This window comes from Bordetella genomosp. 13 (genome assembly GCF_007679965.1).
GTDB lineage: Bacteria > Pseudomonadota > Gammaproteobacteria > Burkholderiales > Burkholderiaceae_B > Bordetella.
The window spans coordinates 111,521-166,708 of record NZ_VEHL01000012.1 but is presented as its reverse complement, the minus strand read 5'-3'; the positions used below and the strand labels follow the sequence as shown (position 1 = coordinate 166,708).

Here is a 55,188-nt window from a genome sequence, read left to right as displayed (position 1 = left end):
GCCCATGACGCCACCCTCTTCCCAACGCAACGGCCCGCAGGATCCCGCCGCCTCCAAGGACAACGCGAAAGGCCTTGGCCTGGCGGTCCTGGCGCACCTGCTGCTGGTGCTCGCCCTCGTCCTCGGCCTGAACTGGCATACCGAGAACCCCGGGCCGGTACAGGTCGAGCTATGGGCCAAGGGCGACAGCCCTGATTCGCCGCCGCCCACGCCGAACAAGCCGCCGCCGGATCCGCAACCCACGCCGCCCAAACCGCAGCCCGAACCCGAACCCACGCCGACGCCGCCGCCCGCACCGCCCCAGCCCACGCCCACGCCGCCCAAGCCGACGGTGCAGCCGCCCGAGCAGCCCGATCCCGAGATCGCGCTGGAAGAGGCGCGCAAGAAGCGCGAGCAGGAAGAAAAGCAGCGCCAGGCTGCCGAGGCCGCCAAGGAAAAGGCGCGCCTGGAAGAGGAACGCAAGCAGGCCGAACTGAAGGAAAAGCAGCGCCTGGCCGACGAGAAGGCGGCCGCGGAAAAAGCCGCCGCGCAGAAGGCGGCTGCCGAGAAGGCCGCGGCCGACAAGGCTGCCGCCGAAAAGGCTGCCGCGGAGAAGGCCGCCGCCGAAAAGGTGGCTGCCGAGAAGGCCGCCGCGGAAAAGGCCGCCGCCGAGAAGAAGGCCGCGGCCGAGAAAGCCGCCGCCGAGAAGGCGGCTGCCGAGAAACTGGCCGCCGAGAAGAAGGCCAAGGAAGACGCCGCCAAGAAGGCCGCCGCCGAAAAAGCCGCGGCCGAGAAACTGGCCGCCGAAAAGAAAGCCGCCGCCGAGAAGAAGGCCGCGGCCGACCAGGCGCTGCGCGACGCTTTCCGCAACGACGCCATGGGCGCCGCTGGCCTGCCGGGCGGCACCGCCGACCGCAACCAGGCGGGCGGCGGCCGCGACGACGGCTACGGCGCCAAGGTTCGCGCCTGCGTGCAGCCCGGCGTGTCCTATCCGACTCCCCCGCGCGGATCGTCCAATCCGACGGCGGAATACCGGGTACAGTTAGGTTCTGACGGGAGAGTGACAGGCGTCACGCTGACCCGCTCGTCCGGCATCACGGGCTTCGACCGCGCGGTCGAGACCGGTATCCGGCGCTGCAACCCCTTCCCCAAGCCGTCGACGGGCCGCTACGAACCCGTCATCGACGTTGTGTACCAAATGTACTGACAGGAGATTGCCGACCATGACATCCGCCTTCCGCATCCCCCCAGCGGAGATTCTGCGTAAGCATGGCCTTGCGCTCGTGATGCTGCTGGCCGCCCTGCTGGCCTGGCATCCCGCGCGCGCGCAGCTGCGCGTGGACATCTCGGGCACGGGCGCCACGCAATATCCGGTGGCCATCGCCGACCTCGCCGGCGACGACGCGCGCGGCCGCGCGCTGGCCGACGTGATCCGCGCCGACCTGACCCGCACCGGCCAGTTCCGCCTGGTCAACGCCGCGGGCTCCGGCCTGACGGTGGACAGCCCCATCGCGCACGACGACTGGCGCGGCAAGGGCGCCGACTTCCTGGCCTACGGCAGCATTTCCCGTGGCGCCGACGGCCGCTACGACATCCGCTACCGCCTGGCCGACACCATCCAGAAGAACCAGCTGGACGGCGTGGCGTTCTCGGGCACCGAGCAGGAACTGCGCCGCGTGGCGCACCAGATCGCCGATCGCATCTACGAAAAGATCACGGGCGTGCGTGGCGTTTTCTCCACACGCATCGCCTATGTGCTGAAACAAGGTAATACCTACGAGCTGCAGGTCGCCGACGCCGACGGCCAGAATCCGCAGGTGGCCCTGCGTTCGCGTGAACCGATCATCTCGCCGAAGTGGTCGCCGGACGGCCAGCGGCTGGCCTACGTGAGCTTCCACACCGGCAAGCCGGTGGTGTACGTGCAGAACCTGTCCACCAGCGCCCAGGTGCCCGTGGCCAACTTCAAGGGCAACAACAGCGCGCCCGCCTGGTCGCCGGACGGCACGCAGTTGGCCGTGGCCCTGACGCGCGACGGCCTGTCGCAGATCTACGTGGTCAATGCCGCCGGCGGCTCGAACATGCGCCGCGTCACGCGTTCGCCCGGCATCGATACCGAACCGAGCTTCACGCCCGACGGCCGCTCCATCATCTTCACCAGCGACCGCAGCGGCGGTCCGCAGATCTACCAGACCGGCCTGGACGGCGGCGACGCGCGCCGCCTGACGCTAAATGGTGGTTACAACATCTCACCCCGAATTTCCCCCGATGGATCGACGCTGCTGTACGTTGCAAGACGAGATGGCGCGTTTCGTATCGCTTCGCTGAACCTGTCCTCAGGTGCCGAAAACTTGCTGACTGACGGTCAAGATGATCAGTCGCCAAGCTTCGCTCCGAATGGCATGCAGGTCCTCTACGCTGCTGTACAAGGAGGACGTAGCGTGCTGGCAGGAGTCTCGAGCGATGGCCGCGTGCGGCAGACCTTGTCTGTCCTGAACGGGGAAATACGTGAACCTACGTGGGGCCCATTTACCCGATAAACACGTGTGACTCTCTTTTCAAAGGAACTACCATGAAGTCGCGCATTGCCAAGAGCCTTACCATTGCCGCAATGGCCGCCGCACTGGCCGCTTGCAGCTCCGTCCCTCTCGACGAAACGGCCGGTCAAGGAACTGGCACCGGCCAGGGCACGACCGGCGGTACCGCTGGTACCGGCCAGATCCTGGATCCCTTCAACCCGCAAAGCATCCTGGCGCAACAGCGCTCGGTTTACTTTGACTTCGACAGCTATACCGTGTCGGACCAGTACCGCGGCCTGGTGGAAACCCACGCCCGTTACCTGTCCTCGCACCCGCAGCAACGCATCCGCATCGAAGGCAACACCGACGAACGCGGCGGCTCCGAGTACAACCTGGCCCTGGGCCAGCGTCGCGCCGACGCTGTCCGCCGCATGATGACCCTGGTGGGCGTCAGCGACGGCCAGATCGAAACCATCAGCTTCGGCAAGGAAAAGCCGAAGTCGACCGGTTCCTCGGAAGCTGACTTTGCTGAAAACCGCCGCGCCGATATCAACTATCAGCGCTAAGCAGCACCTTCACGTTTAGAGTGCCCCACCACTTCTGCGTCGGGACGGTCAACCGGCCGTTCCGACGTTTGCTTTGACACTCTGGAAATTCCATGCGAGACCGAGTTCCTACCTTGCGCATGCTGGCCGTGAGCGCCAGCCTTGCCCTTGCCGCAATGGCGGCCCCTGCCAGCGCATTCGCCGACGATGAAGCCCGCCGGGCCATTCTCGATCTGCGCCAGCAGGTTCAGCAGCAGAACGAACAGAACGTCCGGGCGCGCCTGCAGTTGGCCGACCAGCTCCAATCGCTGCAGCAGGAGATCGCCCAGTTGCGCAATCAGCTGGAACTGGTGTCGCGCCAGCAAACCTCCACGGCCCAGCAGGGCCAGCAGGCTCAGCAGCAGAACAACCACCCCGGCAACCCGCCGGGCGTGTCCGCCGCCGACCCGCAGGAGCAGACCGCCTACGACGGCGCCATCGACCTGTTCCGCAAGGCGCAGTACAAGGAGGCGTCGGAATCCTTCGCCGCCTTCACCGCGCTGTATCCCAACAGTGCGCTGGCGCCGTCCGCACAGTTCTACCTGGGCAGCAGCCGCTATGCCCTGAAGGACTTCAAGGGCGCCATCGAGCAATTGAACACGCTGGTGCAGAATGCGCCCAACGACGCACGCGCGCCCGACGCGCTGCTGGTGATTGCCGGCAGCCAGATCGAGCTGAACAATCGCGCTGGCGCCAAGGCCACGCTGCAGCGCATCGTGTCGGAATATCCGCAGACACCGTCCGCCAAGACGGCGCAGAGCCGCCTGCAGCTGTTGCAGTGAAGTGGATTTGCCCGCGCCCGCGTCCGGCTGGACGCGGGCGGCAAGAGAGCCGACCGCGAGGTCGGCTTTTTTTTGCCCGCGGGCCGCGCGGGCCTGCCTACATGTGGCCGGCGACCAGCAGCAGCAACAGCACGCCCACCACGATCAGCGTGATGCCCGCCATCTCGCGGCGGCTGGGCGCATGGGCGAAGAGCTTGTGCGACAGCGCCTGGGCGAACAGCACCTCGACCAGGCCCAGCGTGCGCACGTTGGCCGCGGACGTCAGCGCAAAGCCGATGAACCAGGCCTGCGAGGCCGTGGCGCCCAGCAGGCCGCCCCAGATGGACGCGCGCCAGGCCGCGGCGCAGGCGCGCAGCAGCGGGCGGTTGAACAGCAGCATCCACGCCATCAGGATCAGCACCTGCACTGCCAGCGACCAACACAGCGTCCAGGTGGCCTGCACGGCGAACATGCCGCCATCGAGCCGCAGGATGGCGCCGCGAAAGCACACCGACGACAGCGCGAAGGCGCCGCCCGACAGCAGCCCCAGCAGCGCGGGCCGCCAGTTGGAGGCCTGCACGGCGCCCGCGGGCCGGCTCGACATCAGCACCACGCCCAGCGTGGCCAGCACCACGGCCAGCATGCCGGCGGGCGATAGGGGATCGCCCAGCACCGCGAAGCCGAACAGCGCCACCTGTACCGGCTCGGTCTTGGTCCAGGCGGTGACCACCACGAACGAGCGCTCGCGCATGGCGGCCAGCATCAGCGCGGTGGCGGCGATCTGCAGCAGCGCGCCGGCCAGCACGAACAGCAGGAAAGGCGTGTTGACGGCGGGCGGGGTCTCACCTGCCAGCAGGCAGACGATCAGCAGGTACAGCAGCGCGAACGGAAAGCCGAACAGGAAGCGCACCTGAGTGGCCCCCAGCGTGCCCAGGGTGGCGGTCAGGCCGCGCTGCACGGCGTTGCGGCCGGCCTGGGCGGCGGCGGCCACCAGCGTGGCGGGAATCCACAACCAGACGAGATCCATGGCTCAGGCGCGCTGCGCGACGTCGGCCACGGGCGCACCCGTCATGGCCGCCAGTTGCCCGGGGGTCATGCGAAAGACGGCGTTGGGATGGCCGGCGGCGGCCCAGATGCTGTCGTACTGGAACAAGTCCTGGTCCAGCAGCATCACCGGCTTGACCAGGTGCCCGATGGGGCTGACGCCGCCGATGGCATAACCGGTGGACTCGCGCACGAAGCGCGCATCTGCCTTGGCCAGCGGGCCGACGCGCGCGGCCACCTTGGCTTCGTCCACGCGGTTCACGCCGCTGGCCACCACCAGCACCGGCGCGTCGTCGGTGGCACGGCGGAAGATGATGGACTTGGCGATCTGCGCCACCTGGCAGCCCAGGCCGGCGGCGGCCTCGGCCGAGGTCTTGCCGGTCTGCGGCAGCACCACTACGGGCTGGTCATGGCCCATCTGCTGCAGCAGCAACGCGACGCGCTGCGCGGATTCGGGCAGGGAAACAGCGGATTCAGTCGACATGGGAAACGTGAGGCGGGCGTTGGAAGGGCCGGCGTCCAGCGCCGGCGGCAACGGATGTCGAGTGTACCCCCACCGCGGGCCGGACCCGGCGCGCGGCCGGCGGTAGAATTCCGGCTCGGCCCGACTTCCCGCCCCGCATGCGCACCCCTCCCAATCTGCCCTTGCAAAGCGCCGCCCTGGCTGGCGGCGACATCGCCTATCTCGACCATGGCGCCGGCACCCCGGTGATCCTGATCCACGGCTCGCTGTGCGACTGCCGCTACTGGACGCCGCAGATGGCGCCGCTGGGGCGTGGCCACCGTGTCCTGGCGCCTTCGCTGAAGCGCTACTGGCCCGAGCAATGGGACGGCGCGGGCGCGGGATTCTCGCTGGACGAGCACACCGGCCAGGTGCTGGACTTCATCGAACAGGTGGCGGGCGAGCCCGCCCACCTGCTGGGGCATTCGCGCGGCGGCCGCGTGGCGCTGGAGGCCGCGCTGCGCCGGCCCGACCTGGTGCGCACGCTGACGCTGGCCGACCCCGGCGTGCCCGTGCCCGACCAGGCGGACCAGCGCGGCGACTTCCGCCAGCAGGCCCTGCAACGCATCCAGGCGGGCGACACCGACGAAGGACTGGCGCTGTTCATCGATGCCGTCACCGGCCCGGACACCTGGCGCCGCATGGTGCCGTGGTTCAAGGACATGGTGCGCGACAACGCGACGACCCTGCTGGGCCAATCGCGCGAAACGCCGCGTCCCGTGGACGAGGATGCGCTGCGCGCGCTGGGCATGCCCGTGCTGCTGATCGGCGGCGCGCTCAGCCCGCAGCCCTATCCCGCGGCGATCGCCTGGCTGGAAGACACCCTGCCCTACGCGACCAGCGAGATGATCGCGGGGTCGTCGCATGGCATGAACCTGGGCAATCCGCGCGCGTTCAACCAGGCCGTCGCCGACTTCCTGGGTTGAGCGCGGCAGGGCCTCTGCCTGCGGGACAAGCGGCCGGACAAGCGGCATGGGCCTACCGCGTCGGCAAGGCGATCTCCCGCCGGAGGCCCGTTGCGACGAACTGTCCGCACGGCCCCGCCAAGCGCCCGCTGATCGTGCCGACCGCTGCTATGCTAGGCCGACGATAGCCACGAGAGATGGACATGCACGATATCTGGTTCGAGATCTGGACGACCCTGCGCGCCGAGTTTTCCGATGTGCCCGATGCCAGCGAAGCGACCCGCATGGTCGTGCGCCTGATGATGGCGGCCCTGCTGGGCGGCCTGCTGGGCTACGAGCGTGAACGCAGCGGCAAGTCCGCCGGCCTGCGCACCCACATCCTGGTGGCCTTGGGCGCGGCGCTCTTTGTGCTGGCGCCGCAGCAGGCGGGCATGCACATCAACGACCTGAGCCGCGTCATGCAGGGCGTCATCGCCGGCATCGGCTTCCTGGGCGCGGGCGCCATCATCAAGTTCAGCGACGAGCGACGCATCCGCGGCCTGACCACCTCCGCCGGCATCTGGCTGACCGCCGCCATCGGCATCACCGCCGGCATGGGCCGCGAAACCACCGCCGTCTTCACCACCCTGCTGGCGCTGTTCGTGCTGCACGTGCTGCACATCTTCGAAAAACACATGGAAGCGCGCCGCCAGCAAGGCTCGCTGCTACGCACGGACAGCACCCGCACGGACCTTCCGGCACGCCGCAGCGTGGTGGACGAGGAAGCGTAGGAAGGGCCCCGGCACCACGCATCGGGTGCCGAATACCATGGCAACGGCACGCCCTCATGGAACGCCACATGCCATTGCCGAGAGTCCTTCATTGCCCGCCGCATGCCATTGACGCGAGTCCTTCATGACCCGCCGCGTGCCATTGCAGCGAGTCCTCGTGCGGGGCGGCAAGCGCCCGCGACGGCCAATTGGAGGTCGGGAAGCCGCGTTAGCGGCCGAGGGCGCCTGATGGCGCGCCCGAGCCGACCGACTTGGCCGGCGCGGGCGCTTGACGCCCTGCGCGAGGACGCCTACGAAGACAGATCGACGCCCATCAAAGACGGATCGACGTATACCGAATACGAATCGACGCGCATCGACGCAGCCAGCTCGACCCGCATCGACAGGAAAACGCCTACTTCGCAGCGTGCGCCGCCATCACCTGCTCCGCCACCTGCCGCGGTGCCTCGGCGTAATGCTTGAACTCCATCGTGTACGTGGCCCGCCCCTGCGTCAGCGACCGCAACGACGTCGAATACCCGAACATCTCCGCCAGAGGCACTTCCGCGCGCACCAGCTTGCCGCCGCCGCCCGCGATGTCATCCATGCCCTGCACCATGCCGCGCCGCGACGACAGGTCGCCCATGACGTGCCCCGTGTAGTCCTCCGGCGTTTCCACCTCGACCTTCATCATGGGCTCCAGCAGCACCGGCTTGGCGCGCCGCATGCCTTCCTTGAACGCCATCGAGCCCGCCATGCGGAACGCGTTCTCGTTCGAATCCACGTCGTGGTACGAACCGAACACCAGCGTGGCCTTCACGTCCACCACCGGGTAGCCCGCCAGCACGCCCGCGTTCAGGCTTTCGCGCACGCCGCGCTCGACCGCGGGAATGAACTCGCGCGGCACCACCCCGCCCTTGATGGCGTCGACGAACTCGAAGCCCGCGCCCGGCTCCTGCGGCTCGAGCTTGAGCACCGCGTGGCCGTACTGGCCGCGGCCGCCCGACTGCTTGACGAACTTGCCCTCGACGTCGTCCGCCACCGCGCGGATGGTTTCGCGGTAGGCCACCTGCGGCTTGCCCACCGTGGCCTCGACGCCGAACTCGCGCTTCATGCGGTCGACCAGGATCTCCAGGTGCAGCTCGCCCATGCCCGAGATGATGGTCTGGCCCGACTCTTCGTCGGTGCGCACACGGAACGACGGATCTTCCTGCGCCAGGCGGTTCAGCGCCAGGCCCATCTTCTCCTGGTCGGCCTTGGTCTTGGGCTCGACGGCCTGCGAGATGACGGGCTCGGGGAACACCATGCGTTCCAGGATGATGACCTTGGACGGATCGCTGAGCGTATCGCCGGTGGTGACGTCCTTCAGGCCCACGGCCGCGGCGATGTCGCCTGCGTAGACCTCTTCGATCTCGCGGCGCTCGTTCGCGTGCATCTGCAGGATGCGGCCGATGCGTTCCTTCTTGCCCTTGATGGGGTTGTAGACCGAGTCGCCGGACTTCACCACGCCGGAATACACGCGGAAGAACACCAGCTGGCCCACGAAGGGATCGGTCATGATCTTGAAGGCCAGCGCCGAGAAGGGCTCGTCGTCGCCAGGATGGCGTTCGATCTCGGCATCCTTCTCGTCGTGGCCGGCGATGGCGGGCACGTCCACCGGCGAAGGCAGGTAGTCGATGACCGCGTCCAGCATGGCCTGCACGCCCTTGTTCTTGAACGCGCTGCCACAGAGCATGGGCACGATCTCGTTGGCGACGGTGCGCTTGCGCAGCGCGGCCTTGATCTCGGCCTCGGTCAGCTCCTGGCCCGACAGGTACTTGTCCAGCAGGGCCTCGTCGGCTTCCGCGGCCTTCTCGACCAGATGCTCGCGCCATTGGCGCGCGGTCTCCTGCAGGTGCGCGGGCACGTCCTGGTACTCGAAGCGCACGCCCTGGCTGGCCTCGTCCCAGATGATGGCCTTCATCTTGATCAGGTCGATGACGCCCTCGAAGCCGTCCTCGGCGCCCACGGGAATCTGCACCGGCACGGCATCGCCGCGCAGGCGCTCGACGATCTGGCGCTGCACGCGGAAGAAGTCGGCGCCGACGCGGTCCATCTTGTTGACGAAGGCCAGGCGCGGCACGCGGTATTTATTGGCCTGGCGCCAGACGGTCTCGGACTGCGGCTGCACGCCGCCCACGGCGTCGTAGACCATGACGGCACCGTCGAGCACGCGCATGGAGCGTTCGACCTCGATGGTGAAGTCGACGTGGCCCGGGGTGTCGATGATGTTGATGCGGTGCTCGGGATAGTCGCCCGCCATGCCGCGCCAGAACGCCGTGGTGGCGGCCGACGTGATGGTGATGCCGCGCTCCTGTTCCTGCTCCATCCAGTCCATGACCGCGGCACCATTGTGCACTTCGCCGATCTTGTGCGTGATGCCGGTGTAGAAGAGAATGCGCTCGGTCGTGGTGGTCTTGCCCGCGTCGATGTGGGCACTGATACCGATGTTCCGATATTGGTCGATACGCGTTCTGCGAGTCATGGTGCGGCCTCTTGGCTACGATGGATTGACTCGACGATATTACGCCTGCGCGCGCGGCGTGGGCACCCCGGGGGATAGCACGATAGGGGAATTGACGGCGCGCCCGCGATCGGGGCGCACGTCGTGGCCGGGCGCCAGGGCACTGGCGGCGGCCCGGGCCGCCGGCCTGCGATGGCGCGGCGGCGGCCCGTCAGGCGACTACTTCTCTTCCTTCACGCGATAGACCAGCACGCCAGTGGAGGCCAGCGACAGCACCTTGGCCGTGACGCTGCCCAGCAGCAGGCGCGACAGGCCGCTGCGGCCGTGGCTGCCGATGAAGATGAGGTCGCAGCCGTTGTCGGCGGCGGCCTGTACGATGCCGTCGGCCACGTTGAAGTTGGACACGGCGCACTTGGAGGCCGTGACGCCCGCGGTGTGCGCGCGGTCCAGCACCTGCTTCAGGTATTTATCAGACTGCTCGGAGGCGGCTTTCTCGTAGTCCTCGTCGGTGATGGCATAGGCTGCCGCCATGCCGTCGAAGCCGATGGTGGCCGCGAAAGGCTGGCTGACGTGCAGCGCAACGACCTCGGCGCCGACGGAGCGGGCGAAGTGGATACCGGCATTGGCCGCCTGCGACGACAGCGGGGAGCCGTCGGTAGGGATCAGGATTTTCTTGAACATGATTCGCTCCTGTCTGTGTAGAGGCAGGCCCATGCTACCGGAAAAGCCTTTTCCCGGGCATCACAGCTGTGACAAAGCTTGATCGGGATCAACCCTTGAGCTGTTGCGCGTTGGCGTACAGGTTGGTGCAGCGCGTGCCCGAACGGCAATAGGCCAGCACGGGACCCGGCAGTTCGCGCAGCAATTCGGCGAAGCGCGTGACGTCGTCCATGGTCATGGCGCCGCTGACCACGGGCTGGTATTCGATGCGCAGGCCCAGCGCCTGGGCCGCGCGCGACACGTCGGCCGCGGTGGGCTGGTCGGCGCCGCCTTCGTAGTCGGGACGGTTGATGATGACGCTCTTGTAGCCGGCGGCGGCCACGTCGGCCATGTCCTCGGGCGTGAGCTGAGGCGCCACGGCGAAATCGGGGCTGAGGGGGCGGATGGGAGCGGCCATGATTCTTTCCTGATGACGTTTCTGAGGGGAATACTGGAGTATAGGCGTCAGGCCGCGCCGTTCGCCGGCCGGACCGGCAGCAGCGTGGCCAGCTCGCGCCACATGGGCGCGTTGTCCACCATGGTGACCGAGAAGCGCAGCATGGTGGATGGCGCCTGCGCGGGCGAGAACAGCGTACCGGGCGCCAGCAGCATGCCGCGGTCGGCGGCGTCGCGCGCCACGGCCTCGGAATCGCGGCCGCAATCGGCCCACAGGAACATGCCGGACGGCGGCTCGTGCGGCACCGTCAGGCCCAGCTTCAACAGGCCCTTCAGGCAGCGCTGCCGCGCCTCGTCGACGCGGGCGCGCACGCGCTCGATGTGGCGGCGGTACTGGCCGTCGGCCAGTACGCGATGCACCACGCGTTCGCCCAGCTCGCAGGACGTCAGCCCGGCCAGCATCTTCAGATCGGCCAGCTTCTGCACCAGTTGCTCGTCGGCGGCCAGGTAGCCCACGCGCAGGCTGGCCGCCAGCATCTTCGAGAAGCCGCCCACCAGGATGACGCGCCGGAAGCGATCCAGCTCGGCCAGCTTGGTCGCGCCGCCCGCATGCAATTCGCCGTAGGTGTCGTCCTCGACCACCATGAAATCGTGCCGCTCGGCCACGCGCAGGATGTCATAGGCGGCGCCCGCCGACAGCGTATGCCCCGTGGGGTTGTGCACGGTGCCGTTGACGATGAACAGCTTGGGCTTGTGTTCGGCCGCGTACTGCTCCAGCAGCGCGATGTCGGGCCCGTTGGGGCCGCGCGGCACGCCGATCAGGCGCGCGCCGAAGGCGGCCAGGCGGCCGAAGATGACGAACCAGGCGGGGTCTTCGACCAGCACGGTGTCGCCCGGCTGCACCAGGTGCCGCGCGACCAGGTCCAGGCCGTGGGTGACGCCGTTGGTGGTCAGCAGGTTGCGTTCGGGATGCGCGGGCAGGCCCTGCTCCTGCAGCATGGACGCGATCTGCTGGCGCAGCGGCCCGTAGCCCTGCGGATGGCCATAGGACACGAGCTGGCTGCGCACGGTCCGGCCCACCGCGCGCACCGCGCCGGCCACCATCTCGGGATCGAGCCAGTCGGGCGGCAGCAGGCCCGCGCCGCCCGGCATGCCCGAGGTGGCGTTGTCGCGGAACATGCTGCGCAGCAGCCACGCGATGTCGATGCGGGCGGGGGTCTCGATGGCGCCGGACGCGGCGGCCGGCGCCAGCGGCGCGCTGCGCGCCCGTACGAAGAAACCGGCGCCGCGGCGCGATTGCACCAGGCCGCGCGCGACCAGGCGGTCGTAGGCCTCGACCACCGTGAAGCGGCTGACGCCGGACTGCTCGGCCATCTTGCGGATGGATGGCAGGCGGGTGCCGGGACGCAGGCCCTGGTCGTCGATGCGGCGCGCCAGGTCGTCCGCCAGCTGCGCCACCAGCGTGGCGTCGGCTTCCCGCACCGGCTGCCAGCCCGCGTGGGCGGGAAGTGAGCTTGTAACTGTCATGGGAGTTCGACCGGGCCAGTCCGCAAGAGGAATCGGAAAAGTGTACCGGTACTGTACCGTTAACTGTGCGTAGAGTGACAGCAATCGCCCCGAGTGGCAAGCCCCGTCTCACTGGACTCCTCGCATGACGCGCTCATCCGCCTTGCCCGTTTCATCTCCACCCGCCGCGCCTGCCTGGGAGGGCTATGGCTACGGCCTGCTGGGCGTCATCGTGTTCAGCCTGACGCTGCCGATGACGCGGGTGGCCGTGGCGGAGCTGTCGCCGCTGCTGATCGGCCTGGGCCGCGCGCTGGTGGCCGCCGTGCCCGCCATCGCCATGCTGGCGCTGACGCGCAGCCGCCTGCCCGATCGCCGCGAATGGTCTGGCGTGATCCTGGCCGCGCTGGGCATCGTGGTCGGCTGGCCCATGGCCTCGACGCTGGCCATGCAGACCGTGCCGTCCTCGCACGGTGCCATCTTCAACGGCCTGCTGCCGCTGTCGACGGCGGCGTTCGCGGCCTGGCGCAGCGGCGAGCGGCCCTCGCCGCGCTTCTGGCTGTGGGCGCTGGCCGGCGCGGCGCTGGTAACCGCGTATGCGCTGCGCCAGGGGCACGGCGCGCTGCAAACGGGCGACCTGTGGCTGCTGCTGGCCGTGCTGCTGGGCGGCTTGGGCTATGCCGAAGGCGCGCGCGCCTCGCGCACGCTGGGGGGCTGGCGCACCATCTGCTGGGCGCTGGCGATCAGCGCACCGGTGTTGGTGCTGCCGGTGGGCTGGATGGCGGCGGATGCGTCCCTGCCGTCCGCGCAGGTCCTGTACGCCTGCGCCTACCTGGCATTCGGCTCGATGTTCCTGGGCTTCTTCGCCTGGTATCGCGGGCTGGCGGTGGGCGGCATCGCCCGCGTGGGGCAAATACAGTTGCTGCAGCCCTTCCTGACCGTGATGGCGGCCGCCGCGGTATTTGGCGAAAGCGTGGAAACCAGTACATTCTTCTTTGCCGCCGCCGTCATCGCGATCATCGCGGGCGGGCGCCGCGCCCTGGTGGGAGGACCCCGATGAATGGCATCGATACAGTGGCCCAGCTGCCGCTGGCCTCGCTGTCCCTGCTGGGACCGCTGGCGCTGTTCGCGCTGGTCTCCTCCATCACGCCCGGCCCGAACAACGTGATGCTGGCCTCGTCGGGCCTCACCTTCGGGTTCCGCCGCAGCGTGCCCCACATGATGGGCGTCAACATCGGCTTCTCGCTGATGATCGTGCTGGTGGGCCTGGGCCTGGGCGCGGCCTTCCACCAGGCGCCGGTGCTGTACGAGGTCCTGAAATACGCGGGCGCGGCCTACCTGCTGTACCTGGCCTGGAAGATCGCGACGTCCGGTCCGCTGGAGAGCGGCGAGGCGCGCGGCAAGCCCTTCACCTTCATGCAGGCCGCGCTGTTCCAGTGGGTCAATCCCAAGGCCTGGGTGATGGCCGTGGGCGTCATCGCCACCTACACGCCGCAGGCCGGTTTCTTCGGCAACCTGATCATCGCCGCGACGGTCTGCTGCATCGTCAACCTGCCCGCCATCGGCATCTGGGTGCTGTTCGGCAGCGGCCTGCGCCGCTGGCTGCACCGGCCGGGCGCCATCCGCGCGTTCAACGTGGGGATGGCGGTGCTGCTGGTGGCGTCGCTGTATCCGGTGGCGTTCGAGCTGGCGGGACGGGTGTCGGGGCAGCCCTGATGCGGGGATAGCGGTACGGGAGTCGGGACAGCCTGCGACGCAGCGATGGCGGAATATTTTTTTCAGGACGTCGCATCGCCGCGGACACCGGCCGCGCGTGCCGGCCGCGGACCCTGCGCTTTCACGCCATCAGCCAATACACCGCGGCCGGGGTCACGAACACGTTGAACAACCCGGCCAGCACCATCACCAGCCCGGCCACCGCGCCCTCTTCCGCCGCGAACTCGCGCGCCTTCGCCGTGCCGGCGCCGTGCGCGCCCATGCCGAACAGCGCGCCGCGCGCCAACGGGGAACGCAGCGGCAGCCAGGTCCGCAGCCATCCTCCCATCACCGTGCCCAGCACGCCGGTGACGATCACGAATACCGCCGTCAGGTCCGGCTGGCCGCCCACGTGCAGCGACACCGACATCGCGAAAGGCGTCGCGATCGAGCGCGGCAGCAGGCTCAGCCGCATCTCGTCGGGCAATTCCAGCAGCGTGCCCAGCAGCCAGGCGCTTACGCCGGCGATCAGGCTGCCCACCATCACGCCCGCCACCAGCAGCGGCCAGTAGCGGCGGATCAGCGCGCGCTGCTCGTACAGCGGCAGCGCGAACGAGACCAGCACCGGTCCCAGCATCGCCATCAGCCAGTGCGAACCCGACATGTAGCCGGTGTAGCCCGCGCGCAACGCCACGGCCAGCGCCAGCAGGATCGCGGGCGCCATCACCAGCGTCGACGTCCACCATGCCGGCCTGTGGCGATACGACCAGCGCGCGGCGAGGTAGGCCGCCACGGTGGCCAGCGGCCAGAAGACCAGCTCGAATTCAGGCCGCATGGCGATGCATCCAGCGGTAGCAGAGATCGATGGTGATGGCCGTGCCCGCCATCACCAGCAGCGTGCCCAGCGCGATGACGGCCAGCAGCTTCAGGCCCAGCAGGCCGAGGAATTCGCGATGGTCGAGCACCGACATCACGGCGGGGACGAAGAACAACAGCATCTCGGCCAGCAGCCAGCGGGCGCCCCGCCTCACCGAACGCAGCCGCAACCTCCCGCTGGCCAGCAGCGCCAGCACCAGCAGCAGGCCGACCACGCCGCCCGGCACCGGCAGGCCGGACCAGGCCGCCAATTGCTGGCCGGCAACGGAAAACAGCACGATGAGGGCGATCTGCAGCAGGCGGCTGCGGCGCAGGGCGAGATGGAACTGCAGCGAAAGCGAACGGCGGGAAGGCATGAGGACACCAGGAAGCAGGTATCCTTTGTACGCCCGCGGGGGCTATAGATGAAATGAATTCTATGAATCCGTTGTATTCGATTCTGGAATGGAATGGGAGATATGCCATGGAACTGCGTCCTTTGCGCGCCCTGGTGGAAGTGATGCGGCAAGGCGGCTTCTCGCAGGCCGCGCGTGCCGTTCACGCCACGCAGCCGACCATCAGCAAGGCCATCCGGCAACTGGAGGACGAGCTGGGCATGGTGCTGCTGGACCGCCAGGCCCAGCCGCCCCAATTGACGCAGGCCGGGGAGATCGTCTACCGGCGCGCCGTATCGATGCTGGCCGAGCGCGACGACCTGCGCGCCGAACTGGACGACCTGCGCGGACTCAAGCGCGGCACGTTGCGCCTGGGCCTGCCGCCGCTGGGCAGCGCCTCGCTGTTCGCGCCGATGTTCGCGCGCTTTCGCGGTCGCTACCCCGCCATCGAGATCAGCCTGGTCGAGCGCGGCAGCCGCCGCCTGGAGGAAATGGTGATGGCGGGCGAACTGGAGCTGGCCGCCTCGCTGACGCCCGTGCCCGCCGACTGCGAATGGCAGCCGGTGGCGCGCGAACCGCTGCTGGCCCTGCTGCCGCCGGACCACGCCTATGCGCGGGCCAAGCGCGTCAGCCTGAACGAGCTACAGGGCTCGCCGTTCATTCTGTTCGAAAGCGGCTTCGCCTTGAACCAGATCCTGGAACAGGCTTGCCTGCGCGCAGGCTTCACCCCCAACACGGTGGCCCGCAGCGGGCAGATCGACTTCATCATCGCGCTGGTGGCCGCCGGCCTGGGCGTGGCCTTCCTGCCCCGCATGGAGGTACGCGCGCGGCGCCGGGCCGGCGTGCGCTGCGTGCCGCTGGACGACGCGGGCACGGATTGGGAGATCGGCCTGATCTGGCGGCGCGGCAGCCATCTGTCCCCGGCCGCGCAGGCCTGGCTGCAGCTGACCCGGCAGGCGCGGCACCTGCACGAGTGAGCGCCATCCTGTAACAGGGAACCCTGCCCGCGCGCCGCGGTCCGATATCCCCATGCCCATCCCGCTACGCCTGCCCTCGCGCCGCCTGATCGCCGCCGCCCTCGTGGTGGCGGCGGGCGCGTTCGGCTGCACCGAACTGGACGCCTGGCAGCGTTCGGCGATCTTTTCCCCGCAAACCGAGCAGCGCCCCTGGTGGCGCGAGCCGCAGACCGGTACCGAGGTCTACGACCTGGCCCTGGCCAACGGCGACAAGGTGCACGCCTGGTACTGGCAGGCCGCCCGGGCCGATGCGCCCACGGTGCTGTACCTGCACGGCGCGCGCTGGAACCTGAACGGCGGCGCCTTCCGGATCGACGCGTGGACGCGGCTGGGCTATTCCGTGCTGGCCATCGACTACCGCGGCTTCGGCGCGTCCACCGCGCTGCTGCCGTCGGAGCGCACGGCCGGCGAGGATGCCGCCGCGGCGCTGCGCGAGCTGGCCCGGCGCCAGCCCGACCCCGCCCGGCGCTTCGTGTATGGACACAGCCTGGGCGGCGCCATCGCCATCGACCTGGCGGCGCGGCAGGATCGACCGGCGTTCGCGGGCCTGATCGTCGAATCCAGCTTCACCAGCGTGGCCGCCATGCTGGGCACGCTGCGCTGGGGATGGCTGCCTGGCGCCAGCCTGCTGGTCACCCAGCCTTTCGCGTCGGTCGACAAGCTGGCCACGCTGACCACGCCCATGCTGTTCCTGCACGGCACGGCGGATTCGGTCGTGCCGCACACCATGAGCGACGAACTGTACGCCGCGGCGCTGAAGGTGCCGCCCGAGCTGAAGCGGCTGGTGAAGATCGAGGGCGCCGCGCATTCCAACGCGATCCGCAGCGGCGAGGTCTACGACGACGCGGTGCGCGGCTTCATCCGCGATGCGGGCCGGGCGTACCGGCCGGCGCAGCTGCGCGCGGGGTCGGAAGCGTCGAACTCATAGCGTCATGGCGCGTGGCCGGCGCCGCGGGCAGCGTGCCCCGTGCGTGCAGCCTCACGCCTCTGCGGCCTGCGCCGTCGCGCGTCCCCACCAGCGGGCACGCAGCCTGTCGTAGGCCAGGTTGTAGAAGAAGGCGTAGGGCAGGTAGAACGCCAGCAGGCCGATGTCCAGCAGCAGCGCCTGCCACAGGCCGATGCCCAGCCACAGTGCCGCCAGCGGCACCACGATCAGCACCAGTCCGCCCTCGAAGCCGATGGCGTGCAGCACGCGCACCGGCAGGTTGCGGCGCAGGCCCCAGCGCCGTTCCAGGCGCTCGAAGCCGGCGTTGTAGGCCATGTTCCAGAACAGCGCGACCAGGGCGATGGCGGCGGTCAGCAGGCCCATGTCCAGCACGGACTCGTGCATGGCCCAGGCGGCCGCCGGCGCGCTCAGGCCGATGGCGATGATCTCGAAGAAGAAGGCGTGCAGGAAACGCTCTTTGAGGGACTTGGGCTTGGCGGATGACTTCATGAAAGGGGTGGCGGCGGCATGGCGGCGATGTCAGGACGCAGCGTGGACCATACCCGATTCGCGCGCGGCCTGCCCGCGCAGGGCGGTGTAGCGCGCGATGCGCACCCCATTGTCACGCAGCCAGGTGGCGAGCGCAGGCCGCGACAGCACGTCGTACTCGGCGGCACGCTGCGCCGACAGCGCATCCGCGTGGAGCGCCGCGGGCGCGGCCGGATGGCACATCAGCAGGTCGCCGTCGCGCGCGGCGCGCAGCCAGGCGTGCAGGCGCCGCGAATAGGCCTGCGCCCCGCCGCGCAGGCCGTAGACGCCCAGCAGGCCCGCATTGCAGCGCCAGCCGTCCGCCCGCGCGGCGCGGCGCAGCGCGTGGCCGCCCAGCGCGCCGATGAGGTGCGCCTTGGCCGCGTCGGCCAGGCGCTGGCCCCGCTGGCCTCCGGGCACGGTGCAGCGCAGCCAGGGCCGGGACTGGCCATAGCGTTCGCGCAGGGCCGCCAGCAGGCGCCCGCGCACCCCGGGCAACTGGTGCACGTGCTGGTGGCCGTCGACGTAGTCGGGCGCCCGACCCATGACCGCCTCGAACACGTCCAGCTGGCAGCGGATGGCGGCATCGACCCACGCGGCATCGAGCAGGCCGCCGAAGGCGCTGGCGATGAGGTGCGGCAGGCGCATGCCCAGGCTGCCTTCCATCGCTTCGGTCAGGTTCAGGTGCAGGCCCAGGTCGACGTCGGCGTGGCGCAGCGAAGCGGCGCTGGACGCGAAGGTGGGCCCGGTGGACAGGCAGCTGACGGCGCTCAGGCGGCCCAGGTCCGCCAACCGCAGTACGCCCGCATCCACGGCGGAATTCATGCCAAAATCGTCCGCGCATACGACGATGCGCCGCGTCTCGCGCAGTTCAAGCCACACGTCGTCCATCAGCCCGTTCCAATGTCCCCGCTTGCCAAACAGATTGCCTGGTTCATCGCGGTGGGTTGCGCCGCCGCGGCCACCCACTGGGGGGTGGCCGTCGCCAGCGTCGAGGGCATCGGCCTGGCGCCGCTGGCCGCCAATGCCGTGGGCTGGCTGGTTGCCTTCATGGTGTCTTTCTACGGTCATTACCGCCTCACGTTCCGCCATGCCGCGACGTCCTGGATTGTGGCCGTCCGGCGTTTCTTTCTTGTTTCCGCCGCCGGCTTCGCCTTGAATGAAGCCGCCTACGCCTGGTTGCTGCACGCCACGCCGTTGCCGTACGACGTGCTGCTGGCCCTCATCCTGCTGGGGCTGGCGGTGTTGACGTTCCTGGCGAGCCGGCTGTGGGCGTTCCGTCGCAGGCCGCCTGCCTGAGCTCCGCCCCGCCCTCCAGCAGCCACACGCGTCGCTTGCCTTCGCTGAACTGAGGGTGCGCGCCGGACAGCACCGGATACAGGCCTTCGTCGCCCAGGCTGCCCCACAGCCAGAAGCGGCTGCCGGGCGCGGCGGCGCACAGGCGCTGGCGCAGCGCCTGCGCCGTCACCAGCACCTCCTGCGCCACCGCCGGGGCGAACTCGCCCGCGTCGTACAGTTCCTTGCGCCAGTTGTCGCGCTGCGCGATGGCGGGGCTGTCCCATTCATCCACGACCCAGAACGGCGTCCGCGATCGCGTGTAGAAGCCCAGGTCGAACGGATAGGCGTGCAGGGACGCCGTCACGTCGCCCGGCTGCATGCGCGCCGCGACCTGCGGCGCCAGCGTCGACGCGCTGCCGCGCGGCCGGCCGGCCGCGATGTTGACGGCCACCACGCATACCAGCGCGGCCGCCGCGAGGCTGGCCGCCACCAAGCGGCCCGGCGGCAGTTCGGGCGTGGCGCGCTGGCGGATGTCGCGCAACACCTCCCCCACCAGGAACGCCAGCGGCGGCAGCGCGGGCAGGATGTAGCCCACCAGCTTGGACGCGGGCAGCGAGAAGAACGCCAGCACCACGCCCAGCCAGATCGCCATCAGGCGGCGCAGGCCATCGGGATCGTCCGCGCACCAGAAGCGCCTGCGGAACATGCCGCCCGACCACAGCGACCACGGCAGCGCCAGGCCGGCCAGCACGGGCAGGTAGAACCAGAACGGCTGGGCGTTGTTGAAGCCCGCCTGCGCGAACCGCTGGAAATGCTGGTAGACGAAGAAGTAGTGGAAGAAGCCGGGAAAGCGCGCCTGCATCATCCAGAACCAGGGCACGGCCACCGCAGCGAAGACCACGATGGCGGGCGGCCACAGCAAGGCCCGCAGGCCCCGGCCGTCGCGGCGCCACAGCAGCCACAGCGCCAGCGCGCCGCCGGGCAGCACGATGCCGATCAGCCCCTTGGCCAGCACGGCCAGGGCCGCGCACGCCGCCGTCGCCAGCGCCATCGCGCGCCACGGACGGCCATGCGCGCGCCGCAACACCGTGTCGGCGCCCGCCAGCACGCACAGGCAGATCATGCCGGCCACCGACATGTCCAGGTTGGCGAACTGCGCCCCGCCGTAGAACAGCGGCGTCGTCGCCAGCACCGCCGCCGCCGTGCGCGCGGCCACCGCGTCGCGATAGCGCCGCGCGAAGAAGTACAGGCCTGCCACCGCGGCCCAGGCCAGCAGCAGCGACGGCAGCCGCGCCGCCCATTCGTGCAGCCCGAAGGCGCGCATCGACAGCGCCGCCAGCCAGTAGAACAGCGGCGGCTTGTGGAAATACGGCATGCCGTCCAGCAGCGGCACGGCGAGGTCGCCGCTGCGCAGCATCTCCCACGCCACGCCGACGTAGCGGCCCTCGTCGGGCAGCGTCAGCGGACGCATCCAGGCCAGGAAGGCCAGCCACACGGCGGCCGCCAGCAGTACGGACACGGACGCGCCGCGCCCTTGGCCGCGCGGGCGCGCGGCCGCGACGGACGTCGTGTTCATTGTGCCTGCGCCGTCCGGGACTGGCGGGCGCGGCCGCGCCGCTGCCTGGCGACGAACAGCGGCCGTTCCTTCACTTCGTCGAAGATGCGCGCCACGTACTCGCCCATCACACCCAGCGAGATGAGATTGATGCCGGCGAAGAACAGCAGCGCCGTCACGATGGTGGTCCAGCCGGACACGGGATTGCCTTCCAGCAGGAAGCTGCCGACCAGGAAGCAGCCGTAGCAGAACGAGAGCAGCGCGAACACCGAGCCGACCAGGCTGGCCACGCGCAGCGGCCAGGTGGTGAAGGCGGTCAGGCCGTCGGCCGCCAGGCGCATCAGGCGCCACAGGCTGAAGCGGCTCTTGCCGTGGTGGCGCGCCATCGGCGTGTACGGCAGCGGCTCGGCGCGAAAGCCCACCCATGCGTACAGGCCCTTCATGAAGCGGGTGCGCTCGGGCAAGGCGATCAGCGCCTCGACCACCTTGCGGTCCATCAGGCGGAAGTCGCCGGCATGCGCGGGCACGTGCACGCCGCGCGTGCCGTTCAGCAGGCGATAGAACAGCTTCGCGCCCGCACGCTTGATCCAGCCTTCGTCGATGCGGTCGCGGCGCACGGCATAGACCATGTCCGCGCCGTCGCGCCAGCGTTCCAGCATCTGGGGAATCAATTCGGGCGGATGCTGCATGTCCGCGTCGAGGCAGATCACCACGTCGCCGTCGGCGGCCTCCAGCCCGGCGGCCAGCGCGGCCTCCTTGCCGAAGTTGCGCGACAGCTGCACGTAGCGCATGCCGTCCACGGCGCTCCAGTGTGTCATCAGGCCCGGCGTGGCATCGGTGCTGCCGTCATCGACGACGATGATCTCCCACCCGGCGCACCTGCGCTCCAGCAGTGCGCGCAGCGTGGGCAGCATGATGGTCAGGTTCTCGTACTCGTTCAGGCACGGGATGATGCAGCTGACGGTGCCCTCGGCGAGAAAGCCGGCGTCGGACGTCGTCACGCCTGCACCGGAAGCCGGGAAGTCGGCGGGCTCGGCTGCCGGGCGGACCGGCAGGTTTCTTTCGAGCGGGTTCATGTCATGCACCACACGCTGGGATCAGGAGTGGCGCAGTATGCGCAGCGATTCGTCGAATTTTCGTCGAATCGTTATCAACGTTTTATATCCGCGCCGGACACGGCGGCGCCCGTCGCCGGAGGCCGGCTCCACGGAGCGTTCCGGCGCGCCTGGACGCCCCGGGGTCGGAAGCGGCCCGCCGCGTGCACGGCGGTCCGTACGCGGCGGGCTATCCCTCCGGCTGGATCTTCGCCTGGCGGATCACGTCGGCGTACTTCTGCCGTTCGGCGCGCGTGAAATCGGCGTAGCGCTGACGGCTGCCGCCGCCGTCTTCCGCGCCGACCTGCGCCAGGCGCTCGACCACGTCGGGCATGGCCAGTATCTTCACGATGTCGGCATTGATGCGGTCGGCCATCGGCGCCGGCACGCCGGCCGGGCCGTCCACGCCGAACCAGATGCTGGCCTCGAAGCCTTCGTAGCCCTGCTCGGCCACGGTCGGCACGTCGGGATGCGAGGGCGAACGCTTGAGCAGCGTCTGCGCCACGGCATTGACCTTGCCGGACTTGATCAGCGGCGTGGCGGTGGTCATGCCCTCGAACGCATAGTGCACGTGGCCGCCCATCAGGTCCGTCATCAGCGGCGCCGAGCCCTTGTACGGCACGTGCAGCACGTCGATGCCGGCGCGCGCCTTGAAGACTTCCAGTGCCAGGTGTTGCGCGGATCCGGTGCCCGCCGAGCCGAAGATGATCTTGCCCGGCTGGCCGCGGCACAGCGCCACCAGGTCGGGCAGGGTCTTGGCGGGCTGGTTCACGTTGCCCACCAGGATGGTCGGCGTCTTGCCCACCAGCACGATGGGCGTGAAATCCTTCTCCACCGAGTAGCCCAGCTTGGGCTGCAGGCCTGGCGCGATGCCGTGGCTGTTGATGTGCGTCAGCAGCAGCGTGTTGCCGTCGCCCGCCTGCTTGGCCACGTGGTCGGCGGCAATGACGCCGGCCGCGCCCGCGCGGTTCTCGACGATGACCGGGATGTTCCATTCGGCACCCAGCTTCTGCGCCAGCAGGCGCGCCAGCACGTCGGTGCCGCCGCCGGCGGGAAAGCCCACCACGATGCGCACGGGCCCGGAAGGCAGTGTCTGCTGCGCGAAGGCGCGGGCGGCGGGCAAGCCGGCGGCTGCCGCGGCCGCCGCGGCCGCCGCGGCCGTGGCAAGGAACTGTCTGCGTTGCATGTGTAGTCTCCTGTGCGCCCTGTGCCGGGCGCGTCGTTATGCGTCATGCGTCCTGCGGTCGTCATTCGCGGCCGGCCGGCCGTATCGCGCAAGGCCGGCCATCCCGGCTCAGCGCACGGCCACCCACTTGCCGTAGCGCGCCACCTGCTGCTCGTCGAACGAGAAGCCCAGGCCGGGCTCCTGGTGCAGGATCACGCGGCCGTTCTTGTGGTCCAGCTGGCGATCGATCAGGCGGCGGAAGTTCAGCACCTGGTCGTCCCAGAAGAACTCGACGTAGCGGGCATTGGGCGTGGCCGCCACCAGCGGCGCATGCAGGTCGTGGAACCAGTGCGGGCACACCACAACGCCATAGCTGGCGGCGGTGGCCGCGATGCGCTTCCACTCGGTGATGCCGCCGCACACGGCCGCGTCGGTCTGCAGGATGCCCGCCGCGCCCTTGTCCAGCAGTTCCTTGTGATACCAGCGGCCATAGCCGATCTCGGCGGTGGCGATGGGCACGTGGGTCAGCTTCGCCAGCTTGGCGTGGCTGTCGACGTCGTCCGGACCGAATGGCTCTTCGATGAAGTATGGGTCGTACTGCTCGAAGCGGCGCACGTACTGCATGGCCTGCGTGACGTCGAGCCAGGCGTTGTTGCAGTCCATCATGATCTCGACGTCCGGGCCGACGGCGTCGCGCGCGGCCTTCAGGCGCGCCTCTTCCTCGCGCGGCGACAGGCGGCCGGTCTTCATCTTGACGGCCTTGAAGCCCTTGGCGGCGTAGCTGGCCATCTCCTCGCCCAGCATGGCGGGGGTCTTGCCTTCCAGGTAGTAGCCGCCGCTGGCGTAGGCCGGCACGCTGTCCAGCTCGGCCGCGCCCAGGTAGCGGTGCAGCGGCAGTTTCGCGGCGCGGGCGTTCAGGTCCCACAACGCGGTGTCCAGCGTGCTCAGCGCGCGCATCACCGTGCCCTGGCGGCCCTGCAGCAGGCCCTCCTGGTACATGTCGCGCCACAGCCCCTCGACCGCATGGGGATCGCGGCCCAGCAGCACCGGCGCCAGCAGGTCCTTCACGGCGGCTTCGAAAATGCTGCCGCCCGCGCTGCCCACATAGCAGAAGCCGATGCCTTCCACGCCTTCGTCCGAGCGCACCTTGACCAGCCCGTAGTGGCGGGTGCTGACGGTACGGTTCGAGAACGAGGTGACTTTGTCCAGGGGAACGGCGGCGGCGCAGACTTCGACGGAAACGATCTTGGGCATGGAGGCTCCAGAGGGATGAGGCCGGATCGGCTCCGGCACGGACCCCGACATTCTTTCCTCGCCATAAAAAAGCTCCAACCGCTTTCCTATGGCTTCAGAAGAATGAAAATATGATTTGTTGATCTAGAATGGGCCGTCGTCGCCCTCGGACCCCGCCCGCCATGGATTCCCGCTTCCTGCACACCTTCGTCGTCGTGGCCGAGCGCGGCTCGATCGCCGAGGCGGCCCGCCACCTGGGGCTGACGCCGACGTCCGTGGCGCAGCGCCTGCATGCGCTGGAGGCCGACGTCGGCAGCCGGCTGATCGTGCGCGCCGGCCGCACCGTCAAGCCCACGGTGGCCGGCCTGCGGGTGCTGGACCATGCCCAGGCCGTGCTGCGCGAGGTGCGCGACCTGCGGTCCGCCGCGTCGGACACCGACCTGCCCGCCGGGCCGCTGCGCATGGGCGCCACGCCCACGGCGCTGACGGGCATCTTCCCGCCCATGCTCAGGCGCTGGGCGGTGCGCCATCCTCACATCGAGATCTACATCGAGCCGGCCTCGACCAACCTGCTGTACGAGCGCGTACTGAGCGGCCACCTGGATGCCGCGGTGCTGGTGCATCCGCTGTTCGAACTGCCCAAGACCTGCGACTGGCACGGCCTGCGCGAAGAGCAGCTGGTGCTGCTGACCCCGGCGGACATGGCGGTGACCGACGTGCTGGCCACGGCCGCCCGCGAGCCCTTCATCCGCTACGACCGCAAGGTGGTGGCCGGCAAGCTGGCGGACGAATACCTGGCGGCGCGGGGCGTGCGGCCCAAGGTGCGGTTCGAGCTGGACGGCATCGAGTCCATCGCCAAGCTGGTGTCCGAGGGGCTGGGGGTGTCGGTGCTGCCGGACTGGCCCGTGGTGGGACCGTTTCCGGCGAATTTGAGGAAGTGGCCGTTGCCCGCGCCCTGCCCGTCGCGCACGGTGGGCGCGCTGTGGCTGCGATCCAGCGTGCGCACGCCGCTGGTGCAGGCATTCGTGGAGATGGCGGGTTAGGGGATGATCGGGCACAGCGGATATCGCGGCAAAGCCGTCGCCCCGGTTTTCCGCGCAAAAGAAAAAGGCCCGCTCATCGGCGGGCCTTTCAAACTTGCAGGCCGTAGCCTGCAAGAAAAATTCTTTGGTGGGCGGTACAAGTTTCGAACTTGTGACCCCTGCCGTGTGAAGGCAGTGCTCTACCACTGAGCTAACCGCCCAAAGAAGAAAAAGATTCTAGCATGCGGTTTTGCACTGTGCAAGTCGCGCGGGGCAACACCACGCGCGACCCGCGCAACGACGGATCAAGCCGCCGCTTCGGCCTCGGCCGCCGGCGGCTGCTCCAGCTGGCGCCACACGCAGGCCCCCTTCACGGCCTTGTCCAGGTCCTGCAGATAGGCCTCGTGCGCGGCCAGTTCTTCCGTGCTCGCCACGATGACCTGCAGCACCGAGGCGTCGAACGTGCCCAGCACCATGCCGCCGCCCGCGCCCTGCTGGCCGTCGTCGGCGTCGATCAGCAGCGCGTCCTGGCCGCGCGTCATGGCCAGCCACACCTCGGCCAGCAGTTGCGAGTCCAGCAATGCCCCGTGCAGCGTACGGTGCGCGTTGGAGATGCCGAAGCGGTCGCACAGCGCGTCCAGCGAATTGCGCTTGCCGGGGAACAGCGAACGGGCGTGCATCAGCGAGTCGGTGATGACCTCGCAGTGCTCGGTCATCGGGCCACGCCCGACCTTGGCCAGCTCGGCGTTGAAGAACTTCACGTCGAACGAGGCGTTGTGCGCGATCAGCTCGGCGCCCTGGATGAACTCGATGAACTGCTCGGCCACCTCGGGAAAGCGCGGCTTGTCGGCCAGGAACTCGGTGGTCAGGCCGTGCACCGCCAGCGCCTCGGGATCGCTGTCGCGATCGGGGTTGAGGTAGATGTGCAGGTTGCGGCCGGTGACGGTGCGGTTGATGACCTCGACGCAGCCGATTTCGATGATGCGGTGGCCTTGGGCGGGGTCCAGCCCCGTGGTTTCGGTGTCGAAGACGATCTGGCGCATGGGGGAATCTTGAAGACCTCAGTCGGAAGCGGCCGGCGCGTGTCCGGCGTCGTGCGGCGCGGTGGCGGCGTGCGCCTGCGGGCGCGCCGACGCGATCAGCGAATACGCCACCGGCACGACGAACAAAGTCAGTAGTGTACCCAGCGACAGGCCGCCGACCAGCACCCAGCCGATCTGCTGGCGGGACTCGGCGCCCGCGCCGGTGGCCAGCGCCAGGGGCACGGTGCCCAGCACCATCGCGCCCGTGGTCATCAGGATGGGGCGCAGCCGCAGCACGCTGGCCTCGACCACGGCATCGACCAGCTCCATGCCCTGGTCGCGCAGCTGGTTGGCGAACTCGACGATGAGAATGCCGTGCTTGGTGATCAGGCCCACCAGCGTGATGAGGCCGATCTGGCTGTAGATGGACAGCGTGCCGCCCGTGAGATAGAGCGCCGCCAGCGCGCCCGTCATCGACAGCGGCACGGACAGCATGATGACGAACGGATTGCGCCAGCTTTCGAACTGCGCGGCCAGCACCAGGTAGATGAAGGCCAGCGCCATCACGAACACCAGGTAGATGCTGCCCGAGGAGTCGCGGTACTCGCGCGACTGGCCGTCCAGGTCGGTGACGACCGTATTGGGCAGCACCTGGCGCGCCACGGCGTTCATGTGGTCCAGCACCTCGCCCAGCGCGTAGCCGGGCGCCACGGCGGCGTCCAGCTTGACGGCGCGCATGCGATTGAAGTGGTTCAGCGACTGCGGCGACACGCCCTCGCGCACCGACAGCAGGTTGTCCAGCCGCACCATGCTGCCGTCGCGCGCACGCACGTAGATGTCGGAGATGTCGGCCGGATTGGCGCGGTCGCGCGGCGTGACCTGCACGATCACGTCGTACTGCTCGCCTTCGTCCTTGTAGCGCGTGACCTGCCGGCCGCCCAGCATGGACTCGAGCGTGCGGCCCACCACGTCGACGCCGGCGCCGATGTCGGCCATCTTGTCGCGGTCGACCTGCACGCGCAGCTCGGGCGTGTTCAGGCGCAGGTCGGTGTCCAGGTTGAGCAGGCCGGGATAGCCGCGCAGCGCTTCCTGCATGGCCGCGGCCAGCTTGGCCAGCTCGGGATACGGCGCCTGGCTCATGATGATGAATTCCACCGGCTTGGAGCGCGAGGACTGTCCCAGCGACGGCGGATTGTTGGGGAAGGCGCGCACGCCGGGCAGCGAGGCGAACTTCGGCTGCAGCTCGCGCGCGATCTCCTGCTGGGTGCGCTCGCGCTCGCTCCAGGGCTTCAAGCGCAGGATCGCCGTGCCGTCGATCACCGTGGGAAAGCCCACCGTGGTCTGGCTGGCGGCGCCCTCGGGCACGGCGGCGTAGAAGGTCTCGATGTCCTGCATGTTGGCCAGCGTGTAGCCCACGGTGGCGCCGTCGGGCGCGGTGACCACGCCCTGGATGACGCCGCGGTCCTCCACGGGAGCCAGCTCGCTCTTGACCACCTTGAACAGCACGCCGCTGGCGCAGGCCACCAGCAGGCCCAGGCCGATGACGCCCCAGCGCCAGCGCAGCGCGCCGCGCAGCGCACGCCGGTAGCCGTTGCCCAGGGCCTCGAGCCAGCCTTCGATCAGGTTGTAGATGCGCCCGTGGCTGGCCTGGTGGCGCAGCAGCTGCGAGCACATCATGGGCGTGAGCGTGAGCGCAACGAATCCGGACACCAGCACCGAGCCCGCCAGCGTCAGCGCGAACTCGATGAACAGCTTGCCGGTGCGGCCGGTGGCGAAGGCCAGCGGCGCATACACGGTGACCAGCGTCAGCGTCATCGCCACCACGGCGAAGCCGATCTCTCGCGCCCCCTGGATGGCGGCCTGCCGGCGCGGCATGCCGTCCTCGATGTGGCGATAGATGTTCTCCAGCACCACGATGGCGTCGTCCACCACCAGGCCGATGGCCAGCACCATCGCCAGCAGCGTCAGCGTGTTGACGGAGAAGCCGAACAGGAACATCAGCGCGCACGCGCCCACCAGCGACACCGGGATGGTGACGATGGGGATGATGCTGGCGCGCAGGTTGCGCAGGAAGAAGAAGATGACCAGCACCACCAGCACCACGGCCTCACCGATGGTGTGGAAGACGGAGTTGATGGACTCCTCGATGAACACCGAGGTGTCGTACGAGATGTTGAGCTTCATGCCCGCCGGCAGGCTCTGGTTGAGCTGCTCGACCTCGACGCGCGCGGCCTGCGACAGCTCCAGCGGATTGGCGGTGGACTGCCGGGTGATGCCGATGTTCAGCGCGGTCTTGCCGTTGAAGCGCGAGATGACCCGGTCGTCGGCCGCGCCGATCTCGACCTTGGACACGTCGCGCAGCCGCACAGGGTAGCCCTTCACGTTGGCCACGATGACGTTCTCGAACTGCGCCGGCGTCTGCAGGTCGGTGGACGACACCACCGTGAATTCGCGCGTGCGGGACTCGATGCGCCCCGCCGGGATCTCGACGTTCTGCGACAGCAGCGCGGCCTCGACGTCCTGCACCGCCAGGCCGTAGGCCGCCAGCTTGTCGCGGTCGACGTAGATGCGCATGGACGGCAGCCGCTCGCCGAACACGCGCACCTCGGCCGCGCCCGGCAGCACCGACAGGCGCGTCTTCACGTAGCGGTTGATGTAGTCGGAGGCCTGCACGTTGGAGTACGTGCCCGACTCGACCGCGATGTAGATGATGGGCTGCGAGTCGGCCTCGACCTTGCCGATGATGGGTTCGTCGATCTCGTCGGGCAGGAAGCGCCGCGCGCGCGAGACCTTGTCGCGCACGTCGGCCGCCGCGGAATCCGGATCGCGCGACAGGTGGAACTTGATGTTGATCAGGCTGCGCTCGGAGCGGCTGCGCGAGGTCATCACGTCCACGCCCTCGATGCCGGCCAGCTGGTCTTCGAGCGGCTTGGTGACCTGGGATTCGATCACCTCGGGCGAGGCGCCCTTGTAGGTGGTGTCCACCGACACGATGGGCTCGTCGATGCGCGGATATTCGCGCACGGTCAGCCGCGAGTACGAGATCAGGCCGACCAGCACCACGATCAGGGACAGCACCGAGGCGAATACCGGGCGCTTGATGCAGATCTCGGAAATGACCATGCGCCGCTCCGCTTTATCAGGACTTTCCGGCGACGGAGACCGGCGAGCCGTCCGTCAGGCGCTGCAACCCGGCCACCACCAGTTGGTCGCCCGCGGCCACGCCGCCCAGGATCTCGACACGGCCTTCGCGCCGTTCGCCGATGGTGACCTCGACCCGCTGGGCACGGCCCTCGCGAACGCGGTAGACGTACTGGCTTTGGCCGGAGGGCGACAGCGCCGCCTCGGGCACGACCAGCGCGCGGTCTTCGGCGAAGGTGAGCTGCACGCGCGCGAACATGCCGGGCCGCAGGCTGGCGTCGTTGTTGGGCACGGTGGCGCGCAGCAGGATGGAGCGGCCGCCCGCGTCGACCAGCGGACTGACGGCGTAGACCTCGCCGGGGCGGTCCTTGCCCGGCAGCGCATCCAGCCGCATGGTCAGGCGCTGGCCCACGTTGACCTTGCTGAGGTACATCTCGGGCACGCGGAAATCGACCTTGAGCGGGTCGATGGATTCCAGCGGCGCCAGGTTCTGCCCTTCGCTGACGTAGTCGCCGACCGACACGTCGCGCAGGCCCACGATGCCGGAGAACGGCGCGCGGATGGTCATCTTGTCCAGCCGGGCCTGCGCCAGCTGCGCAGCGGCCTGCTGCACCTTCAGTTCGCTGACCGCGTCGTCGCGCGCCTGCAGGCTGACGAAGCCGCGGCCATGCAGGTCGACGGCGCGGCGATGGCGGCTTTCGGCCAGCGACAGGCTGGCGCGGGCCTGGGCCAGTTCGGCGCGCGGCACCGAGTCGTCCAGGCGCACCAGCACCTGGCCGCGCTGCACGGCCTGGCCTTCGCGGAATTCGATGTGCTGGACCCGCCCCGCCACTTCCGGGCGCAGCACGACGGACTCGTCGGACCGCAGGCTGCCGACGGCGGCGATGCCGCGCGTGAACGGCACCTGCTCGACCGGCACGACCTCGACGCGGACGGGGGCTTGCGGCTTGGCTTGGGCGGCGGGCCCCGCGGAGGGAGGGGCGGACGCGGCCGGCGCGGCATCGCGGGCCTGCATCAGGCGGGGCACGTACAGGCCCAGGGCCGCTCCCGCGGCCAGCCCGACCGCCAGCGTGGCGGCCAAGAAGACTTTGTTCATAAGCAAGGTCGCGGCGCGACGGCGTGGACGGGGAATGCGAGCCCCGCACTTTAGCACCGGCCCCTGCGCGCGGGAACCGCCGAAAGGCGCGATCTGCCCGGCTGGTGGCTTAGGGTATTCCCGTGGCAACCAGCCCGATGCGATCCGCCCGAGGCCCCCCCGGGGGGCGGCCCGGCGCCTTCGCCCTTCAGCGCCTGCGCAGGCTGTCCACGCCCTGGTTGGCCAGCGCGTCGGCGCGCTCGTTGCCCGGATCGCCCGCGTGGCCGCGCACCCAGCGCCACGACACCGTGTGGCGCCGCACCTGTTCGTCCAGCGCCTGCCACAGCTCGGCGTTCTTCACGGGCTTCTTGTCGGCGGTCATCCAGCCGCGCTTCTTCCAGTTGGCCAGCCACTCGGTCATGCCCTTCATCACATATTGCGAGTCGGTATGGATGACGACGGTGCAGGAACGCTTCAGCGCATTCAGGCCCTCGATGACGGCCAGCAGTTCCATGCGGTTGTTGGTGGTGCTGGCCTCGCCGCCGTGCATGGTCTTCTCGTGCGAGCCGGCGCGCATCAGCACGCCCCACCCGCCCGGTCCGGGATTGCCCTTGCAGGCCCCGTCGGTCCACATCTCGACGACCTGGCCGCCGCTTTCCGTATCTTGCATCTTGTCCTTCGTGTTGCACGCCCGCGGCACGCGGGCGCATTGATGATGAATAGGCTGGCGCCGCCGACCGCCGCGCTACCCCCCTGCCGAATCGGCCTGGCGGCTGACCGCCACCGGCGCGGGCGCGGCGCGCTGCAGCTTCTTCTTCCAGCCCGGCCCGATCAGCCGCATGCCGGCCACGCGCTTGGTGGCGGACACCACGTACACCGCCCCGCCCAGCGACCACAGGCGCGCGCCATGGCGGTCCATGAAGCGCCAGCGGCGCAGCCAGCGCTCGGTGCGGCAGGCCGGCGCGTAGCAGCCGAAGCGGCCCGGCTCGACCTCGAAGGACATCAGCTTCAGCCAGTCCTTCAGGCGCGGCAGCGCCACCTGCGCCGAGAACGGCCGGGGCAGCCACGCCTCCATGCCGGGCATGGCATTGCGCGCGCCCCACAGGCTGAACGGGTTGAAGCCCGAGATGACCACGCGCCCCTCGGGCACCAGCACGCGCTCGACCTCGCGCAGCACCAGGTGCGGATCTTCCGTGCATTCGAAGGCGTGCGGCAGCACCAGCAGGTCAACCGTCTGCGACTCGAACGGCAGCGCCTCGGGCTCGGCCACCACGCAGCCCTGCCACAGGCGCGCGGCCTCGGGTTCGGGCATCTCGGTGCCGACGTAGGCCTTGAAGGGCATGCGGTTGGCGCGCAGCAGGTCGTGCTCGGCCAGGCCCACCTGCCAGGCCTGGAACCCGAACACGTCGGCCACCAGCGCGTCGATCTGTTCCTGCTCCCAGGCCAGGGCATATTGCCCGGGCGGGGTCTGGAACCAATCGGCCAGTTCTACAATCGGCGGGGTCTGTTCTGCCACTTTCGCATGGGTCCTTGTCTATGATGCCCGTCCCGCCTGCTTCCGCAGACAGCCGCGCCCCCGGCGCCACGCTGCTGCCCCTGCCTGCTTTCACCGACAACTATATCTGGGCCGTGATCCGCGACGGCCAGGCCGCCGTGGTCGATCCCGGCCAGGCCGAACCCGTGCTGCGGCTGCTGCACGAGCGTGGCATCACGCTGCGCGCCATTCTACTCACCCATCACCACGGCGACCACGTGGGGGGCGTGCTCGAATTGCGCCAGGCCACGGGGGTCCGGGTCTACGGCCCGGCCACCGAGCAACTGCCCCATTGCGACGTGCGTCTGGTCGAAGGCGACTCGGTCGCGCTGCCCGAGCTGGCGCTGGACCTGCGCGTGCTGGACGTGCCCGGCCACACCGCGGGCCACATCGCCCTGCACGGAACAGTCGGGGACGCACCCGTGCTGTTCTGCGGGGATACCCTGTTCATGGCCGGCTGCGGCAGGCTGTTCGAGGGCACGCCTGCGCAAATGGCCGAATCTCTGGCAAAATTGGCGGCCCTGCCGCCCGCTACCCAGGTTTGCTGTGCGCACGAGTACACTCTTGCAAACCTGAAATGGGCATTGGCAGTCGAGCCCGGCAACGCCGACCTGCATCAGGTTGCCCAGCGGGCGAAGCTGTTGCGCGAAAAAGATCTGCCCACCCTGCCTTCGAGCATCGGTCAGGAATTGCAGACAAACCCTTTTCTGCGTACTCGCCATCCCGAAATCGCCCAGGCCGCAGCAGCGTGGGCAGGCCAGCCGTTATCGTCGCCGGTCGAAGTCTTCGCTGCCTTGCGACGATGGAAGAACGAATTCAAATAAGCCGATGAGCCTAACCCGACTCCTTATCCCCCTGCTTCTTGCGATGCTGGCCGGATGCGCCGGCACCAGCCCCAACAGCCCGGTACAGTCCGTGTCCTCCGAGGCCGCCGCCGCAGTGGCCGCCAAGCAACAGGCGCAGCGCCTGGACCGCTATCTCGCCAAGGACACCTCGCGCACGGTCGACCTGACCCACCCGCCGCGCGACGCCTGGGACCGCATCCGCCGCGGTTTCGCGGTTCCCAACCTGAACACCGACCTGTCGCAGCAATGGACCGACTATTACGCCTCGCACCCCGAGGCGGTCCAGCGCATGGCGCAGCGCGCCGGCAAGTACCTGTACTACATCGTCGACGAGATCAACCGCCGCGGCCTGCCCACCGAGCTGGCGCTGCTGCCCTTCGTCGAAAGCGCCTACAACCCCGCCGCCCTGTCGCGCGCCCAGGCCTCCGGCCTGTGGCAGTTCGTGCCCGCCACCGGCACGCACTACAACCTGAAGCAGGACTGGTGGCGCGACGAGCGCCGCGATCCCATCGCCTCCACCAACGCCGCGCTCGACTACCTGGAATACCTGTTCGAGATGCAGGGCGACTGGTACCTGGCGCTGGCCTCGTACAACTGGGGCGAGGGCTCGGTGCAGCGCGCCATGGGCAAGAACGAGGCCGCGGGCCGGCCCACCGACTACCTGTCGCTGGACATGCCCGACGAGACGCGCAACTACGTGCCCAAGCTGCAGGCGATCAAGAACATCATCGCCAATCCGCAGAAGTACGCGGTGGTGCTGCCGCCGGTCGGCAACACACCCTACTTCGCCACCGTCAGCAAGCAGCGCGACATCGACCTCGAAGTGGCCGCCAAGCTGGCCGAGATGCCGCTGGACGAATTCAAGGCGCTGAATCCCTCGTTCAACCGGCCCATCATCCGCGGCGAGCATGCCGCGAACCTGCTGCTGCCGGCCGACCGCGTCGACCTCTTCAACGCCAACCTCGAGAAGTACAAGGGCAAGCTGAGCGCCTGGTCCGTGTACCAGGTGGGCCGCAACGAGACCCTGGCCACGGTGGCCAAGCGCGTCGGCGTCAGCGAGGCGCGCCTGCGCGCCGTGAACGAGCTGCCGCGCCGCGGCAAGCTGGTGGCCGGCCAGAACCTGCTGGTGCCCGTGCCGGGCGCCGATGGCGGCGTCCAGCTGGCGTCGCTGTCGCCCGCCCCCGCCGGCGCGCTGGACAGCGCCCCGGCCACGGGTGGCGCCATTGCCACGCCGCGCACCCGCGCGCGCGGCGCGCAACCCAACGTGCGCACGCACAAGGTGCGCTCGGGCGACACGCTGTTCTCCATCGCCCGCAACTACGGCACCAGCGTCGACACGCTGCGCGCCCTGAACAACCTGAAGGGCAATAACCTGAAGGTCGGTTCGCAACTGCGCATCCCGGGCACCGACGCCCGCGGCTGATGCGGTCCCTGGCGCGTCCGCCACGCGGACGCGCCAAACTCCTTAAAATACGGGCGCAACGGTACGCGATACCGCCGTACGCCCTTCCCATCCGTAAGCGGCATCGCCGTACACCAACACTACGACCGCGCGCGGCGCATCCGCGCGGCGGCAAGACAAGGACGAACCATGGGCTTTCTCGCCGGCAAGCGCATCCTCATCACCGGGGTGCTTTCCAACCGTTCCATCGCCTACGGCATCGCGCGCGCCTGCCACCAGCAAGGCGCCGAACTGGCCTTCACCTACGTCGGCGACCGCTTCAAGGACCGCGTCAGTGAATTCGCCGCCGAGTTCGGCAGCGACATCGTGCTGCCGTGCGACGTGGCGGAAGACGCCCAGATCGAAGGCACGTTCACCGAGCTGGCCAGCCGCTGGGACGGCCTGGACGGCCTGGTGCACTCCATCGGCTTCGCGCCGCGCGAGGCCATCGCCGGCGACTTCCTGGACGGCCTGTCGCGCGAAGCCTTCCGCATCGCCCACGACATCTCGGCCTACAGCTTCCCGGCGCTGGCCAAGGCCGCGCTGCCCCTGATGGAAAACCGCAAGGGCGCGCTGCTGACGCTGACGTACCTGGGCGCCGAGCGCGTGGTGCCCAACTACAACACCATGGGCGTGGCCAAGGCCGCGCTGGAAGCCTCGGTGCGCTACCTCGCCTCGACGCTGGGCCCGCGCGGCATCCGCGCCAACGGCATCTCGGCCGGCCCCATCAAGACGCTGGCGGCCAGCGGCATCAAGGACTTCTCGTCGATCCTGAAGTTCGTCGAGCAGCATGCCCCGCTGCGCCGCAACGTCACCATCGAGGACGTGGGCAACACGGCCGCCTTCCTGCTGTCCGACCTGGCCGCCGGCATCACCGGCGAGATCACGCACGTGGACAGCGGCTTCTCGACCGTCGTGCCGGGCATGGAATAAGGCTTTCCCGCCGCGTCCGCGGGCCCGCCATTGCGTGGCGGACGCGGATGCGGAAGCCAGGGCGCGGGCACTCGCCGCGGCTGGGCGCCGCTGCGCGGCACCCGGTGCGACATGGCCCGCCGGCCGTCAGTCCTGCAGGACCGTCGCGATCTGCACGTCGGTCGTCGTCATCAGCTTGTGGATCGGGCAACGGTCCGCCACCGACAGCAGTTCCGCGCGCTGCGCGTCCGTCAGATCCCCCAGCAGCTTCAATTGCACCGTCAGGCGGTACACGCCCTTGCGTTCTTCGCTGGCGTCACGCACCACGTCCACTTCCACCGAGGTCAGCGGCCATTGCTTGCGCTGGGCATAGACCATCAGCGTCAGCACCTTGCAGCCGCCCAGCGCGGTGTCGAAATAATCGTGCGGATCCGGACCGTCGCCCGTGGGCGCGGGCATGCCCAACGGCAGGTCATGGCCTTCGGCGTTGGCAAGAAAACGCATGCCATCGGCGGCGCCGGTGGATCGGATGTGTATCGTCATCGGGTACTCCAGGAGTGGAATGATGCGGCCCCGAATGGCCACTGCCCCACGTTGTAGCACTTCCAGCACCCTGTAACTGACTAAAAGCTGAACTTACGCCGCGACGGCCGGTCCCAACGGATTCTTCTGCTTTTTCCCGGAGGTCCTCTTGAGCGCCCGTCAACTTCTCGATCATCTGCTGCAATCCGGCCAGGGCCTGGTCCAGGACGCTTCCTCGAAGCTGCAAGGCGCCTCGCAAGGCAGCGGCGCGGGTGGCCTGCTCGGCAAGCTCGGCAGCCTGGCCCAAGGCAGCGGCGGCGCCGGCAGCTTCCTCGGCGGCTTCGGCGGCGGCGCATTGGGCGGCGGCGCCCTCGGCCTGCTGCTCAGCAGCAAGAAGGCCCGCAAGATCGGCGGCAACGTCGCCATGTACGGCGGCCTGGCCGCCCTGGGCGCGCTGGCCTATCGCGCCTATGGCGACTGGCAGCGCAAGCAAACGGCGGCCGCTCCCGCCGGCCAGCCGCAGCAGGCGCTGCCCGAACCGCAGACGCTGGACCGCGTGCTGCCCGACCAGGTCGAGCAGCACAGCAACGCGGTGCTGGTGGCCATGATCGGCGCGGCCAAGGCCGACGGCCACGTCGGCGACCAGGAGCGCCATATGCTGGAAGACGCCCTGGTCAAGCTGTCGGGCGATGCGTCCGACCGCGCCTGGGTGGAGGCCGAACTGGCCCGCCCGCTGGATCCCGCCGCCGTGGCCCGCGCCGCCCGCACGCCGGAAATGGCCGCGGAGATGTACCTGGCCAGCCTGATGGTGGTCGACGAGGAAAGCTACATGGAGCGCGCCTACCTGGATGAACTGGCGCGCCAGTTGAAGCTGCCCGCGAGCCTGAAGGAGCAACTGGAGGCGCAGCTGTCGCAGGCGCAGGCCGAGCAGGCGGTAGCCTGAGTCCAGGTGCTGGCAGCGCAGGGCCCAGCGCACTGCCGCGCCGGCCTAGGATCAGTCCATCCTCAAGCCGATCCGCTGTCCCAGCCGGCCGAAACGGTCGATGTCCGCATGGACCAGCGCCTGGAAGGCTTCCGGCGTGTCCGAGGCCGGGGTGTAGCCCAGCTGCAGCAGCTCCTGCCGCATGGCGGGCTGCGCCAGCAGGTCGGCCACCACGCCGTTCAGGCGCAGCACCGCATCCTGGGGCGTGCCGGCAGGCGCCAGCAGGCCATGCCACTGATCCAGTTCATAACCGGGCGCGCCCTGCTGCGCCACGGTCGGCACGTCGGGCAGGAGCGGCGAGCGCCGCGCCGAGGTCACCGCCAGCGCGCGCAGCGTGCCGGCACGCAGGTACGGCGTCGCGCTGGAAGCCGTGACGATGCCCAGGGGCACCTGGCCCGACAGCAGGTCGGACAGCGCCGGGCCGCAACCGCGATACGGCACGTGCTGCAGGCGCGCGCCCGTGGCCTCGTGCAGCATCTCGCCGGCCAGGTGCTGCGGCGTGCCGTTGCCGCACGAGGCATAGGGCAGCGGCGCGTCGATGGACATGGCGTGCCCCAGGGCATCGGCCAGCGAGTGCAGGGGCGAGGCGGCCGGCACCGCCAGGACGGACGGCACGAACGCCACGTTGGCCACCGCGGTGAAGTCGTCGCGCGGCGAGAAGTCCAGGTCGCGATAGACCGCCGGATTGATGGCGAACGAACTGTTGACCATCAGCAGCGTGTAGCCGTCCGGCGCGGCCCGGGCCACGAAACGCGCGCCGATGTTGCCGCTGGCGCCGGGGCGGTTCTCCACCACCACGGGCTGGCCCAGTTCGCGCTGCAGGCCCGCGCCCAGCTTGCGCGCCAGCAGGTCGGTGCCGCCGCCGGGCGGAAAGGTCACGACGATGGTGATGGCACGCGAGGGCCAGGATGAGGACGGGTTCGGGTGGGCGGCGCGCAGCGGGGATGACGAGGGTTCCGCCTGGCCGGCGTGGGGCGCGGACGATGACGAGTCCGCCCGGGCGGCAGCGGACGAGAACGTGGCAGCCGGCAATGCCGGTGACGGGTCGGCATGGACCGCGTCGGGCAGCGACGACGTCGGGGCCACGTGGACGGCGGCTGCCCAGGCGCATGCGGACAGGGCGACGGTCGCCGCCAAACGGCGCAATGTGCGATAGGAGCTCATGCGCGCACGCCCTTCGCGCGGTGCCGTGCGGGCCGCGCCAAGGTCCCGCGAAAAGCCGCAGCGTCGTTCAAGCCGGCCATGCTACGCATCCAGCCCGATGTCCAGCACGCGTGCGCTGTGCGTCAGCCAGCCGATGGCCATCAGGTCCACGCCGGTGGCGGCCACCTGCGGCGCGGACTCCGGGGTGATGCGGCCCGAAGCCTCGGTGATGGCGCGGCCGTCCACGCGGCATACCGCCTCGCGCAGCGTGTCGGGGTCCATGTTGTCCAGCAGCACCACGTCCACGCCCAGCGCCAGCGCCTCGTCCAACTGGGCCAGGGTGTCCACTTCCAGTTCGATCTTGACCAGGTGGCCGATGGCCGCGCGTGCCCGCTGGACGGCGGGCACGATGCCGCCCGCGACGGCGATGTGGTTGTCCTTGATGAGCACGGCGTCGTCCAGGCCGAATCGGTGATTGCTGCCGCCGCCGACACGCACCGCGTACTTCTGGAGGGCGCGGAGTCCCGGCATGGTCTTGCGCGTGCACGTGACGCGGCAATGCGTATCGCGGATCGCATCCACGATGGAGGCCGTGGCCGAGGCCACGCCGCTGAGATGGCACAGGAAATTCAGCGCCGTGCGCTCCGCCGTCAGCAATCCGCGCGCGGCGCCGCGGATGACGGCGATCTCGCTGCCCGGCTCCAGGCGCGCGCCATCCACGAGCCGGGACTCGAATGCCACCGAGGGATCCATCAGCTGGAACGCCAGCCGGGCCAGGTCCAGCCCGGCCAGCACGCCGGACTGGCGCGCCCGCAGATGGACCTGCGCCCGGGCATCGGCCGGCACGATGGCATCGGTGGTGATGTCGCCCGCTCGGCCCAGGTCTTCCTGCAGGGCCGCGCGCACCAACGGCTCGAGCATCAGAGCGGGCAGGGGCGCGATGGGGCGGAGGTCGACGGCAAGGCGATCAATTGTGCTCATTTGGAGTATTTCATCGGTAAATAAAAAGCGCATGGCGCGGATGAATTTATGCTAATTCTGAGCATAATATGGCGTCAAGCTGCAGCGCAGCAAAGGGCGGCAATCCGAGGCCATCGGCTGCCACGCGCCACATCGTCGCTCGACTACCCTGGGCAGCCCAATTGCGGGACGGGATTGCCCGCGAGGCGTGCGCTACCGCGCGTCGACAGTGGAGGTCAGGCCTGCCGCGCCAACGGCAGCTTGCTGCCCGAGATGGCGCGCTCCAGGAGCACGTCGCCGCGAAAGCGGAACAGCTTGGCCGGGCGGCCCGCGGCGCTGGCCGCCATGGCGCCGGTTTCCTCGACCAGCGATTGCTGCTCGATCAGGCGGCGGAAATTCTGCTTGTGCAGGCCGCGGCCGGCCAACGCCTCGACCGCCACCTGCAATTGCAACAAGGTGAATTCGGCCGGCATCAGTTCGAAAACCACTGGCCGGTATTTGATCTTGGCGCGCAGCCGCGCGATGCCGGTGGCCAGGATGCGGCGATGGTCGTGCCGCATCGGCTGGCCCGGCAAGGCGCCCGCGGCGCAGCCATGGAGCTTGCGGCGGTTGCCGCTGCCGGCGCCGTCATCGTGGCCATCGCCCTTGTCGCCATGACGGTCGGCCTCGGGCACCAGCCCCGCCTCGAACAGCAGTTCGTAGCGTTGCAGCACCATGTCCTCGTTCCATGCGTCGCCGTCGCGGCCGAAGGTCATGTCCACGCGCTGGCCGCGCAGCTCGCGCACGGCACCGTCGGCGCCCTGGCGGGCCCAGTGGCGCAGGCGGGGCAGGATCGATGCGTCGATCATTTCCGGCCGCCCCTCGCGCCAGTCTTCCCACGGGAAGTAGCGATACCAGGGCTGCCAGCCGCCCGGCGCGCCGGATTCGCGGGTCAGGCCCAGATAGCACACCGAGATCACGCGCGCGCCGCCCTCGTCCGACCGGTCGCGGTCGGCGAAGGTGTAGAGTTGTTCCATGTAGCCCACGGGCTGGTGCGTCTGCGTCTCGACCCAGGCGCGCAAGCCGGATTGCAGCGAACGGTGCTCGACCTCGAAGGGGCCGGCCGGCAGCGCGCTCGCGGACTCGATGGTCAGCACCCGGGGCTCGCCCTGGGTGACCGCGACCAACACGGCAACCAGTTCGGCGGCGACGGAGCGAGGAACGGAATCGGTCAAGGGAATAGGCGCGAATACAAAGGAAAGGCCGGCGCGGCCGCGGCCCGCCACGATTATAGGTGCGCGACCCGCGCAACAGCCTTTTGCAAACGACACGCTTCGAGACTGCAGGACGCCGCCCTGCCCTTTAGCATGGTACGAGCAATACCCGACCACGAACGCGGCCTTGCCGCATCCCAGACGGAGTGCCCATGAGCAACGACACCAAGCAACCCGTTCCGCCCCACGTGCCGGGCCCCGACCGCAGTACCGCCGAGCCCTCGCGCGAGGGCACCGGCAAGATGCCCATGCCCCAGGTCGGCCGCCGAGTGGCCGGCATGCCGCGCGACGGCCGCACGCTGACCGAACCCGGAGAGCCCGGCGTGCCCGCGGGCGAAGACGACATGCTGGACACTTCCGGCATGAAACCGCCCGGGCAGACGGGCTGAGCCACGACGGGCGCGTCGACCGGCCGGCGGACGCGCCACGCAGCAGGCGAACGGATGGGTCCGCGCCGCGGCACCGGCTGGACCACGCAGGCATCCCGCCACATCAAACGAAGGGTGCATGGCGGCGGTATGCGCGCAGGATGGACATCTCGCGCACTGGCCGGGCGTTTTCACGCACAATGCCTGTTTCCATTCGCGCGCCCGACGCCATGTCCGACGATATCTATTTCTACGAACCCGCCCAGGGTCACGGCCTGCCCCACAACCCCTTGAACGCCATCGTCGCGCCGCGTCCGATCGGCTGGATCTCGTCGCGGGCCGGCGACGGCGTGCTGAACCTGGCGCCGTTCAGCTTCTTCAACGCGTTCAACTACACGCCGCCCATCATCGGTTTCTCGTGCACGGCCTACAAGGACAGCGTGCGCAATGCCGAAGCCACGGGCGAGTTCTGCTGGAACCTGGTGTCGTTCGACCTGGCCGAGGCCATGAATGCCACCAGCGCCGCCGTGCCGCCCGAGGTGGACGAGTTCGCCCTGTCCGGCCTGACGCCGCGCGCCTCGCGTGTGGTGTCCGTGCCGCACGTGGCCGAAAGCCCGGTCTCGTTCGAATGCCGCACCTCGCAGGTGATCCAGCTGCAGGACGCGGCGGGCGTCAAGGCCGACAGCTGGCTGGTGCTGGGCGAAGTGGTCGGCGTGCACATCCGCCAGGAATTGCTGAAGGACGGCATCTTCGACACGGCCGCGGCGCGCCCCATCATGCGCGGCGGCGGTCCGGCCGATTACTTCACCATCTCGCCCGACTCGCTGTTCAAGATGCGCCGGCCCGGCTGAGGCCCGCCGCCCCCGTCAACCGACGCACGCCTCGTTCAGCCCCTGCCCGCCGCCCGTCCGCGGGCGCGCGGCGGCGCAGCACGCCGCGGCATCGTGCCGTTCGCGCCGCAGCGCGGTGGGCGACAGTCCCGTCCAGCGCTTGACCGCGCGCTGCAGTGTGCGCACGTCGGTGAACCCGCACTCCAGCGCGATCTCGCGCATGGGACGCAAGGTGTGCGAGATGAGGGACAGCGCACGCCCCCTGCGCTCTTCCGCCAGCAGTTCGGCATAGCTGCGCCCCGCCTGCGTCAGCCGGCGGCGCAGCGTGCGTTCGCTGGTATGCAGCAGCGCCGCCACGTCCCGCAGCGGCGGCGGATCGGCCAGGTTGCGGCGTATGGCCTGCGTCACCGTCGCCTCGAGCGCGCTGCCCGCCTCGCGCGCCGGCTCGTCGCGCGGCGCCAGCCACTTCACCACCTGCCGCAGCACGCGCGCATCCGCGGAGCGGATGGCATAGGGCTCCAGCGGAAAATACATGCGGTTCTCCGCCTGTCCGAAGCGCACCGAGCAGCGGAACACTTCCTCGTAGACAGCGCCGTACGGCGGACGATCCATGACCAGGTCGATCTGCCGCGGGTTGAAGTGCGACCCGACGACCTGGCGGCAGATCTGGCCCAGGGCGGCGAAGGTCTCGTCGACCAGGAACGTCGCCACGTCGCGGCCATGGTTCTGCGCGCGGGCGCCCAGGCAATAGCTGTTCTTCAGGGTCTCGCCGCTCAGCCTGGGCAGGCGCCCCGCCGCGCGCTGGAAGGTGATGGCGAATTCCAGCAGTTCGCGCGACGAGCCGCTGGCCATGAAGCCCAGCCCCACCGGCCCCCATGACACCAGGTTGACCCGCACGCCTAGTTCGAGGCCCAGCGTAGGACGTTGCAGCAGGCGCATGGCCCGGCGGATGAAGGCCGCGCATTGCGGCTCGGACACCAGGAAATCCTCGGCGTCCAGGTCCTGCGGGACGAATCCCAGCCCGTCGCACAGCGCCTCGGGCGCGACGCCGTGCCGCATCGCCTCGGACAGGACTTGGCGCAGCGTGACGGGCATGACGTCGGCAGGCGCCCCCGCGTCCGGCACGCCCATCGTGCCGTAACCGCGACCACGCGCGTCCCCTTGCTTACTGCGCATAGCTCTCTCCGATCTGTGCCGGCATTCTCTGGCCTGTCGCAGCCGTTCCTTGCACAAAAGCGCTCGTCTGGCCGGCGAAGTGCCGGTATTCGGCCGGCTTGACCGTTCTGAACAGGCGTATCTCGCCGTAATAGTTACCAAACGTCAAATTTCCAACCCAAACGTGACAAATGCCCATGACAGGAATTCGTCCATGTTCCTGACCCGCCTCAATCCGGACCGGCTGCTGCCGGCTCTTTTGGGCGCCGCCGGCGGCCTCGGCTGCGCCGCGTTCGACGCGTGGCGGTGGCCCGGACTGGCCGCCGCCGCCGTGCTCGTGCTGGCCGGCATGTCGGGCAGCGTACTGGCGCGGCGCCGGCAGCGGCGCCATGCCGAAGAACGTCTACAGCACGTGCAGTGCCTGGAGACTTTCGGCGCCGACCTCGCGCCGGTGTGGTCGGGCCAGATCGAATCGTCGCGGCGCCAGATGGAATCCGCCATCGAGGCGCTGTCGCTGCGCTTCGGAGAAATCGCCTCGCGGCTGGACCAGACGCTGCACCTGTCCGTGAACCAGGGCGGCGGCGACAGCGCGGCCGCGCTTTCGGCGCGCAGCCGCCAGCAACTGGACGGCGTGATGGCGTCGCTGCGCGAGAGCCTGCAGGCCAAGGCCGACATGCTGCACAAGGTGCAGGCCCTGCAGGGCTTCGTCGACGAACTGCAGGAGATGGTTCGCGCCATCGCACAGATTACACAGCAGACCAACCTGCTGGCGGTCAACGCCACGATCGAGGCCGCGCACGCCGGCAACCTGGGCCGCGGCTTCGCGACGGTGGCGCAGGAAGTGCGCGCGCTGTCGCGCCAGTCGGAAGAGACCGGCAGCCGCATCGCCGAGAAGATCCACCTGATCGGCACGGCCATCGTGGCCACCTGCGCCGCCGCAGAGGAGTCCTCGCGCAACGAGCAGCAGGCCATCGCGGCCTCGGAAGACACTATCCGGCAGGTGCTGGAAGGCTTCCACGATTTCGCGGAGAACCTGTCCGGCACGACCGAACTGCTGCGCCACGAAAGCCAGGGCATCAAGGCCGACGTCAACGAAGCGCTGGTGCAGCTGCAGTTCCAGGACCGCGTCAGCCAGATCATGAGCCACGTGCGGACCAACATCGACCGGCTGCCGGACGTGATGCGCGACTACGGCGCGGCCTGCGCCGACGACGACGAACTGCATCCCATCACGGCCGATCCGCTGCTGCGCGAGCTGGAGCAGACCTACGCGATGGCGGACGAACGCGCGGTGCACCGGCAGCAGGCACCCGCCCCGCAGCAGGCCGCCGCGGACATCACCTTTTTCTGAGGAAGCTCAATGCCCCCCAAGACCATACTCATCGTCGACGACTCCGCCTCGGTGCGGCAGGTCGTGGGCATCGCGCTGCGCGGCGCCGGCTACGACGTGATCGAGGGCCGCGACGGCCAGGACGCGCTGGGCAAGCTCGGCGGCCAGAAAGTGCACCTGATCATCAGCGACGTGAACATGCCCAACATGGACGGCATCGCCTTCCTGAAGGCCGTGAAGCAACTGCCCGCCTATCGCTTCACCCCCGTGCTGATGCTGACCACCGAGAACCAGGAAGCCAAGAAGAAGGAAGGCCAGCTGGCCGGCGCCAAGGCCTGGATGGTCAAGCCCTTCCAGCCCGCGCAACTGCTGGGCGCCGTCGAGAGGCTGCTGCCGCCCTGATCGCCGCCGCGCGTCCCTCCGCTTCCCGCTCGCTCAAGCATTGCCCGCATCAGGAATTTCGATGGTCCGCTTTCACACGCTACGCCTGGACGGCGAATTGAACATCTACCGCGCCCAGGACACCCGCGATCAGCTATTGCAGACGGTGGCCGGCCTGGCCGGCCAGCCGGAGCCGCAGGCGCTGGACATTGATCTGTCGGGGGTGAGCGAAATCGACACCTCGGGCGTGCAACTGCTGCTGGCCACCATGCGCTACGCCCAATCGCAGGGCATGGACACGCGGCTGGTGCGGCACAGCGTGGCCGTGGTCGAGGCCATGACGCTGCTGGGCCTGGACGGCTACCTGGGGCGCCCCGCGCCCGGCTGGAACGCCGCGCAGCACGCCGAAGGCGTTGCCTGAGCCCTCATTTTGACGAGAACGCCATGAACCTGGACCAGGCCCTGCAGACCTTCATCAGCGAGAGCCGCGAGCTGCTGACCGAGATGGAGGCGGCGCTGCTGAACGTGCCCGATGCCGTCGACCCCGCCGACGAGATCAATGCGATCTTCCGCGCGGCGCACACCATCAAGGGCTCGGCCGGGCTGTTCGGCATCTGCGCCATCGTCGAGTTCACGCACGGCGTGGAAAGCGTGCTGGACCAGGTGCGCGACGGCCGCATGGCGCTGGACGGCGCACTGATCGGCCTGCTGCTGGCGTGCCGCGACTGCATCGGGCAGATGGTGGAAGACGCCGCGCGCATGGCCGATCCGGCGCAGCTGGCGGCGCCGCCGCAGGCCGCGGAACTGGGTAGCCAGCTGGCGCAGCGCCTGGGCTCGCCCGGGCCGCATGCGGCAGACTGCGGCGCCGGCGCGCGGGCCATCGACGGCCCGGACGCCGGCGTGCCGGGCGCCGAAGCGCCCGACGCACAGGCAGCGCGCGACGGCGGCCACTGGCACATCTCGCTGCGCCTGGACGAAGGCGTGCTGCGCAACGGCATGGATCCGCTGTCCTTCCTGCGCTACCTGCAGCGCATGGGCCGCCTGTCGGGCGTGGCCTGCGACCTGCGCGCCCTGCCCCCGCTGGACGGCCTGGACCCCGAAGCCTGCTACCTGGGCTTCGAGATCGGCCTGGACACCGACGCGGACCGCACCACCATCGAAAGCACCTTCGAGTTCATCGTGGATGATTGCTCGGTGCACGTGCTGGCGCCGGACACGCCCCAGGACACGTACGCACGGCTGTGCGAGGAACGCGGCGCGCCTGGCGAGATGGCCGACATGCTGGTGCGCTGCGGCACGCTGACGCCCATGCAGCGGGCAACGCTGCTGCAGGAGGGCTGCGCGGGCGAGGCCGGACGGGATCCGCGCCACGACGCGCCGCCTCCCGCCGCAGCCGCGATCCCCGCCGGCTCCACCGCGTCCGCCGCGTTCGCTGCATATGCCCTGGCCGCCATGTCCGCGGCCTCGGCCGCATCGTCCTCGCCCGCGGCCTGCCCCGCGCCGCCCGCCGCCGCGGGCAAACCTCCCGTCGCCAATCCCGGCGCCGTCACGCCCGACGCCAAGCCCGCCGAACAGGCCCATTCCATCCGCGTCGACGCCGACAAGCTGGACCGCCTGATCAACCTGGTCGGCGAGCTGATCACCGCGTCGGCGGGCGCCAATCTGGCCGCGCGCCGGCTGGGCAACGTCGAGGTGCAGGAGTGCAACGCCCAGGTCGCGGACCTGGTGGAGTCGGTGCGCGACCACGCCCTGCAGCTGCGCATGGTGAAGATCGGCGGCACCTTCAACCGCTTCCGCCGCGTGGTGCACGACGTGTCGCGCACGCTGGGCAAGGACATCACGCTGGTGGTGCGCGGCGAGGACACCGAGCTGGACAAGACCGTGGTCGAGCGCATCAGCGATCCGCTGACGCACCTGGTGCGCAACGCGATGGACCACGGCATCGAGACCGCCGAGGTGCGCGCCGCGTACGGCAAGCCCGTGCAGGGCACCATCACGCTGGATGCGCGCCACGATTCCGGCCACATCGTGATCGAGGTCGGCGACGACGGCGGCGGACTGGACCGCGAGCGCATCCTGGCCAAGGCCGTGCAGCGCGGCCTGGTGGAAGCCGGCCGCGAGCTGAGCGACGCCGAGGTCTTCAAGCTGATCTTCGAACCCGGCTTCTCCACGGCCGAACAGGTCACCGACCTGTCGGGACGCGGCGTGGGCATGGACGTGGTCCGCCGCAACATCGAGGCGCTGCGCGGCAGCGTCGAGATCGCCAGCCGGCCCGGCCTGGGGACCACGGTCATCGTGCGGCTGCCGCTGACGCTGGCCATCATCGACGGCTTCCTCATCGGCGTGGGCGCATCGCGCTTCGTGCTGCCGCTGGACATGGTCGACGAGTGCGTGGCCTTCGAGGACTTGCCCGGCCGCAGCTACACCGACCTGCGCGGCCGCGTGCTGCCCTTCATCCGCCTGCGCGAAATGTTCGGCCTGGACGGCGAGCCCGCCACGCGCCAGAACATCGTGGTGGTGCGGCACGGCATCGAGCGCATCGGGCTGGTCGTCGATACGCTGCTGGGCGAAACGCAGGCCGTCATCAAGCCTCTGTCGCGCATCTTCGCGCAGGTCCGCGGCATCAGCGGCTCCAGCATCCTGGGCAGCGGCGACGTCGCGCTGATCCTCGACGTCCCTGCCCTGATGGAGCAGGCAAGAACCCCCACCGCGGCCGAGCATTCCCGGCTCACCGCGTGATCGACAGTCCGCATCGGCGGCCGTCTCGCAACCTCAACAGGCAAGTCATAAAGGCAAGGAGCTTTACATGTTCGGGAATATGAAAGTCGCCACCCGGCTGGCGCTTGGATTCGGGATCGTCATCGCCCTGCTGCTGGGCATCTCCGCGCTCAGCCTGGTGCGACTGGCGGACGTCAACGACGCGTTGACCGACGTCACGCAGGACCGCTATCCCAAGATCGTGCTGGCCAACCAGAACCTGCAGCGCTCCATCGACGATGGCCAGCAGTACATGGGCATCCTGATGGCCGCAGACCCGGCCGAGTCCGAGGCCCGCCGACAGCGCCTGGCCGACAACGAGGCGGTGCGCGCCAAGAACCTGATCGAACTGGAACGCACCGCCAACACGGACAAGGGCCGCGCGCTGATCAAGGCGGTCAACGAGCAACGCGCCCTGCTGGCCACGAAAGTGCAGGCCTTCAACACGCTGCTGCAGACCGATCGCGACCAGGCCGAGCGTTTCCTGACCACCGAGCTGACGCCCGCCAGCCGTACCGTCGAGGCCGCGCTGCGCGAGATCGCGGTCTACCAGAGCCAATTGATGGACGAAGCCAATACGCGCGGCGACGTGGTGTACGCCGAGACGCGCACGCTGGTGATGACGCTGTCGGCGGCCGCCGTCGCGCTGGCGGCGCTGGTGGCGCTGTTCATCACCCGCGGCCTGATCAAGGTGCTGGGCGGCGAGCCCTGGTACGCCGCGTCGGTGCTGCAGCGCATCGCCGGCGGTGACCTGACGGTCGAGGTGCAGACGCGCAAGGGCGATGCCAACAGCATGATGGCCGCGCTGAAGAACATGAACGGCAAGCTCTCGCAGGTGGTGTCGGAAGTGAACAGCAGCGCCGAGGCGCTGGCCAGCGCCTCCGAGGAAGTCAGCGCCACCGCGCAATCGCTCAGCCAGGCCTCCAGCGAGCAGGCGGCCGGCGTGGAAGAGACCAGCGCGTCGATCGAACAGATGACGGCCTCCATCGCGCAGAACACCGAGAACGCCAAGGTGACCGACAGCATGGCGACCAAGGCCGCGAGCGAAGCGTCCGAAGGCGGCGAGGCCGTCACGGCCACGGTGGCCGCCATGAAGCAGATCGCCCAGAAGATCGGCATCATCGACGACATCGCCTACCAGACCAACCTGCTGGCCTTGAACGCCGCCATCGAGGCCGCGCGCGCCGGTGAGCACGGCAAGGGCTTCGCGGTGGTGGCGGCCGAGGTGCGCAAGCTGGCCGAGCGCAGCCAGGTCGCCGCGCAGGAGATCAGCGACGTCGCCAGCTCCAGCGTGGACCTGGCCGAGCGCGCCGGCCAACTGCTGCAGCAGATGGTGCCCAACATCCGCAAGACCTCCGACCTGGTGCAGGAGATCACGGCCGCGTCCGAGGAGCAGTCCTCCGGCGTGGGCCAGATCAACGCCGCGGTCGGCCAGCTGAGCCAGACCACGCAGCAGAACGCGTCGAGCTCGGAAGAGCTGGCGGCCACCGCCGAAGAGATGAGCTCGCAGGCCGAGCAGCTGCAGCAGGCCATGGCGTACTTCAAGCTGGCCGGCGGCAGCGCCCCGGTGCGCGCGGCCGCCAAGCCGAGGCTCGCGTCGCGCCGCGCGCCGGAACTTCACGCCGCCGAGCCCACGGGCCGGCTGGCCCTGGCCGGCATCGACACGCCCGACGAATCGCAGTTTGGCCGCTACTAGCAGGAGATCCGCCATGCATGCCGCATCCTCCGCCCATGGCGCCGAGGCCTCGCAGTACCTGACCTTCATGCTGGGCGGCGAGACCTATGCCATCGGCATCCTGTCGATCAAGGAAATCATTGAGTACGAGGGGTTGACGGTGGTCCCGCTGATGCCGCCCTCGGTGCGCGGGGTGATCAACCTGCGCGGCGCCGTGGTGCCCGTCATGGACCTGCAGGTGCGCTTCGGCCGTACGGCCTCACCCGTCACCAAGCGCACCTGCATCGTCATCGTGGAGATCGACGATGCCGAGGCCGGCCGGCAGGTGCTGGGCGTGATCGTCGACGCGGTCAACGAGGTGATCGACATCGCCCCGGCCGACATCGAGCCGCCGCCCGCCTTCGGCGCCGGCATCCGCGCCGACTTCCTGTCGGGCGTGGGGAAGGTGCGCGGCCGCTTCGTGATCCTGCTGTCGGTCGATCGGGCGCTGTCGGTCAGCGTGCTGGAACAGTTCCACGACCAACTGCGTGGCCAGGGCGAGGCGCCCGCCGCGCTCGCGCAGGTCGCATAGGCCGGTCGACGCCCATGTCGTCCAAGGATACGCTGCCTGCGCTGGGCTCCGTGCTGGTCGTCGACGACAGCCTTACCCAGCGCCGCCACGCGGCGGCGCTGTGCCGCCAGCTGGGCGCCCTGCTGGTGCACGAGGCCGGCGACGGCGTGCAGGCGCTGGATCTGATCGCCGCCCTGCCCGCGCCGCCCGACCTGATGATCGTCGACATCGAGATGCCGCAGATGGACGGCATCGAGCTGATCGAAGCCCTGCGCATCCGCGCCACCGACACGGACGTCATCATCGCCTCCGGCCGCGAGAGCGCCCTGATCGACTCGGTGCTGGCCATCGGCAGCGACCTGGGCGTGTCGGTGCTGGCCGGCCTGGAGAAGCCGCTGACGTTGACCGCGCTGGCCGATGCGCTGACCCGGCGCGCCGCGCGTCCCGGCCGCTTCTGCCCCTCGGTGGCCCGCACGGACGCCATGCCCATGACGCCGGCCATGCTTGAGGCGGCGCTGCGCCACGACCAGATCCAGGTGCACTTCCAGCCCAAGGCGGACATGCACACCGGGCTGGTGCGCGGCATGGAGTCCCTGGCGCGCTGGGTGCATCCGGACCTGGGACCGATCTCGCCCGCACAGTTCATCCCGCCCGCCGAGCAGTGCGGGCTGATACAGCCGCTGACCTTCCGCGTGCTGGAACTGTCGCTGCGCCAGCTGGCTGCGTGGAACAGCCGTGGCCTGCGCCTGTCCATCGCCGTCAACCTGTCGCCGCGCCTGCTGGACTGGCCGGGGCTGACGCACGACCTGGTGGCGCTGGTGCAGCGCTTCGACGCCGCGCCCGAACAGGTCTGCTTCGAGATCACCGAGAGCTCGGTGGTCGATTCGCACAGCGAGGCACGCGGACTGCTGGCGCGCCTGCGGCTGCGCGGCTTCGGCCTGTCCATCGACGACTACGGCACGGGCTTCTCGTCCATGCAGCAGCTCACCCGCATTCCGTTCACGGAACTGAAGATCGACCGGGCCTTCGTGCGCCGTTCCAACGAGCGCAAGAGCCTGCGCGTCATACTGAAATCGGCCATCGACATGGCGCGGCAGCTCGGCGTGGTGTCCGTCGCCGAAGGCATCGAGACCATGGAGGAATGGCGGCTGCTGCAGCAGCTGGGCTGCCACGTCGGCCAGGGTTTCTTCATCGGCAAGCCCATGCCCGGCGCCGACATTCCCCGCTGGATGCGCCAGCACGCCGAGCGGATCGCCGACCTGCGCGAGCCCCCGGCGCACGCGCGCGCCGCGGACTGAACGAGGTTGAACCAAGGAATCGCCATGCATGCCATCAGCGACCAGGAATTCGGCCAGTTCCAGCGCTTCATCTTCGAGGCGGCGGGCATCAGCCTGTCGCCCGCCAAGAAGGCCCTGGTCACCGGCCGCCTGTCCAAGCGCCTGCACGCCTGCGGCGCGCAGACGTACAGTGCCTATTTGGCGCTGTTGAAGAGCGGCGGACACGCCGCCGAAGTGCAGACCGCCATCGATCTGCTGACCACCAACGAGACCTACTTCTTCCGCGAGCCGCGCCACTTCGACCTGCTGGCCAGCACCTTCGGCGGCGAGAACGCGCAGCGGCGCGGGGCGCAGCCCGTGCGCGCCTGGAGCGCCGCCAGCTCCAGCGGCGAGGAGGCCTACTCCATCGCGATGGTGCTGAAGGACAAAATGCAGGGCCGCCCCTTCGAGGTCGTGGGCACCGACATCAGCACCCGCATGCTGCAGCGCGCCCGCACCGGCCACTATCCCGAGCAGCGCACGCGACACATCCCGCAGGACTACCTGAAGCGCTTCTGCCTGAAGGGCCGTGGCGAACAGGCCGGCACGCTGCTGGTGGACCGCGGCGTGCGCGAGCACGTACGCTTCCTGCATGCCAACCTGAACGCCCCGCTGCCCGATCTGGGCCCGTTCGACGTGGCTTTCCTGCGCAACGTGCTGATCTACTTCAACGGCGAAACCAAGCGCCAGGTGGTCGAGCGCGTGCTGTCGCGCGTGCGGCCGGGCGGCTGGCTGTACATCGGCCACTCGGAAAGCCTGCACGGCCTGGCGCTGCCGGTGCAGCAGGTCATGCCCTCGGTGTACCGCAAGCCATGACGGCTCCGCGAACCGCCACGCCCATCGGGGTGATGATCGTCGACGATTCAGCGGTGGTGCGGCAGGTGCTGGCCGGCGTGGTCGGCGAGGCCGCCGGCATGCACGTGCTGCACGCGGTGGCCGACCCGGTGCTGGCCATGGCCCGCATGCAGCAGGCATGGCCGGACGTGATCGTGCTGGACATCGAGATGCCGCGCATGGACGGCCTGACCTTCCTGCGCCTGCTGATGCAGCAGCGCCCCACTCCCGTGGTGATCTGCTCCACCCTGACCGAGAAAGGCGCCCGCGTCACGCTGGACGCCCTGGCCGCCGGGGCCGTGGCCGTGGTGGAAAAGCCCAGGCTGGGCCTGCGCCAGTTCCTGGCCGAGTCGGCGGCCGATCTGGTCCACACGATACGCACCGCCGCGCGCGCCAACGTGCGGCGCGTCCTGCCCGCGCCCGTTCCCAGCCCCCGCCACAGCGCCGACGTCGTGCTGCCCCCCACCGAGGCGCCCCACACGCCCCTGCAGACCACCGAGCGCGTGGTGGCGCTGGGCACGTCCACGGGCGGCACGCAGGCGCTGGAGGAAGTGCTGAGCAGCCTGCCGCGCGTCTGCCCCGGCCTGGTCATCGTGCAGCACATGCCCGAGAAATTCACCGCCGCCTTCGCCGCCCGCCTGGACAGCATCAGCCGCATCGAGGTGCGGGAAGCCCGCAGCGGCGACCGCGTGCTGCCCGGCCGCGCGCTGATCGCGCCAGGCGGCCGGCACATGACGCTGCGGCGCAGCGGCGCGCAGTACCTGGTGGACGTGCTGGACGGCCCGCTGGTGAACCGGCATCGTCCGTCGGTGGACGTGCTGTTCCGGTCGGTGGCCCGCCACGCGGGGGCCAATGCGCTGGGCATCATCATGACCGGGATGGGGGATGATGGGGCCGCGGGGTTGCTGGAGATGCGGACGGCGGGGGCCCGGACCTTGGCGCAGGACGAGGAAACCTGCGTGGTGTACGGGATGCCCAGGGAGGCGGTGAAGCGGGGCGGGGTCGAGCGGTCCGTGCCGTTGGGGGGGATTGCTCGGGAGATTCAGGGGTTGCGGTGAGGGGGGGTGTGTTGCTGGCCGGAGATTTGAGTTCTTGAGCGCCTGCGTGATGGCTGCGTATTCTCGTCCTCGCGCTGCGTGCGCAGCGTTCGCGCTGCGGGCGAGAATCCTCCGCCATGACGCAGGCTCAAGGTGTCTCGAATCGGGTGTTCAGAAAACATGCCTGATCGAAGTGCTGGTGAGCTCCACGATCTTGTGGTGAGAGAGAAAACAATCGTGTTTTGACGACCGGTATATTGGGCTGCTGCAAGCCTGCGCCATGACGGAGAACACCCGCCCGCAGCGCGGAAGCGCGAGGACGGGTGTTCGCAGTTGTGGCGCGGGCGTCGGAAGAAAACCGATCCACAGCGTCGAAAGAGAGACTCAGTTCACCGTGATGTTCGCCGACTTGATCACCTGCGACCAATGCGCGGTGTCCTTGGCGACGGTCTCGCCCAGCTGGTCGGGGTTCTGGTAGTTGACGCGCACGCCGGCTTCTTCGGCGGTCTTGATCAGCTCGGGCTTCTTCAGGCCCTTTTCCAGGGCGGCGCTGATCTTGCGGACCACGGCGTCGGGCGTGCCGGCGGGCGCGAACAGGGAGACCCAGGCGTCCAGTTCGAAGCCGGGATAGCCCTGCTCGGCGGCGGTCGGCACGTCGGGAAGCATCGGGTGGCGTTCGCGGCCGGCCACGGCGATGGCGCGCAGCTTGCCCAGCTGGATGTGGCCGATGACCGACGGCGGCGTCGTCACGAACAGCTGCACGCGGCCCGACAGCACGTCCTGGATCGCGGGGCCCGAGCCCTTGTAGGGCACGTGCACCATGTCCGTGCCGGTCATCTGCTTGAGCAGTTCCGTGCCCACGTGCGGCACCGAACCGCTGCCCTGCGAGGCATAGTTGATCTCGGCCGGATGCGCCTTGGCATAGGCCACCAGCTCTTTCAGGTTGTGCACCGGCAGGGAGGGATGCACCGTGACCACGTGCGGCGAGACCGCCACCATGCCCACCGGCTTGAACGACTCGGCCGTCCAGCGCAGGTTGGTGAACATCGAGGGGTTGCCCACGTGGTACATCGAGTACGACGCCAGCAGCGTGTAGCCGTCGGGCTGCGCACCCGCCACCAGGGCATAGGCGATGTTGCCGCTGGCGCCGGCGCGGTTGTCGATGACCACCGGCTGGCCCAGGTTGGAGGACAGCGGCTCGCTGGCCAGGCGCGCGGCCAGGTCGACGATGCCGCCGGGCGGCACCGGCACCACGATGGTGACGGGATGCGTGGGAAAGTCCTGCGCGGCGGCCAGGGGCGCGGCCAGGGCGAGGGATAGAAGAAGAAACTTGCGGATCATGCGGGCACCTGGACCGGCGGGATGAAAGAAGCCGGCATCGCGAGGCCGGCACGAAGCCGGGCCCGCGATGCCGCGTGCGTACGTCAGGCGCGGCGTTCGGCCAGCTCGGCGCGCACGATCTTCGCGCCTTCGACCATCGCCTTCATCTTGCCGAAGGCCACCTCGCGGGGCAAGTACTTCAGGCCGCAGTCGGGCGCGATGATCAGGCGCTCGGGCGCCACGTAGGGCAGCGCGCGGCGGATGCGGGTCGCCACCATCTCGGGCTGCTCGATGTCGTTGGTCGACAGGTCCAGCACGCCCAGCATGATCTCCTTGTTGGACAGCGACTCCAGCACGGAGCAGTCCAGGTTCGACTGCGCCGTCTCGATCGAAATCTGGTGCGCCTTGCAGCCGCACAGCTCGGGCAGGAATGAATAGCCGGCCGGACGCGCATGGATGACCGCGGCATAGCCGAAGCAGATGTGCACGGCGGTGCGGCCCGTGATGCCTTCCAGCGCGCGGTTCAGCACTTCCACCCCGTACTCGCGGGCCTTCTCGGGGCGGGCCTGCATGTAGGGCTCGTCGATCTGCACGACGTCGGCGCCGGCGGCGAACATGTCGCGGATCTCGGCATTGACGGCCTCGGCGTAGTCCATGGCCATCTCGGCTTCCGAGGCGTAGAAATCGTTCTGCGCCTGCTGCGCCATGGTGAAGGGGCCGGGCACCGTGATCTTGATCTGGCGGTCGGTGTGGGCGCGCAGGAACTGCACGTCGCGCACCTGCACGGCGTGCTTGCGGCGAATCTTGCCCACCACGCGCGGCACGGGATTGGGGTGGCCGCTGCGGTCCAGCGCCGAGCCCGGGTTGTCGATGTCCACGCCTTCCAGCGCGGTGGCGAAGCGGTTGGAATAGCTTTCGCGGCGCACTTCGCCGTCGGTGACGATGTCCAGGCCGGCCTCTTCCTGCGCGCGGATCGCCAGCAGCGTGGCGTCGTCCTGCGCCTCTTCCAGCAGTTCCGGCGCCACGCGCCACAGCTCCTGCGCGCGCACGCGCGGCGGGAAGCGGTCGCCCAGGCGTTTGCGATCGATCAGCCATTCCGGCTGGGCGTACGAGCCGACGAGCGTGGTGGGCAGCAACAGGGACATGGAGGCTCCGGGCAAAAGAAATAGGACAACCGCGCTTTATATGAAAAACAACGTGAATTGGGTTTGCTCTTAACTTGAGCAGAATTCCTTCAATGACACCAGTACGCGTTTGTCCGGCATCGTCACCTATTTCCAATTGTTTTAGCCGTCATTTCACGCATTTGCGCTGTCATGCGCCGGCACTAGATTCGACCGATGCCTAACGAGGAGGCCGGATCGTGAACCTGTCGACGTTCAGCATTGCCACGTTCAACCTGTACAACCTGAACCTGCCGGGCCTGCCCATCTACCGGACGGACCAGGATGGCTGGTCGCAGGAGCAGTACGACATGAAGATCGCGTGGACGGCCCACCAGATCGGGCTGATGCAGGCCGACGTGGTCGGCTTCCAGGAGTTGTGGCACAGGCAGGTGATCGACGACGCGCTGCGGCTGGGCGGCCTGTCCGAACAGTACGACCTGCTGGCCCCCGCCGATGCCGACGGCGGCAAGATCGTCTGCGGGGCCATCGTGCGCCGCGGGCTGCTGGTGGGCAAGCCCAAGTGGATAGAGGATTTCCCCAGGGGCTTCGTGCTGCAGTCCAAGGGCGACGATCCGCAGACGCCCGAGATCGGCGTGAACATCCAGGGTTTCTCGCGGCCGGTCCTGCACTTCGTGGCGCGCCCGCGCGAGGCCTGCCCCGACGTGCATTTCTACGTGTGCCACCTGAAGTCGAAGCGGCCCACCGAGCTCTACCGCGAAGCCTGGTACAAGCGCGGC

Annotated in this window: 54 protein-coding genes and 1 tRNA gene (1 of these 55 running past the window's edge); 28 read left to right on the top strand and 27 right to left on the bottom strand. The window is 69.3% G+C overall.

What is annotated here, in order from left to right:
• Positions 1-4 precede the first annotated feature (4 nt).
• The 4 genes from tolA to ybgF all read left to right on the top strand — a co-directional run bounded on the left by tolA (position 5) and on the right by ybgF (position 3,861).
• On the top strand, positions 5-1,186 hold the full coding sequence (tolA, locus tag FS845_RS24745; protein WP_144640697.1) for a cell envelope integrity protein TolA: 1,182 nt from the start codon (positions 5-7) through the stop codon (positions 1,184-1,186).
• Between the two features lie 16 nt (positions 1,187-1,202).
• Positions 1,203-2,516 (top strand): Tol-Pal system beta propeller repeat protein TolB, encoded by a 1,314-nt coding sequence (gene tolB, locus FS845_RS24740; protein WP_144640694.1) that lies wholly within the window; start codon positions 1,203-1,205, stop codon positions 2,514-2,516.
• Positions 2,517-2,548: 32 nt separating this feature from the next.
• On the top strand, positions 2,549-3,061 hold the full coding sequence (pal, locus tag FS845_RS24735; protein ID WP_144640691.1) for a peptidoglycan-associated lipoprotein Pal: 513 nt from the start codon (positions 2,549-2,551) through the stop codon (positions 3,059-3,061).
• A 92-nt stretch (positions 3,062-3,153) separates the two neighbouring features.
• Positions 3,154-3,861: a tol-pal system protein YbgF gene (gene ybgF / locus FS845_RS24730; protein ID WP_144640688.1), complete on the top strand. Its 708-nt coding sequence runs from the start codon at positions 3,154-3,156 to the stop codon at positions 3,859-3,861.
• Positions 3,862-3,958: 97 nt separating this feature from the next.
• Here the strand turns inward: ybgF and FS845_RS24725 are convergent, their stop codons facing one another.
• Both FS845_RS24725 and FS845_RS24720 read right to left on the bottom strand, forming a co-directional pair.
• Positions 3,959-4,867 (bottom strand): DMT family transporter, encoded by a 909-nt coding sequence (locus FS845_RS24725; protein ID WP_144640684.1) that lies wholly within the window; start codon positions 4,865-4,867, stop codon positions 3,959-3,961.
• A gap of 3 nt (positions 4,868-4,870) precedes the next feature.
• Complete coding sequence (locus FS845_RS24720; RefSeq protein WP_144640681.1) at positions 4,871-5,368, bottom strand: YbaK/EbsC family protein; 498 nt, start codon at positions 5,366-5,368, stop codon at positions 4,871-4,873.
• A gap of 137 nt (positions 5,369-5,505) precedes the next feature.
• Here FS845_RS24720 and FS845_RS24715 point away from each other — a divergent pair, with 137 nt between their 5' ends.
• A complete protein-coding gene (locus FS845_RS24715; RefSeq protein WP_144640678.1) occupies positions 5,506-6,312 on the top strand; it encodes an alpha/beta fold hydrolase in 807 nt (268 codons plus the stop codon).
• Between the two features lie 182 nt (positions 6,313-6,494).
• Entirely contained in the window at positions 6,495-7,061 is a 567-nt protein-coding gene (locus tag FS845_RS24710) for an MgtC/SapB family protein (protein ID WP_144640675.1), read from the top strand.
• Positions 7,062-7,455: 394 nt separating this feature from the next.
• On the opposite strand, the gene fusA is transcribed toward FS845_RS24710, so the two are convergent.
• The 4 genes from fusA to FS845_RS24690 form a co-directional block, all read right to left on the bottom strand.
• Entirely contained in the window at positions 7,456-9,564 is a 2,109-nt protein-coding gene (fusA, locus tag FS845_RS24705) for an elongation factor G (RefSeq protein WP_144640673.1), read from the bottom strand.
• Positions 9,565-9,762: 198 nt separating this feature from the next.
• On the bottom strand, positions 9,763-10,224 hold the full coding sequence (locus tag FS845_RS24700; protein WP_144640670.1) for a universal stress protein: 462 nt from the start codon (positions 10,222-10,224) through the stop codon (positions 9,763-9,765).
• Between the two features lie 88 nt (positions 10,225-10,312).
• Entirely contained in the window at positions 10,313-10,660 is a 348-nt protein-coding gene (locus tag FS845_RS24695; RefSeq protein WP_144640667.1) for a TIGR01244 family sulfur transferase, read from the bottom strand.
• A gap of 47 nt (positions 10,661-10,707) precedes the next feature.
• Positions 10,708-12,120 carry a PLP-dependent aminotransferase family protein gene (locus FS845_RS24690; protein ID WP_144640800.1) on the bottom strand — a complete coding sequence of 471 codons (1,413 nt, stop codon included), beginning with the start codon at positions 12,118-12,120 and terminating at the stop codon, positions 10,708-10,710.
• Between the two features lie 169 nt (positions 12,121-12,289).
• Between FS845_RS24690 and FS845_RS24685 the strand changes: the two genes are divergently transcribed.
• Together FS845_RS24685 and FS845_RS24680 are read left to right on the top strand one after the other, a co-directional pair.
• Positions 12,290-13,201, top strand: coding sequence for a DMT family transporter (locus FS845_RS24685; RefSeq protein WP_144640664.1), 912 nt, complete (start codon positions 12,290-12,292; stop codon positions 13,199-13,201).
• A complete protein-coding gene (locus FS845_RS24680; protein ID WP_144640661.1) occupies positions 13,198-13,857 on the top strand; it encodes a LysE family translocator in 660 nt (219 codons plus the stop codon). Before FS845_RS24685 ends, FS845_RS24680 begins: the two co-directional genes overlap by 4 nt.
• Before the next feature lie 121 nt (positions 13,858-13,978).
• Here FS845_RS24680 and FS845_RS24675 read toward each other — a convergent pair whose 3' ends face one another.
• Complete coding sequence (locus FS845_RS24675; RefSeq protein ID WP_144640658.1) at positions 13,979-14,671, bottom strand: LrgB family protein; 693 nt, start codon at positions 14,669-14,671, stop codon at positions 13,979-13,981.
• Positions 14,661-15,068 (bottom strand): CidA/LrgA family protein, encoded by a 408-nt coding sequence (locus FS845_RS24670; RefSeq protein WP_144640655.1) that lies wholly within the window; start codon positions 15,066-15,068, stop codon positions 14,661-14,663. The genes FS845_RS24675 and FS845_RS24670 overlap by 11 nt, the downstream gene beginning before the upstream one ends.
• A 107-nt stretch (positions 15,069-15,175) precedes the next feature.
• Here FS845_RS24670 and FS845_RS24665 point away from each other — a divergent pair, with 107 nt between their 5' ends.
• Both FS845_RS24665 and FS845_RS24660 read left to right on the top strand, forming a co-directional pair.
• Complete coding sequence (locus FS845_RS24665) at positions 15,176-16,063, top strand: LysR family transcriptional regulator (protein ID WP_144640652.1); 888 nt, start codon at positions 15,176-15,178, stop codon at positions 16,061-16,063.
• A 52-nt stretch (positions 16,064-16,115) separates the two neighbouring features.
• On the top strand, positions 16,116-17,030 hold the full coding sequence (locus FS845_RS24660) for an alpha/beta hydrolase (protein ID WP_144640649.1): 915 nt from the start codon (positions 16,116-16,118) through the stop codon (positions 17,028-17,030).
• A 51-nt stretch (positions 17,031-17,081) separates the two neighbouring features.
• Here FS845_RS24660 and FS845_RS24655 read toward each other — a convergent pair whose 3' ends face one another.
• The gene (locus tag FS845_RS24655; protein WP_144640646.1) at positions 17,082-17,537 is read right to left on the bottom strand and encodes a multidrug/biocide efflux PACE transporter; all 456 of its coding nucleotides are present in this window, start codon (positions 17,535-17,537) and stop codon (positions 17,082-17,084) included.
• A 30-nt stretch (positions 17,538-17,567) separates the two neighbouring features.
• Complete coding sequence (locus FS845_RS24650; protein WP_144640643.1) at positions 17,568-18,446, bottom strand: ChbG/HpnK family deacetylase; 879 nt, start codon at positions 18,444-18,446, stop codon at positions 17,568-17,570.
• A 12-nt stretch (positions 18,447-18,458) separates the two neighbouring features.
• Between FS845_RS24650 and FS845_RS24645 the strand changes: the two genes are divergently transcribed.
• A complete protein-coding gene (locus FS845_RS24645) occupies positions 18,459-18,854 on the top strand; it encodes a GtrA family protein (protein WP_144640640.1) in 396 nt (131 codons plus the stop codon).
• On the opposite strand, the gene FS845_RS24640 is transcribed toward FS845_RS24645, so the two are convergent.
• The 4 genes from FS845_RS24640 to FS845_RS24625 form a co-directional block, all read right to left on the bottom strand.
• Complete coding sequence (locus FS845_RS24640; RefSeq protein ID WP_144640637.1) at positions 18,778-20,409, bottom strand: ArnT family glycosyltransferase; 1,632 nt, start codon at positions 20,407-20,409, stop codon at positions 18,778-18,780. The genes FS845_RS24645 and FS845_RS24640 overlap by 77 nt on opposite strands.
• Positions 20,406-21,464, bottom strand: a complete 1,059-nt coding sequence (locus FS845_RS24635) for a glycosyltransferase family 2 protein (protein WP_144640635.1) — start codon at positions 21,462-21,464, stop codon at positions 20,406-20,408. The genes FS845_RS24640 and FS845_RS24635 overlap by 4 nt, the downstream gene beginning before the upstream one ends.
• 208 nt (positions 21,465-21,672) lie before the next feature.
• Positions 21,673-22,668 carry a Bug family tripartite tricarboxylate transporter substrate binding protein gene (locus FS845_RS24630; protein WP_144640632.1) on the bottom strand — a complete coding sequence of 332 codons (996 nt, stop codon included), beginning with the start codon at positions 22,666-22,668 and terminating at the stop codon, positions 21,673-21,675.
• Between the two features lie 108 nt (positions 22,669-22,776).
• Positions 22,777-23,901 carry a mandelate racemase/muconate lactonizing enzyme family protein gene (locus tag FS845_RS24625; protein WP_144640629.1) on the bottom strand — a complete coding sequence of 375 codons (1,125 nt, stop codon included), beginning with the start codon at positions 23,899-23,901 and terminating at the stop codon, positions 22,777-22,779.
• 161 nt (positions 23,902-24,062) lie between these two features.
• On the opposite strand from FS845_RS24625, the gene FS845_RS24620 reads away from it, so the two are divergent.
• Positions 24,063-24,923: a LysR family transcriptional regulator gene (locus tag FS845_RS24620; RefSeq protein WP_144640626.1), complete on the top strand. Its 861-nt coding sequence runs from the start codon at positions 24,063-24,065 to the stop codon at positions 24,921-24,923.
• Between the two features lie 125 nt (positions 24,924-25,048).
• Here the strand turns inward: FS845_RS24620 and FS845_RS24615 are convergent.
• The 6 genes from FS845_RS24615 to FS845_RS24590 form a co-directional block, all read right to left on the bottom strand.
• A tRNA-Val gene (locus FS845_RS24615) sits at positions 25,049-25,123 on the bottom strand.
• Between the two features lie 84 nt (positions 25,124-25,207).
• Positions 25,208-25,945, bottom strand: coding sequence for a DNA polymerase III subunit epsilon (gene dnaQ / locus FS845_RS24610; RefSeq protein ID WP_144640623.1), 738 nt, complete (start codon positions 25,943-25,945; stop codon positions 25,208-25,210).
• An 18-nt stretch (positions 25,946-25,963) separates the two neighbouring features.
• Positions 25,964-29,047, bottom strand: coding sequence for an efflux RND transporter permease subunit (locus tag FS845_RS24605; protein ID WP_144640620.1), 3,084 nt, complete (start codon positions 29,045-29,047; stop codon positions 25,964-25,966).
• A gap of 16 nt (positions 29,048-29,063) precedes the next feature.
• Positions 29,064-30,161: an efflux RND transporter periplasmic adaptor subunit gene (locus FS845_RS24600; RefSeq protein WP_144640618.1), complete on the bottom strand. Its 1,098-nt coding sequence runs from the start codon at positions 30,159-30,161 to the stop codon at positions 29,064-29,066.
• Positions 30,162-30,348: 187 nt separating this feature from the next.
• On the bottom strand, positions 30,349-30,810 hold the full coding sequence (gene rnhA, locus FS845_RS24595) for a ribonuclease HI (protein WP_144640615.1): 462 nt from the start codon (positions 30,808-30,810) through the stop codon (positions 30,349-30,351).
• Positions 30,811-30,885: 75 nt separating this feature from the next.
• The gene (locus tag FS845_RS24590) at positions 30,886-31,656 is read right to left on the bottom strand and encodes a class I SAM-dependent methyltransferase (RefSeq protein ID WP_144640612.1); all 771 of its coding nucleotides are present in this window, start codon (positions 31,654-31,656) and stop codon (positions 30,886-30,888) included.
• Between the two features lie 20 nt (positions 31,657-31,676).
• Here FS845_RS24590 and gloB point away from each other — a divergent pair, with 20 nt between their 5' ends.
• The 3 genes from gloB (at position 31,677) to fabI (ending at position 34,893) form a co-directional block, all read left to right on the top strand.
• On the top strand, positions 31,677-32,498 hold the full coding sequence (gloB, locus tag FS845_RS24585; protein WP_409929335.1) for a hydroxyacylglutathione hydrolase: 822 nt from the start codon (positions 31,677-31,679) through the stop codon (positions 32,496-32,498).
• Between the two features lie 4 nt (positions 32,499-32,502).
• Entirely contained in the window at positions 32,503-33,942 is a 1,440-nt protein-coding gene (locus tag FS845_RS24580; RefSeq protein WP_144640609.1) for a LysM peptidoglycan-binding domain-containing protein, read from the top strand.
• Between the two features lie 168 nt (positions 33,943-34,110).
• Positions 34,111-34,893, top strand: a complete 783-nt coding sequence (gene fabI, locus FS845_RS24575; RefSeq protein ID WP_144640606.1) for an enoyl-ACP reductase FabI — start codon at positions 34,111-34,113, stop codon at positions 34,891-34,893.
• Between the two features lie 126 nt (positions 34,894-35,019).
• Here the strand turns inward: fabI and FS845_RS24570 are convergent, their stop codons facing one another.
• The gene (locus FS845_RS24570; RefSeq protein WP_144640603.1) at positions 35,020-35,415 is read right to left on the bottom strand and encodes an OsmC family protein; all 396 of its coding nucleotides are present in this window, start codon (positions 35,413-35,415) and stop codon (positions 35,020-35,022) included.
• Positions 35,416-35,563: 148 nt separating this feature from the next.
• Here FS845_RS24570 and FS845_RS24565 point away from each other — a divergent pair, with 148 nt between their 5' ends.
• Complete coding sequence (locus FS845_RS24565; RefSeq protein ID WP_144640600.1) at positions 35,564-36,337, top strand: tellurite resistance TerB family protein; 774 nt, start codon at positions 35,564-35,566, stop codon at positions 36,335-36,337.
• A gap of 51 nt (positions 36,338-36,388) precedes the next feature.
• On the opposite strand, the gene FS845_RS24560 is transcribed toward FS845_RS24565, so the two are convergent.
• From FS845_RS24560 to FS845_RS24550, 3 genes are all read right to left on the bottom strand, one after another.
• Complete coding sequence (locus tag FS845_RS24560; protein ID WP_144640597.1) at positions 36,389-37,540, bottom strand: tripartite tricarboxylate transporter substrate binding protein; 1,152 nt, start codon at positions 37,538-37,540, stop codon at positions 36,389-36,391.
• A gap of 81 nt (positions 37,541-37,621) precedes the next feature.
• Entirely contained in the window at positions 37,622-38,500 is an 879-nt protein-coding gene (gene nadC, locus FS845_RS24555) for a carboxylating nicotinate-nucleotide diphosphorylase (RefSeq protein ID WP_144640594.1), read from the bottom strand.
• A gap of 215 nt (positions 38,501-38,715) precedes the next feature.
• Positions 38,716-39,693 (bottom strand): NUDIX hydrolase, encoded by a 978-nt coding sequence (locus FS845_RS24550; protein ID WP_186332411.1) that lies wholly within the window; start codon positions 39,691-39,693, stop codon positions 38,716-38,718.
• 191 nt (positions 39,694-39,884) lie between these two features.
• Between FS845_RS24550 and FS845_RS24545 the strand changes: the two genes are divergently transcribed.
• The gene (locus FS845_RS24545) at positions 39,885-40,121 is read left to right on the top strand and encodes a hypothetical protein (RefSeq protein WP_260986438.1); all 237 of its coding nucleotides are present in this window, start codon (positions 39,885-39,887) and stop codon (positions 40,119-40,121) included.
• Positions 40,122-40,330: 209 nt separating this feature from the next.
• Positions 40,331-40,951 carry a flavin reductase family protein gene (locus tag FS845_RS24540; RefSeq protein ID WP_144640588.1) on the top strand — a complete coding sequence of 207 codons (621 nt, stop codon included), beginning with the start codon at positions 40,331-40,333 and terminating at the stop codon, positions 40,949-40,951.
• Between the two features lie 15 nt (positions 40,952-40,966).
• On the opposite strand, the gene FS845_RS24535 is transcribed toward FS845_RS24540, so the two are convergent.
• On the bottom strand, positions 40,967-42,106 hold the full coding sequence (locus FS845_RS24535; protein WP_144640585.1) for an AraC family transcriptional regulator: 1,140 nt from the start codon (positions 42,104-42,106) through the stop codon (positions 40,967-40,969).
• 193 nt (positions 42,107-42,299) lie between these two features.
• On the opposite strand from FS845_RS24535, the gene FS845_RS24530 reads away from it, so the two are divergent.
• From FS845_RS24530 to FS845_RS24490, 9 genes are all read left to right on the top strand, one after another.
• Positions 42,300-43,436 carry a methyl-accepting chemotaxis protein gene (locus FS845_RS24530; protein WP_260986437.1) on the top strand — a complete coding sequence of 379 codons (1,137 nt, stop codon included), beginning with the start codon at positions 42,300-42,302 and terminating at the stop codon, positions 43,434-43,436.
• 9 nt (positions 43,437-43,445) lie between these two features.
• Positions 43,446-43,817: a response regulator gene (locus FS845_RS24525; RefSeq protein ID WP_144640582.1), complete on the top strand. Its 372-nt coding sequence runs from the start codon at positions 43,446-43,448 to the stop codon at positions 43,815-43,817.
• 61 nt (positions 43,818-43,878) lie between these two features.
• Positions 43,879-44,217: a lipid asymmetry maintenance protein MlaB gene (locus tag FS845_RS24520; protein ID WP_144640579.1), complete on the top strand. Its 339-nt coding sequence runs from the start codon at positions 43,879-43,881 to the stop codon at positions 44,215-44,217.
• Between the two features lie 23 nt (positions 44,218-44,240).
• Positions 44,241-46,535: a chemotaxis protein CheA gene (locus FS845_RS24515; protein ID WP_144640576.1), complete on the top strand. Its 2,295-nt coding sequence runs from the start codon at positions 44,241-44,243 to the stop codon at positions 46,533-46,535.
• A 67-nt stretch (positions 46,536-46,602) separates the two neighbouring features.
• Entirely contained in the window at positions 46,603-48,249 is a 1,647-nt protein-coding gene (locus FS845_RS24510; RefSeq protein ID WP_260986436.1) for a methyl-accepting chemotaxis protein, read from the top strand.
• Between the two features lie 13 nt (positions 48,250-48,262).
• Positions 48,263-48,799, top strand: a complete 537-nt coding sequence (locus FS845_RS24505; protein WP_144640573.1) for a chemotaxis protein CheW — start codon at positions 48,263-48,265, stop codon at positions 48,797-48,799.
• 14 nt (positions 48,800-48,813) lie between these two features.
• Positions 48,814-50,076 (top strand): EAL domain-containing protein, encoded by a 1,263-nt coding sequence (locus tag FS845_RS24500; protein WP_144640570.1) that lies wholly within the window; start codon positions 48,814-48,816, stop codon positions 50,074-50,076.
• Between the two features lie 24 nt (positions 50,077-50,100).
• Positions 50,101-50,910 carry a CheR family methyltransferase gene (locus tag FS845_RS24495; RefSeq protein WP_144640567.1) on the top strand — a complete coding sequence of 270 codons (810 nt, stop codon included), beginning with the start codon at positions 50,101-50,103 and terminating at the stop codon, positions 50,908-50,910.
• On the top strand, positions 50,907-51,986 hold the full coding sequence (locus tag FS845_RS24490) for a chemotaxis response regulator protein-glutamate methylesterase (protein WP_260986435.1): 1,080 nt from the start codon (positions 50,907-50,909) through the stop codon (positions 51,984-51,986). Before FS845_RS24495 ends, FS845_RS24490 begins: the two co-directional genes overlap by 4 nt.
• A 363-nt stretch (positions 51,987-52,349) precedes the next feature.
• On the opposite strand, the gene FS845_RS24485 is transcribed toward FS845_RS24490, so the two are convergent.
• Positions 52,350-53,306, bottom strand: coding sequence for a Bug family tripartite tricarboxylate transporter substrate binding protein (locus FS845_RS24485; RefSeq protein WP_144640564.1), 957 nt, complete (start codon positions 53,304-53,306; stop codon positions 52,350-52,352).
• 83 nt (positions 53,307-53,389) lie between these two features.
• Positions 53,390-54,430: a uroporphyrinogen decarboxylase family protein gene (locus FS845_RS24480; protein ID WP_144640561.1), complete on the bottom strand. Its 1,041-nt coding sequence runs from the start codon at positions 54,428-54,430 to the stop codon at positions 53,390-53,392.
• Positions 54,431-54,648: 218 nt separating this feature from the next.
• Between FS845_RS24480 and FS845_RS24475 the strand changes: the two genes are divergently transcribed.
• On the top strand, positions 54,649-55,188 hold the 5' portion of the coding sequence (locus FS845_RS24475) for an endonuclease/exonuclease/phosphatase family protein (RefSeq protein WP_144640558.1). The gene runs 495 nt beyond the window's last position; 540 of the gene's 1,035 nt are visible here — the first part of the coding sequence; the start codon lies at positions 54,649-54,651; the stop codon falls past the right edge of the window.

Coding starts and splice junctions, on each gene's coding strand:
- tolA (WP_144640697.1), top strand. CDS start 5: ATGACGCCACCCTCTTCCCAACGCAACGGCCCGCAGGATCCCGCCGCC.
- tolB (WP_144640694.1), top strand. CDS start 1,203: ATGACATCCGCCTTCCGCATCCCCCCAGCGGAGATTCTGCGTAAGCAT.
- pal (WP_144640691.1), top strand. CDS start 2,549: ATGAAGTCGCGCATTGCCAAGAGCCTTACCATTGCCGCAATGGCCGCC.
- ybgF (WP_144640688.1), top strand. CDS start 3,154: ATGCGAGACCGAGTTCCTACCTTGCGCATGCTGGCCGTGAGCGCCAGC.
- FS845_RS24725 (WP_144640684.1), bottom strand. CDS start 4,867: ATGGATCTCGTCTGGTTGTGGATTCCCGCCACGCTGGTGGCCGCCGCC.
- FS845_RS24720 (WP_144640681.1), bottom strand. CDS start 5,368: ATGTCGACTGAATCCGCTGTTTCCCTGCCCGAATCCGCGCAGCGCGTC.
- FS845_RS24715 (WP_144640678.1), top strand. CDS start 5,506: ATGCGCACCCCTCCCAATCTGCCCTTGCAAAGCGCCGCCCTGGCTGGC.
- FS845_RS24710 (WP_144640675.1), top strand. CDS start 6,495: ATGCACGATATCTGGTTCGAGATCTGGACGACCCTGCGCGCCGAGTTT.
- fusA (WP_144640673.1), bottom strand. CDS start 9,564: ATGACTCGCAGAACGCGTATCGACCAATATCGGAACATCGGTATCAGT.
- FS845_RS24700 (WP_144640670.1), bottom strand. CDS start 10,224: ATGTTCAAGAAAATCCTGATCCCTACCGACGGCTCCCCGCTGTCGTCG.
- FS845_RS24695 (WP_144640667.1), bottom strand. CDS start 10,660: ATGGCCGCTCCCATCCGCCCCCTCAGCCCCGATTTCGCCGTGGCGCCT.
- FS845_RS24685 (WP_144640664.1), top strand. CDS start 12,290: ATGACGCGCTCATCCGCCTTGCCCGTTTCATCTCCACCCGCCGCGCCT.
- FS845_RS24680 (WP_144640661.1), top strand. CDS start 13,198: ATGAATGGCATCGATACAGTGGCCCAGCTGCCGCTGGCCTCGCTGTCC.
- FS845_RS24675 (WP_144640658.1), bottom strand. CDS start 14,671: ATGCGGCCTGAATTCGAGCTGGTCTTCTGGCCGCTGGCCACCGTGGCG.
- FS845_RS24670 (WP_144640655.1), bottom strand. CDS start 15,068: ATGCCTTCCCGCCGTTCGCTTTCGCTGCAGTTCCATCTCGCCCTGCGC.
- FS845_RS24665 (WP_144640652.1), top strand. CDS start 15,176: ATGGAACTGCGTCCTTTGCGCGCCCTGGTGGAAGTGATGCGGCAAGGC.
- FS845_RS24660 (WP_144640649.1), top strand. CDS start 16,116: ATGCCCATCCCGCTACGCCTGCCCTCGCGCCGCCTGATCGCCGCCGCC.
- FS845_RS24655 (WP_144640646.1), bottom strand. CDS start 17,537: ATGAAGTCATCCGCCAAGCCCAAGTCCCTCAAAGAGCGTTTCCTGCAC.
- FS845_RS24650 (WP_144640643.1), bottom strand. CDS start 18,446: ATGGACGACGTGTGGCTTGAACTGCGCGAGACGCGGCGCATCGTCGTA.
- FS845_RS24645 (WP_144640640.1), top strand. CDS start 18,459: ATGTCCCCGCTTGCCAAACAGATTGCCTGGTTCATCGCGGTGGGTTGC.
- FS845_RS24640 (WP_144640637.1), bottom strand. CDS start 20,409: ATGAACACGACGTCCGTCGCGGCCGCGCGCCCGCGCGGCCAAGGGCGC.
- FS845_RS24635 (WP_144640635.1), bottom strand. CDS start 21,464: ATGAACCCGCTCGAAAGAAACCTGCCGGTCCGCCCGGCAGCCGAGCCC.
- FS845_RS24630 (WP_144640632.1), bottom strand. CDS start 22,668: ATGCAACGCAGACAGTTCCTTGCCACGGCCGCGGCGGCCGCGGCGGCC.
- FS845_RS24625 (WP_144640629.1), bottom strand. CDS start 23,901: ATGCCCAAGATCGTTTCCGTCGAAGTCTGCGCCGCCGCCGTTCCCCTG.
- FS845_RS24620 (WP_144640626.1), top strand. CDS start 24,063: ATGGATTCCCGCTTCCTGCACACCTTCGTCGTCGTGGCCGAGCGCGGC.
- dnaQ (WP_144640623.1), bottom strand. CDS start 25,945: ATGCGCCAGATCGTCTTCGACACCGAAACCACGGGGCTGGACCCCGCC.
- FS845_RS24605 (WP_144640620.1), bottom strand. CDS start 29,047: ATGGTCATTTCCGAGATCTGCATCAAGCGCCCGGTATTCGCCTCGGTG.
- FS845_RS24600 (WP_144640618.1), bottom strand. CDS start 30,161: ATGAACAAAGTCTTCTTGGCCGCCACGCTGGCGGTCGGGCTGGCCGCG.
- rnhA (WP_144640615.1), bottom strand. CDS start 30,810: ATGCAAGATACGGAAAGCGGCGGCCAGGTCGTCGAGATGTGGACCGAC.
- gloB (WP_409929335.1), top strand. CDS start 31,677: ATGATGCCCGTCCCGCCTGCTTCCGCAGACAGCCGCGCCCCCGGCGCC.
- FS845_RS24580 (WP_144640609.1), top strand. CDS start 32,503: ATGAGCCTAACCCGACTCCTTATCCCCCTGCTTCTTGCGATGCTGGCC.
- fabI (WP_144640606.1), top strand. CDS start 34,111: ATGGGCTTTCTCGCCGGCAAGCGCATCCTCATCACCGGGGTGCTTTCC.
- FS845_RS24570 (WP_144640603.1), bottom strand. CDS start 35,415: ATGACGATACACATCCGATCCACCGGCGCCGCCGATGGCATGCGTTTT.
- FS845_RS24560 (WP_144640597.1), bottom strand. CDS start 37,540: ATGAGCTCCTATCGCACATTGCGCCGTTTGGCGGCGACCGTCGCCCTG.
- nadC (WP_144640594.1), bottom strand. CDS start 38,500: ATGAGCACAATTGATCGCCTTGCCGTCGACCTCCGCCCCATCGCGCCC.
- FS845_RS24545 (WP_260986438.1), top strand. CDS start 39,885: ATGAGCAACGACACCAAGCAACCCGTTCCGCCCCACGTGCCGGGCCCC.
- FS845_RS24540 (WP_144640588.1), top strand. CDS start 40,331: ATGTCCGACGATATCTATTTCTACGAACCCGCCCAGGGTCACGGCCTG.
- FS845_RS24535 (WP_144640585.1), bottom strand. CDS start 42,106: ATGCGCAGTAAGCAAGGGGACGCGCGTGGTCGCGGTTACGGCACGATG.
- FS845_RS24530 (WP_260986437.1), top strand. CDS start 42,300: ATGTTCCTGACCCGCCTCAATCCGGACCGGCTGCTGCCGGCTCTTTTG.
- FS845_RS24525 (WP_144640582.1), top strand. CDS start 43,446: ATGCCCCCCAAGACCATACTCATCGTCGACGACTCCGCCTCGGTGCGG.
- FS845_RS24520 (WP_144640579.1), top strand. CDS start 43,879: ATGGTCCGCTTTCACACGCTACGCCTGGACGGCGAATTGAACATCTAC.
- FS845_RS24515 (WP_144640576.1), top strand. CDS start 44,241: ATGAACCTGGACCAGGCCCTGCAGACCTTCATCAGCGAGAGCCGCGAG.
- FS845_RS24510 (WP_260986436.1), top strand. CDS start 46,603: ATGTTCGGGAATATGAAAGTCGCCACCCGGCTGGCGCTTGGATTCGGG.
- FS845_RS24505 (WP_144640573.1), top strand. CDS start 48,263: ATGCATGCCGCATCCTCCGCCCATGGCGCCGAGGCCTCGCAGTACCTG.
- FS845_RS24500 (WP_144640570.1), top strand. CDS start 48,814: ATGTCGTCCAAGGATACGCTGCCTGCGCTGGGCTCCGTGCTGGTCGTC.
- FS845_RS24495 (WP_144640567.1), top strand. CDS start 50,101: ATGCATGCCATCAGCGACCAGGAATTCGGCCAGTTCCAGCGCTTCATC.
- FS845_RS24490 (WP_260986435.1), top strand. CDS start 50,907: ATGACGGCTCCGCGAACCGCCACGCCCATCGGGGTGATGATCGTCGAC.
- FS845_RS24485 (WP_144640564.1), bottom strand. CDS start 53,306: ATGATCCGCAAGTTTCTTCTTCTATCCCTCGCCCTGGCCGCGCCCCTG.
- FS845_RS24480 (WP_144640561.1), bottom strand. CDS start 54,430: ATGTCCCTGTTGCTGCCCACCACGCTCGTCGGCTCGTACGCCCAGCCG.